Origin of the sequence: Sulfolobus sp. A20, assembly GCF_001719125.1 — an archaeon.
Classification (GTDB): domain Archaea; phylum Thermoproteota; class Thermoprotei_A; order Sulfolobales; family Sulfolobaceae; genus Saccharolobus.
This window is the reverse complement of record NZ_CP017006.1, coordinates 975,920-1,032,940: the sequence shown is the minus strand read 5'-3', so window position 1 is coordinate 1,032,940 and position 57,021 is coordinate 975,920. Positions and strand designations below refer to the sequence as shown.

68 protein-coding genes, 4 tRNA genes, 1 other RNA gene and 1 pseudogene (2 of these 74 only partly in view) are annotated in these 57,021 nt (G+C 33.5%); 25 read left to right on the top strand and 49 right to left on the bottom strand.

Annotated features, from left to right (window positions below; genetic code table 11):
* Positions 1-480, top strand: the 3' end of a protein-coding gene (locus BFU36_RS05760) for a DEAD/DEAH box helicase (RefSeq protein ID WP_069282659.1). Its footprint begins 1,749 nt before the window's first position; the window shows 480 of its 2,229 coding nt (coding positions 1,750-2,229); its start codon lies beyond the left edge, outside the window; its stop codon occupies positions 478-480.
* Positions 473-2,329, top strand: coding sequence for a 4Fe-4S dicluster domain-containing protein (locus BFU36_RS05755; protein WP_069282658.1), 1,857 nt, complete (start codon positions 473-475; stop codon positions 2,327-2,329). The genes BFU36_RS05760 and BFU36_RS05755 overlap by 8 nt, the downstream gene beginning before the upstream one ends.
* Here the strand turns inward: BFU36_RS05755 and BFU36_RS05750 are convergent.
* Complete coding sequence (locus BFU36_RS05750; RefSeq protein WP_069282657.1) at positions 2,316-2,852, bottom strand: molybdenum cofactor biosynthesis protein B; 537 nt, start codon at positions 2,850-2,852, stop codon at positions 2,316-2,318. The genes BFU36_RS05755 and BFU36_RS05750 overlap by 14 nt on opposite strands.
* A gap of 273 nt (positions 2,853-3,125) precedes the next feature.
* Entirely contained in the window at positions 3,126-3,935 is an 810-nt protein-coding gene (locus BFU36_RS05745) for a hypothetical protein (protein ID WP_069282656.1), read from the bottom strand.
* Between the two features lie 42 nt (positions 3,936-3,977).
* Here BFU36_RS05745 and BFU36_RS05740 point away from each other — a divergent pair, with 42 nt between their 5' ends.
* Positions 3,978-4,988: an FAD-binding oxidoreductase gene (locus BFU36_RS05740; RefSeq protein ID WP_069282655.1), complete on the top strand. Its 1,011-nt coding sequence runs from the start codon at positions 3,978-3,980 to the stop codon at positions 4,986-4,988.
* Here BFU36_RS05740 and BFU36_RS05735 read toward each other — a convergent pair.
* Positions 4,976-5,416 carry a hypothetical protein gene (locus BFU36_RS05735; RefSeq protein WP_069282654.1) on the bottom strand — a complete coding sequence of 147 codons (441 nt, stop codon included), beginning with the start codon at positions 5,414-5,416 and terminating at the stop codon, positions 4,976-4,978. The genes BFU36_RS05740 and BFU36_RS05735 overlap by 13 nt on opposite strands.
* Positions 5,417-5,517: 101 nt before the next feature.
* On the opposite strand from BFU36_RS05735, the gene BFU36_RS05730 reads away from it, so the two are divergent.
* Positions 5,518-6,141, top strand: a complete 624-nt coding sequence (locus BFU36_RS05730; protein ID WP_069282653.1) for a hypothetical protein — start codon at positions 5,518-5,520, stop codon at positions 6,139-6,141.
* Here BFU36_RS05730 and BFU36_RS05725 read toward each other — a convergent pair.
* The gene (locus BFU36_RS05725) at positions 6,121-6,765 is read right to left on the bottom strand and encodes a phosphatidate cytidylyltransferase (protein ID WP_069282652.1); all 645 of its coding nucleotides are present in this window, start codon (positions 6,763-6,765) and stop codon (positions 6,121-6,123) included. The genes BFU36_RS05730 and BFU36_RS05725 overlap by 21 nt on opposite strands.
* 53 nt (positions 6,766-6,818) lie before the next feature.
* Here BFU36_RS05725 and BFU36_RS05720 point away from each other — a divergent pair, with 53 nt between their 5' ends.
* Together BFU36_RS05720 and purT are read left to right on the top strand one after the other, a co-directional pair.
* Complete coding sequence (locus BFU36_RS05720; RefSeq protein ID WP_069282651.1) at positions 6,819-7,433, top strand: hypothetical protein; 615 nt, start codon at positions 6,819-6,821, stop codon at positions 7,431-7,433.
* Positions 7,434-7,440: 7 nt separating this feature from the next.
* Entirely contained in the window at positions 7,441-8,634 is a 1,194-nt protein-coding gene (gene purT / locus BFU36_RS05715; RefSeq protein ID WP_069282650.1) for a formate-dependent phosphoribosylglycinamide formyltransferase, read from the top strand.
* Here purT and BFU36_RS05710 read toward each other — a convergent pair.
* Positions 8,623-9,678, bottom strand: coding sequence for an acetoin utilization protein AcuC (locus tag BFU36_RS05710; protein ID WP_069282649.1), 1,056 nt, complete (start codon positions 9,676-9,678; stop codon positions 8,623-8,625). The genes purT and BFU36_RS05710 overlap by 12 nt on opposite strands.
* A gap of 47 nt (positions 9,679-9,725) precedes the next feature.
* Between BFU36_RS05710 and BFU36_RS05705 the strand changes: the two genes are divergently transcribed.
* Together BFU36_RS05705 and BFU36_RS05700 are read left to right on the top strand one after the other, a co-directional pair.
* Positions 9,726-10,862 (top strand): CBS domain-containing protein, encoded by a 1,137-nt coding sequence (locus BFU36_RS05705; RefSeq protein WP_069282648.1) that lies wholly within the window; start codon positions 9,726-9,728, stop codon positions 10,860-10,862.
* Positions 10,859-11,578, top strand: coding sequence for a carbon-nitrogen hydrolase family protein (locus tag BFU36_RS05700; protein ID WP_069282647.1), 720 nt, complete (start codon positions 10,859-10,861; stop codon positions 11,576-11,578). The genes BFU36_RS05705 and BFU36_RS05700 overlap by 4 nt, the downstream gene beginning before the upstream one ends.
* On the opposite strand, the gene BFU36_RS05695 is transcribed toward BFU36_RS05700, so the two are convergent.
* Together BFU36_RS05695 and BFU36_RS05690 are read right to left on the bottom strand one after the other, a co-directional pair.
* The gene (locus tag BFU36_RS05695; RefSeq protein WP_069282646.1) at positions 11,579-12,379 is read right to left on the bottom strand and encodes a hypothetical protein; all 801 of its coding nucleotides are present in this window, start codon (positions 12,377-12,379) and stop codon (positions 11,579-11,581) included. It lies immediately after the preceding gene.
* Positions 12,380-12,498: 119 nt separating this feature from the next.
* Positions 12,499-12,990 (bottom strand): hypothetical protein, encoded by a 492-nt coding sequence (locus tag BFU36_RS05690; protein ID WP_069282645.1) that lies wholly within the window; start codon positions 12,988-12,990, stop codon positions 12,499-12,501.
* Positions 12,991-13,117: 127 nt separating this feature from the next.
* On the opposite strand from BFU36_RS05690, the gene BFU36_RS05685 reads away from it, so the two are divergent.
* The 5 genes from BFU36_RS05685 (at position 13,118) to BFU36_RS05665 (ending at position 17,112) form a co-directional block, all read left to right on the top strand.
* A complete protein-coding gene (locus BFU36_RS05685) occupies positions 13,118-13,780 on the top strand; it encodes a ParA family protein (RefSeq protein WP_069282644.1) in 663 nt (220 codons plus the stop codon).
* Positions 13,777-14,112: a hypothetical protein gene (locus tag BFU36_RS05680; RefSeq protein WP_069282643.1), complete on the top strand. Its 336-nt coding sequence runs from the start codon at positions 13,777-13,779 to the stop codon at positions 14,110-14,112. The genes BFU36_RS05685 and BFU36_RS05680 overlap by 4 nt, the downstream gene beginning before the upstream one ends.
* Positions 14,113-14,348: 236 nt before the next feature.
* Entirely contained in the window at positions 14,349-14,840 is a 492-nt protein-coding gene (locus tag BFU36_RS05675; RefSeq protein ID WP_069282642.1) for a hypothetical protein, read from the top strand.
* A gap of 67 nt (positions 14,841-14,907) precedes the next feature.
* Complete coding sequence (locus BFU36_RS05670) at positions 14,908-16,593, top strand: hypothetical protein (protein ID WP_069282641.1); 1,686 nt, start codon at positions 14,908-14,910, stop codon at positions 16,591-16,593.
* 66 nt (positions 16,594-16,659) lie between these two features.
* The gene (locus tag BFU36_RS05665; RefSeq protein ID WP_069282640.1) at positions 16,660-17,112 is read left to right on the top strand and encodes a PadR family transcriptional regulator; all 453 of its coding nucleotides are present in this window, start codon (positions 16,660-16,662) and stop codon (positions 17,110-17,112) included.
* 120 nt (positions 17,113-17,232) lie between these two features.
* Here the strand turns inward: BFU36_RS05665 and BFU36_RS05660 are convergent, their stop codons facing one another.
* The 4 genes from BFU36_RS05660 to BFU36_RS05645 are packed head-to-tail and all read right to left on the bottom strand — an operon-like array spanning position 17,233 to position 19,975.
* Positions 17,233-17,796: a thiamine-phosphate synthase family protein gene (locus BFU36_RS05660; RefSeq protein WP_069284623.1), complete on the bottom strand. Its 564-nt coding sequence runs from the start codon at positions 17,794-17,796 to the stop codon at positions 17,233-17,235.
* A 34-nt stretch (positions 17,797-17,830) separates the two neighbouring features.
* Positions 17,831-18,559, bottom strand: coding sequence for a DUF1614 domain-containing protein (locus BFU36_RS05655; RefSeq protein ID WP_069282639.1), 729 nt, complete (start codon positions 18,557-18,559; stop codon positions 17,831-17,833).
* Positions 18,556-19,053, bottom strand: a complete 498-nt coding sequence (locus BFU36_RS05650; RefSeq protein WP_069282638.1) for an NTP transferase domain-containing protein — start codon at positions 19,051-19,053, stop codon at positions 18,556-18,558. Before BFU36_RS05650 ends, BFU36_RS05655 begins: the two co-directional genes overlap by 4 nt.
* Complete coding sequence (locus BFU36_RS05645; RefSeq protein ID WP_069282637.1) at positions 19,019-19,975, bottom strand: AIR synthase family protein; 957 nt, start codon at positions 19,973-19,975, stop codon at positions 19,019-19,021. The genes BFU36_RS05650 and BFU36_RS05645 overlap by 35 nt, the downstream gene beginning before the upstream one ends.
* A gap of 29 nt (positions 19,976-20,004) precedes the next feature.
* On the opposite strand from BFU36_RS05645, the gene BFU36_RS05640 reads away from it, so the two are divergent.
* Together BFU36_RS05640 and BFU36_RS05635 are read left to right on the top strand one after the other, a co-directional pair.
* On the top strand, positions 20,005-20,745 hold the full coding sequence (locus tag BFU36_RS05640) for an ABC transporter ATP-binding protein (protein WP_069282636.1): 741 nt from the start codon (positions 20,005-20,007) through the stop codon (positions 20,743-20,745).
* A complete protein-coding gene (locus BFU36_RS05635) occupies positions 20,735-21,745 on the top strand; it encodes an ABC transporter permease (RefSeq protein ID WP_069282635.1) in 1,011 nt (336 codons plus the stop codon). Before BFU36_RS05640 ends, BFU36_RS05635 begins: the two co-directional genes overlap by 11 nt.
* Here BFU36_RS05635 and BFU36_RS05630 read toward each other — a convergent pair.
* The gene (locus tag BFU36_RS05630) at positions 21,722-22,486 is read right to left on the bottom strand and encodes an enoyl-CoA hydratase/isomerase family protein (protein ID WP_069282634.1); all 765 of its coding nucleotides are present in this window, start codon (positions 22,484-22,486) and stop codon (positions 21,722-21,724) included. The two genes, BFU36_RS05635 and BFU36_RS05630, sit on opposite strands and share 24 nt — an antisense overlap.
* Before the next feature lie 214 nt (positions 22,487-22,700).
* Between BFU36_RS05630 and BFU36_RS05625 the strand changes: the two genes are divergently transcribed.
* Positions 22,701-23,093, top strand: a complete 393-nt coding sequence (locus BFU36_RS05625) for a PadR family transcriptional regulator (protein WP_069282633.1) — start codon at positions 22,701-22,703, stop codon at positions 23,091-23,093.
* 47 nt (positions 23,094-23,140) lie between these two features.
* On the opposite strand, the gene lrs14 is transcribed toward BFU36_RS05625, so the two are convergent.
* A complete protein-coding gene (gene lrs14, locus BFU36_RS05620; RefSeq protein ID WP_069282632.1) occupies positions 23,141-23,530 on the bottom strand; it encodes an HTH-type transcriptional regulator Lrs14 in 390 nt (129 codons plus the stop codon).
* A 249-nt stretch (positions 23,531-23,779) separates the two neighbouring features.
* Here lrs14 and BFU36_RS05615 point away from each other — a divergent pair, with 249 nt between their 5' ends.
* Together BFU36_RS05615 and BFU36_RS05610 are read left to right on the top strand one after the other, a co-directional pair.
* Entirely contained in the window at positions 23,780-23,944 is a 165-nt protein-coding gene (locus BFU36_RS05615; RefSeq protein WP_069284622.1) for an AbrB/MazE/SpoVT family DNA-binding domain-containing protein, read from the top strand.
* A gap of 32 nt (positions 23,945-23,976) precedes the next feature.
* Complete coding sequence (locus BFU36_RS05610) at positions 23,977-24,723, top strand: TatD family hydrolase (RefSeq protein ID WP_069284621.1); 747 nt, start codon at positions 23,977-23,979, stop codon at positions 24,721-24,723.
* On the opposite strand, the gene BFU36_RS05605 is transcribed toward BFU36_RS05610, so the two are convergent.
* From BFU36_RS05605 to BFU36_RS05570, 10 genes are all read right to left on the bottom strand, one after another.
* Positions 24,685-24,888: a hypothetical protein gene (locus tag BFU36_RS05605; protein WP_069282631.1), complete on the bottom strand. Its 204-nt coding sequence runs from the start codon at positions 24,886-24,888 to the stop codon at positions 24,685-24,687. The genes BFU36_RS05610 and BFU36_RS05605 overlap by 39 nt on opposite strands.
* A gap of 106 nt (positions 24,889-24,994) precedes the next feature.
* Positions 24,995-25,177 carry a hypothetical protein gene (locus BFU36_RS05600; protein WP_069284620.1) on the bottom strand — a complete coding sequence of 61 codons (183 nt, stop codon included), beginning with the start codon at positions 25,175-25,177 and terminating at the stop codon, positions 24,995-24,997.
* A gap of 5 nt (positions 25,178-25,182) precedes the next feature.
* The gene (locus BFU36_RS05595) at positions 25,183-26,235 is read right to left on the bottom strand and encodes an oxidase (RefSeq protein ID WP_069282630.1); all 1,053 of its coding nucleotides are present in this window, start codon (positions 26,233-26,235) and stop codon (positions 25,183-25,185) included.
* 35 nt (positions 26,236-26,270) lie between these two features.
* Positions 26,271-28,031 (bottom strand): cbb3-type cytochrome c oxidase subunit I, encoded by a 1,761-nt coding sequence (locus BFU36_RS05590; protein WP_069282629.1) that lies wholly within the window; start codon positions 28,029-28,031, stop codon positions 26,271-26,273.
* A 533-nt stretch (positions 28,032-28,564) separates the two neighbouring features.
* Positions 28,565-28,640, bottom strand: a tRNA-Pro gene (locus tag BFU36_RS05585).
* A gap of 39 nt (positions 28,641-28,679) precedes the next feature.
* Complete coding sequence (locus tag BFU36_RS14210; RefSeq protein ID WP_231961256.1) at positions 28,680-28,859, bottom strand: hypothetical protein; 180 nt, start codon at positions 28,857-28,859, stop codon at positions 28,680-28,682.
* Positions 28,860-29,160: 301 nt separating this feature from the next.
* Complete coding sequence (locus BFU36_RS14205; protein WP_231961255.1) at positions 29,161-29,382, bottom strand: hypothetical protein; 222 nt, start codon at positions 29,380-29,382, stop codon at positions 29,161-29,163.
* On the bottom strand, positions 29,369-29,503 hold the full coding sequence (locus BFU36_RS14395; RefSeq protein ID WP_257784678.1) for a hypothetical protein: 135 nt from the start codon (positions 29,501-29,503) through the stop codon (positions 29,369-29,371). The genes BFU36_RS14205 and BFU36_RS14395 overlap by 14 nt, the downstream gene beginning before the upstream one ends.
* 533 nt (positions 29,504-30,036) lie before the next feature.
* Positions 30,037-30,582, bottom strand: coding sequence for a hypothetical protein (locus tag BFU36_RS05575; RefSeq protein ID WP_231961254.1), 546 nt, complete (start codon positions 30,580-30,582; stop codon positions 30,037-30,039).
* Between the two features lie 319 nt (positions 30,583-30,901).
* Positions 30,902-31,315: an SRPBCC family protein gene (locus BFU36_RS05570; protein ID WP_231961253.1), complete on the bottom strand. Its 414-nt coding sequence runs from the start codon at positions 31,313-31,315 to the stop codon at positions 30,902-30,904.
* A 625-nt stretch (positions 31,316-31,940) separates the two neighbouring features.
* Between BFU36_RS05570 and BFU36_RS05565 the strand changes: the two genes are divergently transcribed.
* A tRNA-Asn gene (locus BFU36_RS05565) sits at positions 31,941-32,026 on the top strand.
* A gap of 70 nt (positions 32,027-32,096) precedes the next feature.
* Here BFU36_RS05565 and BFU36_RS05560 read toward each other — a convergent pair.
* The 3 genes from BFU36_RS05560 to ffs form a co-directional block, all read right to left on the bottom strand.
* Positions 32,097-32,318 carry a hypothetical protein gene (locus tag BFU36_RS05560; protein WP_069282628.1) on the bottom strand — a complete coding sequence of 74 codons (222 nt, stop codon included), beginning with the start codon at positions 32,316-32,318 and terminating at the stop codon, positions 32,097-32,099.
* Positions 32,319-32,536: 218 nt separating this feature from the next.
* Positions 32,537-32,634: transfer RNA gene (locus tag BFU36_RS05555), tRNA-Ser, on the bottom strand.
* Between the two features lie 40 nt (positions 32,635-32,674).
* Positions 32,675-32,983: signal recognition particle sRNA (gene ffs / locus BFU36_RS05550), an RNA gene on the bottom strand.
* Positions 32,984-33,246: 263 nt separating this feature from the next.
* Between ffs and BFU36_RS05545 the strand changes: the two genes are divergently transcribed.
* A complete protein-coding gene (locus BFU36_RS05545; RefSeq protein ID WP_069282627.1) occupies positions 33,247-34,380 on the top strand; it encodes an MFS transporter in 1,134 nt (377 codons plus the stop codon).
* Here BFU36_RS05545 and BFU36_RS05540 read toward each other — a convergent pair.
* The 16 genes from BFU36_RS05540 to BFU36_RS05465 are packed head-to-tail and all read right to left on the bottom strand — an operon-like array spanning position 34,364 to position 45,250.
* Complete coding sequence (locus BFU36_RS05540; protein WP_069282626.1) at positions 34,364-35,332, bottom strand: glycosyltransferase 4 family protein; 969 nt, start codon at positions 35,330-35,332, stop codon at positions 34,364-34,366. The genes BFU36_RS05545 and BFU36_RS05540 overlap by 17 nt on opposite strands.
* The gene (gds, locus tag BFU36_RS05535; RefSeq protein WP_069282625.1) at positions 35,333-36,325 is read right to left on the bottom strand and encodes a geranylgeranyl diphosphate synthase; all 993 of its coding nucleotides are present in this window, start codon (positions 36,323-36,325) and stop codon (positions 35,333-35,335) included. It lies immediately after the preceding gene.
* Complete coding sequence (fni, locus tag BFU36_RS05530) at positions 36,318-37,433, bottom strand: type 2 isopentenyl-diphosphate Delta-isomerase (protein ID WP_069282624.1); 1,116 nt, start codon at positions 37,431-37,433, stop codon at positions 36,318-36,320. The genes gds and fni overlap by 8 nt, the downstream gene beginning before the upstream one ends.
* Positions 37,426-38,127 carry an isopentenyl phosphate kinase gene (locus BFU36_RS05525; protein WP_069282623.1) on the bottom strand — a complete coding sequence of 234 codons (702 nt, stop codon included), beginning with the start codon at positions 38,125-38,127 and terminating at the stop codon, positions 37,426-37,428. Before BFU36_RS05525 ends, fni begins: the two co-directional genes overlap by 8 nt.
* Entirely contained in the window at positions 38,085-38,771 is a 687-nt protein-coding gene (locus BFU36_RS14065; RefSeq protein ID WP_069284617.1) for a hypothetical protein, read from the bottom strand. The genes BFU36_RS05525 and BFU36_RS14065 overlap by 43 nt, the downstream gene beginning before the upstream one ends.
* Positions 38,749-39,603 (bottom strand): AmmeMemoRadiSam system protein B, encoded by an 855-nt coding sequence (gene amrB / locus BFU36_RS05515; protein ID WP_069282622.1) that lies wholly within the window; start codon positions 39,601-39,603, stop codon positions 38,749-38,751. The genes BFU36_RS14065 and amrB overlap by 23 nt, the downstream gene beginning before the upstream one ends.
* A complete protein-coding gene (rpsB, locus tag BFU36_RS05510; RefSeq protein ID WP_083216354.1) occupies positions 39,600-40,280 on the bottom strand; it encodes a 30S ribosomal protein S2 in 681 nt (226 codons plus the stop codon). The genes amrB and rpsB overlap by 4 nt, the downstream gene beginning before the upstream one ends.
* 11 nt (positions 40,281-40,291) lie before the next feature.
* On the bottom strand, positions 40,292-40,492 hold the full coding sequence (locus BFU36_RS05505; RefSeq protein WP_069282621.1) for a DNA-directed RNA polymerase subunit N: 201 nt from the start codon (positions 40,490-40,492) through the stop codon (positions 40,292-40,294).
* Positions 40,493-40,498: 6 nt separating this feature from the next.
* Positions 40,499-40,912 carry a 30S ribosomal protein S9 gene (locus tag BFU36_RS05500; RefSeq protein ID WP_069282620.1) on the bottom strand — a complete coding sequence of 138 codons (414 nt, stop codon included), beginning with the start codon at positions 40,910-40,912 and terminating at the stop codon, positions 40,499-40,501.
* On the bottom strand, positions 40,909-41,352 hold the full coding sequence (locus BFU36_RS05495; protein WP_185957811.1) for a 50S ribosomal protein L13: 444 nt from the start codon (positions 41,350-41,352) through the stop codon (positions 40,909-40,911). Before BFU36_RS05495 ends, BFU36_RS05500 begins: the two co-directional genes overlap by 4 nt.
* An 11-nt stretch (positions 41,353-41,363) precedes the next feature.
* Positions 41,364-41,723, bottom strand: a complete 360-nt coding sequence (locus BFU36_RS05490; protein ID WP_069282618.1) for a 50S ribosomal protein L18e — start codon at positions 41,721-41,723, stop codon at positions 41,364-41,366.
* Entirely contained in the window at positions 41,723-42,520 is a 798-nt protein-coding gene (locus tag BFU36_RS05485; RefSeq protein WP_069282617.1) for a DNA-directed RNA polymerase subunit D, read from the bottom strand. Before BFU36_RS05485 ends, BFU36_RS05490 begins: the two co-directional genes overlap by 1 nt.
* A gap of 15 nt (positions 42,521-42,535) precedes the next feature.
* Positions 42,536-42,934 carry a 30S ribosomal protein S11 gene (locus BFU36_RS05480; protein ID WP_069282616.1) on the bottom strand — a complete coding sequence of 133 codons (399 nt, stop codon included), beginning with the start codon at positions 42,932-42,934 and terminating at the stop codon, positions 42,536-42,538.
* Entirely contained in the window at positions 42,918-43,460 is a 543-nt protein-coding gene (locus tag BFU36_RS05475; RefSeq protein ID WP_069282615.1) for a 30S ribosomal protein S4, read from the bottom strand. Before BFU36_RS05475 ends, BFU36_RS05480 begins: the two co-directional genes overlap by 17 nt.
* Before the next feature lie 6 nt (positions 43,461-43,466).
* Positions 43,467-43,952 carry a 30S ribosomal protein S13 gene (locus BFU36_RS05470; protein ID WP_069282614.1) on the bottom strand — a complete coding sequence of 162 codons (486 nt, stop codon included), beginning with the start codon at positions 43,950-43,952 and terminating at the stop codon, positions 43,467-43,469.
* Between the two features lie 20 nt (positions 43,953-43,972).
* Positions 43,973-45,250 carry an AIR synthase related protein gene (locus BFU36_RS05465; protein ID WP_069284615.1) on the bottom strand — a complete coding sequence of 426 codons (1,278 nt, stop codon included), beginning with the start codon at positions 45,248-45,250 and terminating at the stop codon, positions 43,973-43,975.
* Between the two features lie 164 nt (positions 45,251-45,414).
* Here BFU36_RS05465 and BFU36_RS05460 point away from each other — a divergent pair, with 164 nt between their 5' ends.
* From BFU36_RS05460 to dnaG, 3 genes are read left to right on the top strand one after another with little or no spacing between them, the layout of a single operon-like run.
* Complete coding sequence (locus BFU36_RS05460) at positions 45,415-45,759, top strand: hypothetical protein (protein WP_231961252.1); 345 nt, start codon at positions 45,415-45,417, stop codon at positions 45,757-45,759.
* Positions 45,760-45,804: 45 nt separating this feature from the next.
* A complete protein-coding gene (locus tag BFU36_RS05455; protein ID WP_069282613.1) occupies positions 45,805-46,887 on the top strand; it encodes a tyrosine--tRNA ligase in 1,083 nt (360 codons plus the stop codon).
* A gap of 14 nt (positions 46,888-46,901) precedes the next feature.
* A complete protein-coding gene (dnaG, locus tag BFU36_RS05450) occupies positions 46,902-48,119 on the top strand; it encodes a DNA primase DnaG (RefSeq protein WP_069282612.1) in 1,218 nt (405 codons plus the stop codon).
* Here dnaG and BFU36_RS05445 read toward each other — a convergent pair.
* Both BFU36_RS05445 and rimI read right to left on the bottom strand, forming a co-directional pair.
* A complete protein-coding gene (locus BFU36_RS05445; protein WP_069282611.1) occupies positions 48,116-50,377 on the bottom strand; it encodes a 3'-5' exonuclease in 2,262 nt (753 codons plus the stop codon). The two genes, dnaG and BFU36_RS05445, sit on opposite strands and share 4 nt — an antisense overlap.
* 51 nt (positions 50,378-50,428) lie before the next feature.
* A complete protein-coding gene (gene rimI, locus BFU36_RS05440; RefSeq protein ID WP_069282610.1) occupies positions 50,429-50,884 on the bottom strand; it encodes a ribosomal protein S18-alanine N-acetyltransferase in 456 nt (151 codons plus the stop codon).
* A 20-nt stretch (positions 50,885-50,904) separates the two neighbouring features.
* On the opposite strand from rimI, the gene BFU36_RS05435 reads away from it, so the two are divergent.
* Positions 50,905-51,936 carry an mRNA surveillance protein pelota gene (locus BFU36_RS05435; RefSeq protein WP_069282609.1) on the top strand — a complete coding sequence of 344 codons (1,032 nt, stop codon included), beginning with the start codon at positions 50,905-50,907 and terminating at the stop codon, positions 51,934-51,936.
* Here the strand turns inward: BFU36_RS05435 and BFU36_RS05430 are convergent.
* Genes BFU36_RS05430 through BFU36_RS05420 form a run of 3 tightly spaced genes read right to left on the bottom strand, consistent with a single transcriptional unit; the run spans position 51,916 to position 54,140 of the window.
* Complete coding sequence (locus BFU36_RS05430) at positions 51,916-52,962, bottom strand: radical SAM protein (protein WP_069282608.1); 1,047 nt, start codon at positions 52,960-52,962, stop codon at positions 51,916-51,918. The two genes, BFU36_RS05435 and BFU36_RS05430, sit on opposite strands and share 21 nt — an antisense overlap.
* On the bottom strand, positions 52,910-53,491 hold the full coding sequence (locus BFU36_RS05425; protein WP_069282607.1) for a DUF1122 family protein: 582 nt from the start codon (positions 53,489-53,491) through the stop codon (positions 52,910-52,912). Before BFU36_RS05425 ends, BFU36_RS05430 begins: the two co-directional genes overlap by 53 nt.
* A complete protein-coding gene (locus BFU36_RS05420) occupies positions 53,484-54,140 on the bottom strand; it encodes a nucleotidyltransferase domain-containing protein (RefSeq protein WP_069282606.1) in 657 nt (218 codons plus the stop codon). The genes BFU36_RS05425 and BFU36_RS05420 overlap by 8 nt, the downstream gene beginning before the upstream one ends.
* Between BFU36_RS05420 and BFU36_RS05415 the strand changes: the two are divergent.
* Positions 54,114-55,266, top strand: a pseudogene (locus tag BFU36_RS05415) (site-2 protease family protein). The gene BFU36_RS05420 and the pseudogene BFU36_RS05415 sit on opposite strands and share 27 nt — an antisense overlap.
* Here the strand turns inward: BFU36_RS05415 and lysS are convergent.
* The gene (gene lysS / locus BFU36_RS05410) at positions 55,247-56,725 is read right to left on the bottom strand and encodes a lysine--tRNA ligase (RefSeq protein ID WP_069282604.1); all 1,479 of its coding nucleotides are present in this window, start codon (positions 56,723-56,725) and stop codon (positions 55,247-55,249) included. The pseudogene BFU36_RS05415 and the gene lysS overlap by 20 nt on opposite strands.
* 234 nt (positions 56,726-56,959) lie before the next feature.
* A tRNA-Trp gene (locus BFU36_RS05405) sits at positions 56,960-57,021 on the bottom strand (it continues 75 nt past the right edge of the window).

Below are 57,021 nucleotides of genomic sequence, written 5' to 3'. Positions count from 1 at the left end.
GAGAAAACTAAAAACGAATATACCTATAATGAACCTATTAATTTTACTTATGTAACTAAAGGGCTAATGATTCACCATCCCTTAGTTGATGATTTTAATTTAATTGATCACATGGAAGCTTATCATGCTACTGAACATGTTTTAATATCCTCAGCTAGAGTTGTTGCCGGGGCTTCGCTAACTGATTTAGGCGGAATTAGTTTTCCTAGTGGCCATGTAGTTATTTATGACTCAGCAATTGGTGGTACTGGGGTTGCAAAACTACTTTTTGAAAGATTAGAACAAGCTTACGAGATTTCTTTAGATATTGTAAAAAGTTGCAGCTGTGAAGATGGTTGCCCTAATTGCGTTTATAGCCCATATTGTGGTAATAATAATAAATTTTTATCTAGAAGAAAATCATTTAGATTAATAAATGATGTGATAGAAGGGAAATTAAATAAAAGATCAGAAAGCGTGGAGGGAAGTCCAATTGCATGAGAACTTTTATAGAATACTAAAACCAACTAAAGTAGGTAATACGGAGATAAAAAATGTAATAAAGTATAGGGACGGAATTAATATTACAAGTAAGAGTGTTCCGCGATATGAATATTTTAGGGGTGTAGAAGGAGAGTACGTTGTGGACTTTACCGACTATGTAGGTGTAGAGGATTTAGGAGATAAGGTTAAGGTCAAGGGTGGAACAAGATGGAGAGATATAATAAAGTATAACGTTGAATTATGGTCTAACCTTGATTTTAGTGTAGCTGGCTCAGTATATTTTAATGACCCGATATTTGGTTTTAATGAATTTGGAGAAATAAGGGACAAAGTAGAAGTTGATGCGATTGGCAATCAAAATCCTTACCTCGGAAAATACAACGGAGGAATAATCATAAATGTATATATTAGGAAAGAGATTAGGGAAATAGCGCATAAGGTAAAATATGATACTAAATTGGAAAATTTATTCGATATAGTTAGAAAATGGTACGCCGGTGGAATTCCTCCTTTTAGAGATGTTAGCATAATAAAAAAAGATGAGGAAATTTATTTGTCAGTTTCTTATCCGAAAATAAGAGAAGGATTAGTAAAAAATTTTATTAATGATTTTAATGATATCAATAAAATCGAATATGATAGTTTGGCGTATAAATTTTGGTATTTTGGATATCTAGATTTTATTAAATTTGATGAAATTATTAAAAAGATTTATGAATCAAAATTCTCAATAATTCGATTTAGAAAAAATAAAATAGCTTACTCCATCTATTCTGATAAACCAATAGTAGGTTTAGAAAAGAGTCTAGATTACTCGACTCTAGAGAACGAAAATCTATTTAAGGGATGCATACTTTGCGGAAACTGTATTACCGTCTGCCCTTACGGTAAGCAAAATAATGACATTTTTTACACTCCGCTTGGATTTTATTCATTTTCATATTTTAACCAAGTTGGAGACATAGCCAATTGCCACCTATGCGGTTTATGTGAAGAAGTTTGCCCAATGAAACTAGATATAACCTCAGAATTAAGAAAAAATTCTAGCTTAAGAGAAATAAATCCTAACTATATAATTAGTGTCATTAAACCTAAGTCGTCTGTCTTGGTAATTACACCAATTAGTGAAGGCTTTTACGACTTAATAATAAAGTCGATAATATATCTAGTAAGAAAAGGAAAGAAGATAGGAATAATTTATTTGCCCTATAATTTTTCTAAAATAGTTAAAAACGAGATAAACCTTAAGGAATTGGAAGGAGTGAAAGAGATTTACGTGATCTCACCAGAAGAATATTTTTACTTGAAGAGATTATTGGCAAAGAATATAGTAGATATTTATAATATACAAACATTAATCTTGGAAGAACTTAATATAAATATAGATGATGTTCACGTTCCTTGCCTATTAAGATCTGACGTAAAAACAAATAAAATCGTTTGTAGTAATGCATTTTTGAATTTATTAAATGGAAAAGATAACATCAACAAGGAAATTAAAAATAAAATTACATTGTGTCCATTAACTGGCAAGGAGCTTGGAATTCCTACACCATTAGACATATTAAATTACAATTCAGATCACAATATAGCAAACAAAATTCTCGATAGGATTAAACAGTCTATAAATGATGTAGGTGATGTTTTAGAGGATATAAATTGGTATAGTGGGATAGATAATATGATTTACGAGAATTTATACTCATCAATAGTTAATAGTGTGATAAAGGATGAGAGTTTTGAGAATCTGATTACATTTTACTTCTTTGCACAAAAATTAGATAATATAGATGAAAATCTGAAAAAAATTATAGTAAGTGAGATAGAGAAGATTATTTTCTCCTAGCTATGTAAATTAAATGACCGATTTCGGGTAATATTAATTCTTTCATTGCCAACTTTACAGCGTCTGGTGATCCTGGTAGTAGATACAGTATTTTATCGCCGATTATGCCAGCAGTAGCTTTAGTCAGATAAGAGGCAGACTTGACTTCTGGATCATTATAACTTACCAACCTAAATATATCGGAAAAGCCCTCAATTTCTCTATCAAATAATGGTCTAATAGTCTCTACTGTGACATCAGTTAATGAATAACCAGTACCACCGGTTGAAATAATCACATCCACTTGTGGGTTTTCAAGAGCTAAAACAAATGCCTTAAGTATTTTAATCTTATCGTCGGGTATCAAATCGTATCCAACCACAGTATATCCAGAACTTATAATTAGTTGTTTTATTATGTCTCCAGACTCATCAACAACTGGCTCTTTTCTTATCAATTTTTCATACCTAGAAGTACTTATAGTGATCACGTAGAAATTTATGTTCTTCGGAGCATGTAACCTATGTTCCTTATGGGCTGTCATATAATCACATTTTAGGTAAAAGTAATATAAATACTGTGTAAATGATTGGATATTTTATCATATCATGATGATTATCCGTGGTGATTTATATTAGATTTATAAATTATATTTGATATTTATAATAATTTTGCTAACTAAAATTTTATCCGTACATAAGAAACTCTAACAGATTAATTTTAAATTAATCAGCTATAATAAAACCTTTTAAAATCTTACAAAATGAGGAAAGCTTGGATATTTATGGCGGGAGAGGAAGTCAGAAATCTAAGGATATTAAAGTAAATGTACTTCTTTAGCGATGTCCAAATCTAAATCTAGAAAGTTATCCCTTATTAGGACACTACCATTAATGTATAAAACTGTGCTCTCAGGAATTTCAGTGAATCTTATTCTAAAACTAGTTAGTATATACTCATTACCGTTTTCATCTTTGCCTAAATACTTAACTGGAATCGAATAAGGTTTAACACTTTTCATTATCTTCACTCTTCCCTTAAAACTCCTAGAATCAATTACAGAGCCAAAGTCTTCACATTCAACAATCTTAAAAGTGTACTGTTTATCAATAAAAATACCTTCCAATACTCTTTTATTTTTCAAAATTTTGAAGCTATTATAGTCCAGACTCTCTACTTCAGACTCTTCAACGAAGTTTAAAGGTTTTGTAATGTTCCTTTCCCTAAGTATCTTTAACGTTAAGTAATGAGATTTGTTAAAACTTAGAAAGTCTAAATCTTTCCCTTTTCTTTGGTACAAGTAACTACCAGTCACCCCTAACTTTTCGTCAAAATATTTCATAAATTCCAATAAAATGTTGTCATTAACACTAACGGAAAAGGGATCGAGAATTTCACTGTCCTTTAAGGGAACAAGAGGTACTTCAAAACCTAGTTCTTTTACATATCTAATTAAGTGAGGGAAATTTTTCTTAGCTAGTTCTAAAGCGTCGTTCAACCTCTTAATTTTTATTCCGTTATACATTCTAGGTAATGCTACGGCATACCCATCAGGGTGAAAACAACCTTTAACAGCCCAAATGGCGTTTCCATACTTTAAAAAATACCCTTCCACTATTTGCTTCATAGTTAATTTTAATAAAAACTACAAATTTATGACTAACTTGCTTTGAGGATTATAATAGTAGGTGGTGGAATTACTGGCAGTTCGCTTTACCTTATTTTAAAGAAAAACGGTTTTAACGTCATCTTAATTGACTCTAACGTTAAAAGGAGACCTTTTCCAACCTTAATTCATTCATTGTTATTAAAGGATAAGGATGTAGAGTTAGCTAAATTGTCTCTAGATTTCTATAGAAAATTTAAGATATCATATAGAGATTTTATATCTTATACTATAGGTAAGGTAGACTCTAGACTCTTGAATCTATGGAACTCAGTTGGCGTTGAGTTAAATGAGAAATATGTTGACTGGCTAAATACTAATGCCATTGAGGCTATAGGAGGCGATAGACTAGTTTCGATAAGCGGACTAATTAACCTAACTGAAAGGATAATCACTAATCCTCGTATAGAAGTAAAGAATAATAAAGGCTTTTTGAAGATAGGAAACTCAACACATGAAGCTGATATTATAATTTTAGCTGCAGGTGCATGGAGTAAGTATATAATAAATGTTAGTTTACCTGTCAAGACATACTATTGTTGGGCTATGTCAATAATATCTAATAAAAGGCAGGTTGGAAAGTTTATTATATACGATTATGTTAATTATTTCTATTCTAGACCTATAATCGGCTTAGGGCTTCCCTTCGCTATAGCGGGTGATGGGAAAATTATCGAATCACCACCATACAATAAGGTTTGTATAACAGATAAAGAAGAGGTTCTCCAAAAGATTTCAAACAGGTTAGGATTTGTGAAAGAGCTATATACAAGTGGTAATTTCTGCGAAGCCACTATTGACATGAGACCTGCTTATGGCAAAGTTGCTGAAAACGTATACTATATCGGTGGATTTAATGGATATGGTGCTGAAGTAGGACCGGGGTTGGCTACTGTTTTAAGCGAAGAGATATTGACTAACAAGGAGGTAGATAATTATAAAGAGTATCGAATAGATAGATTCAGCAAATTTAATGATGATTTCGAAATAGGTAAAGAACCTCATGAATTATAGATTTTTAAATGAAAATTAATCACCTCGCTGACAGAGTGTTCTTCTTCTTTAAAACTCAAATGAATTCTTTGTTTCTCTTTACATCTTTCACAATCATATAAAATCCACCCACCTAAGAACTCATCATTATAGTAATATCTAATTCCTCTCCAGCCTTTCAAATTAACTAGAAACTTTATTATATTTTCTGACATCGTAGGAAACGCTACATATTTTTCCATTTTTAAATAATATAATTTATATTTTTTAAAATATTTAGGATGTATTAAAACTGAAAATTGAGAATAAAAATCATCTATATCACTAACTTTTACTAGTTGTATAATTTCTTGTTCGTCAACGTATATCGCTACATTACGATAATCTTCAAAAATTTCATCTAAGTCAGTCCAAGGAGGAGATGGTGAACCTATTAGCCATGAGAGCATAATTAGAATTTTTATTATTGAGATAATTAATCTATCTAAGTATGATGAAGTGACGGTTTACTGAGTTGTGAAGACCATTCCCCTCACTGAGGTTGATTGAGATGAAGTCAAATAGTAAAGAATTTTTCATAAAAGATATTGAAATATTAGAAAGTAGATTAATGAAAAATTATAGTAATATCAGTCTTAACGATATAAAAAACAGACTAATTCAATATTATGAGCTAGGTCTGACTAATATAAATAATTCGAGTATTCAGATGATACTTTCAGCTTACTTAAAGAGTCTAGGGTATAGGGTCTTCGTTGAATATGAAAAGCGAAATAGATTATTTGACGTTTATGCGGTGAAGGATGATGAAATCGGTATAGAAGTGGAATATGGTTATGTCCCTAATTCGATCGCGCTTAATCCGGAAGAATATCTAAGAAATAAATTAGCTTTAAAAATACTAAGATATAGCAATTTTACCTCTAAATTTTATATAGCAGTTCCATCTTTTTACCTACCTCCTATACCTAAGGAGTTATTTGAATTAGACCAAGAAAAGAGAATAAAAGCGTTGATTACTATGGCGAGAAAAAATAATAAAGTAATTGATATAAACGATATTCAAGTTAAAGACGTTAAATTAGACGGAATTATGATAATAAATGTAAGTGACTTAAAAGTAAGAATATTGGATATAAGAGAATACATGAAATTAAATGATCTTTATAAATAAGTAGAGAAAAATAAAAGAGGCAAAAGGAACCGAAATATTATCGTCAACTATAGGAACTATTTCCATGATCGTTGCTATTACTCCGGCTATTATACCTATTATCCCGAAAACTAAATAGCCTAGGACCGAGCAGAAAACTAGCATACCTAATGAACCCCATAAACCTTTAACTCTCCTTTTATATACAGCATTCCTTATTATACCAGTTATTCCATCACCAAAGGACATGAAAAGTAAAGGAAGTATTGCTATGTAAACGGAGTTATTTTGCCAGTAATTGTGATCTAATATAAACATTATTAATAAAATTGTTCCAAAAGAGAAAGTAAAGTATATTTCTCCTAGATTCTCCTTTTCCATGAACCACCTCATCTCCCTCCTCCTAATCCTTATTAGGATTAGGTATAGCATTAGCAGGTATGAGGTGATTATAGGTACTATAGGTGAATTAAACACTATAGGTGAAAGAGCAGCTACTACTCCGCCCCCTAACATATGAATTACCTTTCTTGTAACATAAACCCCAAATTTTTTAGAAATCAGTTTAGATATATAAAGTGTTACGAAAGCTACCCATAAAGTCAGTACGATTCCCCAAATGATATCTTTAATACTAATTATCATCTTAGATAGATGTTGGGTAAGTATTTAAAAATTAACCCAGCATTTTTTGAATAATGAGAATTTACAAGTACAAGCTAAGCGATGGTTATCTAGTTCCAGATGAAAATGGCAATATTACAATATTTTTAGAGAACAATTTAATAATGATATATGACGATAAGGGAAATGAACTGAAAGATGTAAAATTTAAATATTTGAAAGATGAGGGTAAGCTTCTCGATAAACTAAGATACTTAGCTAATTTAGTGGGAATGAATATCGATGAGAGAACTATCTTAGCTTACCCCAACTTTAACCAAAGGATACTGATGTTAAATAAACTAATGGGAAAAATTTTCGAAGATTATGTCTATACTCTACTTTCTAGTAAGTATAAAGTTACTAGACAAAAAGAACTCTACCCTACATTATATAGCTTTACATTTACTAGATGGTCAAATAGGCCAGACTTTATAGTAGAAAATAAGGTAGTAGTAGAGGCTAAGGTGAGTAAAAACAACTATCAACAGACTCTAGATTATTCGAAGTATTTCAAGAAAGGAATAGTCGTATTCCCATTTACTGGAGAGTGTAGAGTTCCGAGGAATTGGCTGTGTTTCTTTAATCTTCTTAAGGAGAAACAGAGGTTCTATTTGGTTCTGGAAAGTTTATTATCTAGCTCAAAATAAATGCCATATGGAAATAGGGACTCCATTATTTGAAGGGGCTAAGAAGGTTCTACTTTTAGGAAGCGGAGAGTTAGGAAAGGAAATGGTAATAGAGGCGCAAAGAATGGGAATAGAGACTATTGCAGTCGATAGATATGGTTTAGCTCCAGCAATGCATGTAGCACATAGAAAATACGTCATCGACATGTTGAATCCTAATGCAATAAAAGCAATAGTCAAGAGAGAAGAGCCTGATGCGATAATAGCTGAAATAGAGGCAATTAACACTGATGCTCTAATTGAACTAGAGAACTCTGGTTATAAAGTGGCTCCTAACGCAAATGCAGTTAAAGTATGTATGAATAGAATAGAACTTAGAAGGTTAGCTTCAGAAAAACTAAAATTACCTACCACTAAGTATGCTTTCGCAGAGAATGAAGAAGAGGTTAAAAAGGCGTGTAAGGATATTGGATTTCCTTGTCTTATTAAACCTGAAATGAGCTCCAGTGGTCACGGTCATGTTTTAGTAGAGCGAGAAGAAGATGTAGAAAAAGCTTACAAGGAATCCATTTCACATGCAAGAGGTAAAAGTAGAAAAGTAATAGTAGAGGAATACGTTAAGATAAACACAGAGCTTACTGTATTAACGTATAGATATTATTCCTCATCTGGTAATATAGTAACTAAAACCATAGAACCAATAGAGCATAAGAGACCTAGTTATTATTACGTCGAATCATGGCATCCTTCTACCGTTCCTCAGAATGTTAAGGAAAAATCGAGAGAAATTGCGTATAAAATAGTTGAAGAATTAGGAGGTTTCGGAATATACGGGGTAGAAATAATCGTGACAGAGGATAGAGTACTATTCAGTGAAGTAGCTCCTAGACCTCATGATACTGGTTTAGTCACGCTTGCCAGTAGCGATATTAATGAATTTCAGATACATATTAGAAGTGCTCTTGGATTACCTACACCAGATGTAAAATTAGTATCTCCAGCTGCAGCCCATGTCATCTTAGCTCCACGTGACGATATATGGGGTCCAAAATACATAAATGTAGAGAAAGCGTTAGAGATTTCTGGTGTTCAAATAAGACTATTTGGAAAACCTGTGACTTATGATAAGAGAAGAATGGGTCTGGTTTTAGCTACTGGGAATAGTGTAGAAGACGCATTAGAGAAAGTTAGAAAAGCCTCTTCAATAATATTAATCAAGTGAATGGATTTTCTTTAATTGGCTTATTATATCTTTGATTCTATCCATTACAAAAGATGATGATTTAGTATGGTATTGATCATGCAAAAGTTCATACTCAGCGTCATAAATATCAGCTATTTGAGCTATAGATAAAACCCAGGTTCTGGCAGTTGCGTCATAGTTATAGCCACCTCCTCCTAACATTAATAATTTTCCTCCAGCATATCTATGAGCTATATTGTGAACCTTAGTAACCACATCGAGATATCCGTATGTAGATAATTTTAACTCTACTAGGGGATCATCAAAATGTGAATCCCCCCCTTCCATGAGAATTATCACTTCTGGCTTATATCTTTCTAATATAGGCACGACTACCTCATTAAAAGCTAGAAGATATCCGTCATCACCAGTACCTGGAGGTAAAGGGACATTTACAGTATATCCACTAGCCTTTCCCGTCCCTATCTCATTGACACTTCCGCTTCCAGGGAAAAAATTAGGATGATACATATGTAAAGAAATTTTTAATACCTTATCGTCATCATAAAGTAGCTCTTGAGTGCCATCGCCATGATGTCCATCAATATCTACTATAGCTATCTTAGAGAGTTTGTTCTCCGCTAATTTAGCTACTAACGCAACATCGTTAAATACACAAAACCCTCCTGCTTTATTTCTCTTTGCATGATGAAATCCCCCTCCAATATTTATAGTGTGCTCATATTCTCCATTAAGCAAGAGATTAAGTGCTGTAACGCTTCCACTTATCCTAACTAATGATGCTTCATATATACCTTTAAACGCGGGAGTATCTCCCTCGTCTAAATACCCTATTCCCTCTAGACTCTTCTTTCTAACGAATTCTATATATTCTCTAGAGTGTACTATCTGTAATATATCATCTGAGACCAATTGCGGACTCACTATGTCTATATAATGAAATGCTCCTCTGTCCTCTAAATACCTTTTAGCCATACTTTCCCTCAGCGATTTAAACGGATGATCGTCCGGAAATGAATATTTATAATAATCATCACTCCAAACAAAGGCTGTCCTATGCAATCGCTATCAATACTTTTTTATTTTTCAATTTAAAATACTTATCTAGTATGATAGAAGATTCTTTGATTATAAGACCTGAATATATTGCTCATGCTATGGATAAATTAAACGATATCATCTCTAAAATGAAGGAAACTAAGATGTGGACTATCCCGGTGGTAAAGGATAAGAAATTGTTAGGATTAATTTCTTATAAAGATCTTCTGTCTAGAAGAGTGAGTCTAGAGACTAAAGTAATAAACATAATGAACCCGATTATTTCAGTAAATATAAATGATAGTATAGATAAAATAATTACAAAATTTTACACAAGCAAGGCTAGGGTAATACCAGTGGTAAATGATAAAAGGGAATTTCTTGGGTTAATTACGAGAGAGTCCCTTTTATCTTACTTAATGAAGTCAAATCAAATACCTAATAAAAAAGCTAGAGAGTATATGTCGTCTCCTCCTACTGTGATTAATGAAGACGATTCTGTAGCTAGAGCTAGATGGATTATGATAAGGGACAATATTAGTAGGTTGCCAGTAATGAAGGAGAAAAAATTGACTGGAATAGTTACTGCCAGAGATATTGTTGACGCTCTTTACAGTTTTAGTGGAAGAAAAAGAGAATCTATCATGAAAGATGAGGAAAGAGTTATGGCAATGCCCATTAAAGAAATTATGAAGTATCCGGTAATTACGATAAACGGTAATGATAGTTTACAAGATGTAGTAACAAAAATACTGAAATTTAATATATCAGGTTTACCAGTGATGGAAGGGGAAATGGTAAGCGGAGTTATAAGTGGTTTAGATGTAATCAAAGCTGTTACTGAAAAGATGCAATTGAGTATACCAATAGAGGCAAAAATTCCACAAACCTTAAAATCTAACCTTGATTTTAAGGCAAACATAGATGGTATTCTAGAGAGGTATTTAAGTAAGATAGAAAGACTTACGGATGTAATAGGATTTAAAGTCTCTTTCAAGGAAGAAATGAGCAGTAGCAAAAGCGATAAAAAATTGTATACAGCAACCGTTAAGGTAACGACGAAAATTGGAGATTATATAGCTAAAGATACTGATTGGGAACCAACAGTTGCAATTAAGAACGCTGTAGAAAAGATAGAGAAAAGAATATTAAGAAAATTGAGGAAGATAGAAGAGAGTAAAAAGGGAGTAAAGGCAGAAGAGGCTTGAAAATTGGAGTAATCCAACCTTCTAATGCGAGATCAGCGTTAAATCTAACGGAAAAAGCATTAGAAGAAGGAGCAGAATTAGTTCTTTTGCCAGAGAAATGGACTAAAAGTCTGGATGAAGTACCACTTTCAGAATTTCAAAATTTAGCTAGAAAATATACGGCATACATTATACCTGGAGCATTTGAGGATGGTGTCTCAGTAGTTTCACCTATAATAGATGATACAGGTAATTTGAAAGGAATTTCTAAGAAAGTTCACCTATTTGAAGAAGAGAAGACTAGATTATTCCCGGGAAATGAAGGAGTAATGTTTACATATAGGGGAATTAAGTTTGGAATTTCTATATGTTATGACGTAGATTTTCCAGAATTTATAAGGGAGATGTTCCTTAATGGAGTAGAAATAGTATTAGTCCCATCAAAGGTTAGGAGCACGGGAATTCAAATTTGGAAAGATTATCTTAGGATAAGGGTACTTGAAAATAGAATAGGAATAGTAAACGCTAATGCATATAACCCACCTGAGTTCACAGGAAATAGTATAGTAATAGTACCAGAAAAGGATAATAACACTGGCATCGTATTACCAAAAATACTTGGTGAACTTGGAAATGAGGAAAATTATTTAGTTGTGAACGTTGACCCACTTAGATTCATTCAACTTAGGAAAAATAGGTTAAATGAGGTTGTAAAATTCACCATAAAACAGCTATAGTCATATTATTTTAGATATTAAACCCTTTATTATATCTTCCTTACTCAACAATCTTTTTGATTTATAATCATAATATATCTCCAATTTAAACTTGGGATTAAGAGTTTCTCCGCTCATGACTTTTTCACCAGACACTTTACCATCAACTATCTCAAAATTTAAGTCCTCATTTTTTCTTCTTATTATTACCTTGTTACCATGAGGGATAACATTCATCGCAAGTAAGGAAGGTACTAGGTAATATTTTTTTGGTAACGTTAAATTCACAGCTACTTGGCTCTTAGAGTACACGATCTTATTTACAACATTAGCATCAGTAAAAATGTTCCTCCTTCTATCATATTTTATCACTTTACCATCTTCAAACTTAACTATTATGTCTTCATCTTGCCTGTTTCTTACATGTTCTTCGAGCTCTGAAAATGAACTATATAACATGAATGTAAATCTTACTTCGCCTTGTATAATTATGGCCTTAGGTGGTATACTTGAGTTATCAATAAATTTTACTATTGTTTCCTCACTTATAGGTATGGTGTAGTATGGATAAAATGGCAAGTTCTCATCAGGGAAGTTTAACGACTTAAGTGCATTCTTAATAAACGTAGTTCTTTCAAATTTATACTGCTCATATAAATTTCTTACCACAGTTTCTAGACTCTTTACTACATTTGATATTATTTTATCCTCCAAGTAAGCATGAATTACGGGTACTAGATTCATTTCGGTAGAATACTTTTTTGCTATATCGACTAGAGTATCTAGCTGGTTATAGGCGGACAATATGTTAAGAGAACTCATTTTAGCATAATATTTTAGTTAAGTTTAAAATAGTTAACGAGAGTGAAGAATCAGAGCCGGCTAAGTTTTCACATCATCTTTCAGACTGGGGCTTAGTCATCATGATGAGCGCGCTCTTTTCAGAGGTGATGAAGAGTACCACCGGCGCTGATCATTAAGGTTAGTATTTCCTTTTTAGCTTTATTCCTAATAGACTCAATATCTAGTCTCTCCTTTATATTCTCCATACTCTTCAGCTTAAATCCTCTCTTAATGAATACTCTAGAGTAAAGGGACATAGACTCTAGAAGATCATCGGGTTCGTATCCTTCTTCAGATACCTTAATTACTATACGTGAGTTATTACATCCTACACAAATACCATCTCCCCGAGGTATCTTGAATAGTTTATACTTAGGAAATATAACCTCACCATTATTAGTCACATTGAAAATAGCATTTAGACCTGCTCTAACGAAACCAGCACATAAATTCTTACCTATTATCGGAATATTAGGATAAAGATACGCAATATAACCCGCAGCCGTTTCCAGATCATCTAAATCTTGATTTAGTAACAATTTTTTGAATTCCTCCGCATAAATTATGGCATTAAAGAGTTCAATGTACATGCTTATACTTTTTAAAAAACATACCTATAAATATTATCATTATAGTTTTAGAGGAGGCTAAGCTAAGATATGATGTCGTATTACATCTACTTTCATTTTTAAATCATACTAACTGAATAGTCTAGACATGATTATCACGATAATAAACCAAAAAGGAGGAGTAGGAAAAACCACTACTTCCGTCAATTTAGCTTATTATCTTAGTAAAGTTAAAAAAACCGCATTACTGGATCTAGATCCTGAGGGAGGAGCTACAGTCTCTTATGGCATGAAAAGGGAAATGAAGGAACTAGATTTAGGATCTAAAAGCGTAAACATATTTAACGTTGAAGTATTCCCGGCAAACATTGGATTATTAAAGATGGAATTAAGTGGAGATGTAGACGAGATAAGTAACAAAATAAAGAAAATAGGAGATCAGTTCGATTATCTAGTAATAGATACACCTCCTAATTTAGGAACTCTAGCCATATCTGCAATGATCACTGCTAATAAGATAGTATCACCAGTCACACCGCAACCCTTATCTTTAGAGGCGATGAAAAATTTAGACTCTAGACTGAAAAATCTAGAAAAAACTGCTTACTCAATTACTAATTTCTCTAAGAAACCTATAAAGGTAGATAATTTAATTTCAATTAAATGTACTGATATAGCCGTCCCTCCGTCCAGATTATTCATAGAAGCCTCTAGACTCGGAGTTCCAGCCTTGAGATATGAAGAGGTTAGAGTGAAGAGACCAAAATTAGTAACGTATTTTCAACAACTATCTAAGGTGTTAGAGGAATGAGCGAGTTAGACTTTATTCTGAAAAAGAGAAAGAGCAATAACGTTGAGACTCAACCTATCTTAGGTGAGAACAAAGAATCTACAGAAAATAAAGTTGAAAACTTTAATGAAAAAGATAAGATTAAAGTAGAAATGATGAAATACATTAACAAAGATCCAAAAATAGGAGTGTGGAGTTATCCCGCGTTTCTCGTGCTACAATATCTTTACCATACGGTTCCAGGTTTTAAAATGAGTAGAGTAGCTAAAGAGGCTTTAGAAAAGGGGTTAAAAGAAATGTATCCAGATTTATTTGAAGTTGCGGAAAAATTATCATCGGAAAATAAACAGTAAAACCTAGTAATAATACTAGGATGTATTACAAATAAATTTTAAAAATAAGATGTAACTCCTTATCACATAAACATTTATTGAAAATAGAGAGAATCTATTTTGTTGATTTCTGTATAAAAATTGGACGGATTAATAATTGAAGGTAAAAATTTTTATTATAACTAGATTTACAAGTAACTTAATAAGAACATTTGGAGGGATAAACTTTTTATTGTAATGGAATTGAAATTAGAAAAATGAAATTATGTGGGAATTGTGAGATCGTCAGTCTAGATGGTTTAACTCTAAACTGGAAGCTTAAGACTATAGAGACTGGAAATCAAGTCCTAGACAATTGTTTTGAATTAAATTTCAAAGTATTAAAAAATACTATTTTATATAAAAGCATTATTATCCCTTATAATGGTGATTATAGAATATCCTCTATTTTAGTCTCCCTAGGGAGAATAAAAGAATCTAGACTTTTTTTCAAGAATCAGAAAACATCCATATACATAGAAGATATCCTAATTAAAGATATAAGTATAAAAGACATTAAGGAACATTACTCAAAAATATGCGGGAATTACCTCTCTACTCAACTCATGTATTGTTTAGGAAATAAACATTTTATGATAATCGGAAAAGATAAGAGAAATGTGGTTAAGGCTTACTTTCAACTTAAAGATTTATTAGATTATATAACATCAATAAGAAACGCTCTTTGCACGGACAATCCCTTATATTGATCTTACATAAGTTAGAGACACAATTTTCGGAGTAGTCTGTCCCAATATTTTTACCAACTATACTAGCATGAATAGGAAAAAAGGCATTTCGTCAATTTTAGGAGCTATAGTTGTTATTCAGATAGTTGCGTTATCATTAGCTCTAATTCTTTATTTTACTTCATTGAATACTAAAATATATGACGCAGAATATACACAAATGATGAGTGAACTACAAAATGCTCCAATTACTGTATTACCTACAATCAATGGTCCTAAAATACTCTCTTCTACCGCATATCCCATTTCGATTAAATATATCATTTATCCAAACGGTGCTATCACGAGTACTAACCTTCCTATCCCGTCTGATGGAACTTATATTAACTTTAATGGATATCCTTGGGTGATTATTGTATTAAACAATGGACAATGGTATAATATTTCCGATCAAAGAATAGTTATCCCTAATATCGCAGACTATAGAGTATTCAATGTATATTCTTCAATTGTGAATCAAGATGGTAAACTTAGCCCTGGAGTGAAACCTGCAATTTATGGTAATGATATCAATCCTTCCCAATGGACATTGATATCAAATAGTTTATCATCATATACTCCTTATGGTATAACGAATGCCATAGTGGAGACTAGCGAAAATCAAGGAGTAGTGCGTGTTCCATTGAAAATAAACCAGACGACAACCTTTAACTATTTTGACATCGCGATACCTTATAATGGAGAAGTTTATGCAGGAACCTCAGTGCCATATTCATATTATTTACCATTAGAATTTAATATTAATGAGAAAAATTACTACACAGTGCCGTTATATAACGTTACTTTGAAAGTAGGAATATATTCCTCAGGTTATAAAGTGTATGAAACTTATTGTATTGAATTAAGTTATGTAACATATAATATGATATACTTCTTAACAAGACATAATGGAGTGTTATATTACGGAAACCAAGGCGATTTTATACAGCTTATAAATTATACCTACTTAGGAAATATAGTAGCTACAAATATGGAATATGGCTCAGCTGAATTAGGAGAATTAGGAACTGGTGTAGGACCAAATCTGATTAATATTGCTTTGCCCGGGTATAATAATTATTCTTTGGCTAATGGTGAATTATTTTCGACCTATAAGGCTAGTATAATTTCCTCTGGCTATCCATATTTTGCTCCATATCTACAAGTTACGGAAATAAATTCTACAGAATATATAAATATTACAAGTATAAGCGAAACACGATCAACTGAGCTAGTTATGATGATAAGTGGAGGAAATTTAGACTATAACACTAGTGGAAATATTGTATCAAATCTGCTTAATTATTCATATGTATGGTATTTTAACGTTAGCTTAAACGTAGTAAGTTCTATAATCGTATACATTAGTCCTAATTCTCAAATAAGCTTGTCATTAGACTTAATTAATTCAACCATAATTAATCCTAGTGACTCGTATATATACTATACTTTATCCCGATTTGCTATGAGAGTAGGTAACAACTATACTAATCCGCAAATTGTAACTGGATTTTTGCCTTCTAGTAGTGGTTATTTACAATTAGAATATCCACTTGTAGACTATTTTACTACAAACCCTATATGGGATCTCTATTACAATACATGGGTTGTGTACTACTATGTAAACTTTATAGGCTTCAGGCCAATAACGTTAAACATAAATTACAACGCACCTTTCCTCATTATGATTAATAGTAATTTATACTATCCGTTTAATACGACAATCACAGCATAAGCAAGAATAGTTCACTCGTCTAATTCCTAGATAATTATTAATTTTTTGATACGTTATATTTATATCGTGATATCAAAGTTAAACTTTCAGAGGTTAAGAAAAGGAGCTCTAAAGTACTTAGTTTTGGAGTGTTTAAATGAAAAACCTATGCATGCGTACGAAATAATAAAGGTTATAGAAAATAAGTTCCAAGGCTATTATAGACCTAGCACTGGATCAATTTATCCAATATTAAAAAATTTATTAGACTCAGGTTACATACAAGTAGAAATTAGAGATGGAAAAAAAATGTACAAAATTACAGACAGTGGCAAGAAACATTTTGAAGAGTTGGTTAAGAATAAATCAGAGCTACTATTTGGCGGTAAGCCTAATTTAATTAGACCAATATTAGAGGAGTTACTAAAAACAGCGTTCTTCTTGTATGAAAATAAAACTAAAATAAATGAATCAAATTCGCAAAAAATTCTAGATAAACTTAGTGAATGCAGGGAGGAACTTAAGAAAATACTTACTTAACATGTTATACTTTGAGGCTTGGGAAGTAGACAATAACTATTCGACAAGCATAATATTCGTTGCATAATGAACAAGAAAATATTGGAATTGTTGAAAATTAAATATTTTACGCCATCAAATTTATGCATTAATATAATCTAGCAATTTCAGCGATTTATCAACAACCTCTATAGGATCTTTATCTATTACAAAAACTGAGGGTTCTTTACCATAATCCCCTAAATCTATTATATAATTTGGAACTTTACCTAGTGCCTCAAAAGCTTTACTAATCATAAATTGCATACTTCCTCCTTCCTTATTCTTAACCTCATGTGGCTCAGTTGACCTATCAAAAATAAATAAATTAGATTTATCGAGATTATTTCTTATAGTATCATAATATTTCAAATTTATAGCACTTCTCATATTTTTATCATATTTCATAGTCGACAAGATAACTCTTGCAATGTGATCTGATGCCCCGAATGCGGGAAGCATGCAATAGATAACTCTATTAAAAGCTACGGTTAACCTACCAGGTATAGCGGCAACATCATTAATTGTCTTAGCGTTAGATAAGGCATAGCCTATATTGGTTCTAACTTCTGGGATTAGCAGATATGTTTTTTCATTAAACACAAATTTATCTACAGCTTCTTTTAATCTCTTCAAGATAAATTCCCTCTCAGAAATCTCGCTCATATCAAATTTCAAATAAAACATTAAGTAAAAAGTCTTACAATAATAACAGCTCGCTTATGAATATGGCTATAATCCCAGACACAAAAATTCCATCAAAAGTTCCCATGCCTCCTATACTAATTATCTGGGGTCTAGCATCATCAATTATCCTTTTAAGGTTCAATAGATCAGCCCCTATAAGTGTCCCTAAAACACTTCCCACGTAGGCGGAAAGCGGAATAAGTATGTGTAACTTATAAAATAGAATATAACTAAATATGACAGAAAATAAGCTAGGAATTAGCGGATGCATTACTACACCTACTCCTCTTATTACTCTTGAAAATAACTTTGATAAAAGAGCGACTAGAATCACATTTATTAATAAAAGATATAAATAAGCCCTCAGTTCATAGACTAAAAAAATAGAAACTGTAGCGGGAATTAATGCACCACCAAAATTTACCGCTATTAACGTATTAGCACTTATCTTAGTTATCCTAGGTATAAATATAGGATAACCAAAGAAGAATATAACATCTTGTTCTATAACTTCAGCTTCTCTCTTCACCTCCTTCAATATTAAGTTTAAGGGGCTCGTGAATAAACTAACAAAGGATATTAGTAATGCAACTAGTATTGCAACGTCTCTATTTATACCTATAGTACTTAGCAATTGAGAAAAATATCCTGCTGAGACTAACGCCATAATTAAACCTAGTAAGAAGTATACTATAGTTCTAAAAAAACCCCTAAATGGAGAAAGAACTATTATCCTCTTCACTGCTTATTACACTCATGATTAGCCTTAATATACTTATCCCATGTATTGACATTATATATCTTTTTTCCTTTAAAGTGAACATTCATATAGTTGTTGAAATCGTTTCCCCTCCAATAAGATATGCCTAAAAAATCGTCCTCATATATCAGCGAGCATATATCAGCGTGGCAAGAGTTTATTAAGTAACGCAAAACATCAGTAGTGAGGAATGCCACATCAATAGGTAATACTAAAAGTGGAAATCCTAACTTGTTGATAATTAACATCAAATCCTCAACGTAATCATTATCATAGGTATTTAATATTTTAAAGACAGAATGCTCAAAAATAGGAAACAGCGGATGGCGATTACTAATTGCTAAATAAACTTCACTGGTAATACTACTTGCTGCATCATAAACCCACGATACTAAAGGCTTGCCACAAACATTAAGAAAAGGCTTATAGATAGAAATCCTCTTACCCTTTCCTCCAGCCATTATAACGGCTTTCAAATTTAACTAACTCCTCTTCAAAATCTTCATTAAATTCTCCTACTCCTTTTACATGAAGTATCGGATCACCATTTAACACTTCACCAATTATATAAGCATCGCTCACCGAATTTATGATCAGATCAGGCTTATCAGAAATAGCTATAAATGCGCCAGAAGATATTAACTTTAATGGATCAATATTTAAAGCTGAAGAGATTACTCTCGTCTCCTCTCTTAGCTTAATTTTTCCTAAATCGACTACTACTTTATGGTTTGAAGCTTTAGCTATTTCCAATAAGGCTTGCAAGATTCCACCTTCGGTAGCATCGTGCATCACAGCTACATAATCCTTTACTTTCAAGGCTTTATCTTGTATAATGATATCATTTCTAAACTTTTTAGCATTCTCAATAATTTTCTTATCAACTCCTTTTAAGATTAATAAATCCTCGTAGTCTTTAGCTAAAATCCACGTACCTTCTATTCCCGGATTACCAACTAATATCACTTTCATTCCCTCCTTTACACTGTTGTAGCTTAGAAAACTGTTACTAGTTGACAATGCTGTAGTTACTACAATATCTTTGCTTATCCCATCAGTAACTTCAGTATGCCCACCTAATATCTTACAACCAATAATATTACACGCTTCTGAAATACCAGTTATTATTTTCTCCAGATGAGTAACATGAGAGAGAAGTATAGTGTTAATAACCCATTTACACTTAACTCCTTTCATATTTATATCATTGCAGGCAACAGCTACTGACAGAAATCCAGCGTCTTCTCTAGTTTCTGTTATAGGGTCTGAGTGAATAATCAGATACTTCTCATTTAGCTCTATAACTCCAGCATCTTCGCCTATCGAAGGGCATATTTCACAATCTCCTATGGGTAATTTATTAATAAACTTGTTTACTGGAATTTTACCGAAACTCACATTAACTATTATTAATTATTTTAGGATATATGAATAATGGTATAGTTATTCAAGTTAGAGACTTACATAAGAGCTTTAAGGGTAAGGAAGTACTGAAGGGAATTACGTTTAACGTTTACAAGGGGGAGATATTCTCTTTACTAGGTCCAAACGGAGCTGGAAAAACTACTACTGTAAAAGTATTATCTTGCGTCTTAAAACCTTCTGAGGGCTATATATCGGTCTTTGATTATAAAGTTCCTGAGGACTGCAAGAAAGTAAGGGAAAATATAGGAGTTATGCCGCAAGATTATCAAGGCTTTATGGATCTGACTGTAAGGGAAAATATAGAATATTTTGTGAAACTCTATAACGGCAAAGAGAATAAGGTAAATGAACTAATATCCATGTTCAAACTAGATGAGGTGAGCAACGAAAAAATGCGAAACTTATCCGGAGGTTATAGAAGAAGGGTTGGATTAGCTTCTGCATTTGCCGGTAATCAAGGAATTTTATTTTTAGATGAGCCAACTGTAGGACTAGATCCTAAGGCAAGAAGAGAATTCTGGGAATTACTTAAGAGAATAAAGAGTTCAGGAGTAACAATACTATTAACTACACATTATTTAGATGAGGCACAAAAATTAGCTGATAGAGTAGGTATATTATATAAGGGTAATTTAGTGAAAATTTCTACTCCAGAACAATTATTGGAAGAATTCAAGACTCAAAACTTGGAGGATGCTTATTTGGAATTAATAAATTCACTGGAGGAAGAAAATGGCAAATAGAATATTGTTAACGGTATCCGCGTTAATTAAAGACAACCTAAGAAATAGGTTTGTAATATTTTGGATCATTATATTCCCATTATTACTTACACTACTATTTTCCTTAGTATTTGGAGGGTTTAGTAGTTATTTCCATGTTGTAGTAGTTGTTAATGGTAATGATGAATTAGCAAAATTTCTAAACACTACCAGAATATTCGAAGGTGTCACAAGTATACCTTTTGAATATGCATTACAACATAACTATATATATGTTAATGTTAACAATAATAATTTCACTTTATATACTAGCCAACAGAATGAAATATTCATACCATCTCTTGAGGCAATAATTAATGAGTATCTACATCAAAGCCTATCAAGTAATGTAGAATTTAATGTAGTGAAAGTATCAAATTTCACATACTATGACTACTTAATATCTGGAATGCTCGGAATTATTACACTGTCTAATGGAATATTGGGTGTTATAGGTGTTTCAGCTGGTTATTATAGGGACAGATTAATAGAGAGATTGGCTACATCTCCTCTTAAAAGTTATGAGTGGGTATTATCTTTAGTAATTTACGTCATTATAATAACTATAATTTCCATGCTAGTTATAATAATTCTCGGTATAATCTATGGATTTATTCCATTAATAAGCCTAACGTTTATCCTAGTTCTAGTAATATCTACATTATTCTTTAGTAGCCTTGGTACCGTCATATACGGTCTAACTCCCAAAGATAAAATTTTCCTATCAGAAGTTGTAGCGAACGTTCTAGTGTTCCCACTAATGTTCTTAAGTAACGCCTTCTTTCCATCGTACGTATATCCGCCTATAGCTAGAGTTTTTATTGAATATCAACCATTATCGATAATAATAACAGATATTAGAGATCTGACCATATACAATACTTTACCAAACCTATTAGAAATTATCGTTATATTAATTCTGGCTCTCGTTCTACTATACATTAGTTCATATAAATTATTAAGACTTAGAGAAATCGATTAGCCAAGGAGGATCTGTCTTATTTATATAACTCAAGATTCCTTCCCTAGCTTCGTCAGTTGCTACTTGGAGTATAAGGTCCTCGAAGGCCTTGTCAATATACTGCCTAAACGGTCTTATCATATTTCTCTTAGCTAATAGGATAGCTGAGATAGACATTTTACTATATTCTTTTAATATTTCCTCCGTTTCTTTTTCTATATCATTAGTGACAACGTTAACTAGTCCTATAGATTTTGCCTCTTCGGCATCTAGAATATCTCCCCTGTAAACTAATCTTTTTACATTATTATATCCTATAATAAATGAACCAATTGAAGAGAGTACGGGCGGGAAAAGTCCTAATCTCACTGCAGGAGCTGCAAACCTAGTATTAGTCTCTGCTATTACGTAATCCGAGAGAAGTAAGATCTCTAATGATGCTCCATATGCAATCTTTTTGACTTGAGAAATAACAATCTTATTTATATCCATTAGAAGATGATAGATCTCCCTCATGTAATTGAAGAAGGTTGAAGCGAACTCATTATTAGTTGTAGCCCTTAATAATTCCTTTAAATCGGCTCCTGCACCAAAATTATCCTCTCCTCTTAAAATTAGAAACTTTCTTGTTTTATCATAACTCAAATTATGAAGAACGTCAATAAACTGAGTCATAAAATTAATATTGAATAGATTGTATTTTTGATCTTTAGAGTAAAACTTAAGTAAATAGTAACTATTATATTCCTCAACTTCAATCATAGAGAATATTTATAACTAAGACAATATAAAGCTTAATAGCGAGTATAAAAGGGGAAGGACGTAAAATCACTTTTACAAATATTTTGTTTATGCACGGAGCTTTAAGACAAAAAATATGTATTAGGACAAAATTCTTATTAACTTACTTAAATAGTAGCAGAATATATAAGACATGCTAAGAATTGATTATTCATAAACAGTTAGGGTGAAATTTGTGTATTGGCATCATAAAAGGGGACTTAGATGGTTGATTCTATACATTTTGTCAAAGGGACCAATGACCGGAGCACAGATAATGGATGAGATAGAAAAGATGAGTTACGGAATGTGGAGACCATCTCCCGGCTCAGTATATCCAGCATTAGATGCGTTAGAGTCGGAAGGTTTAATAAGAATTAGTAAAGTTGAAAAATGGAAAAAATATTATGAGCTAACACCAGAGGGTAGGAAAGTTATTGGGGTAGTGGAAGAAGAGGATAAGGTAAAGGAAGCTATTTCTCAATTAGAGTTCTCAGCAAGATATCTAATAGAAAATTACGAGAAGCTTTCTATGGATGATAAAAATAAGTTAAAGAGAGTTATAGAAGAATTGTCAAAAATACTATAGTCCTTCAGACTTTAATTAAAAAACAGTGGATAAAAAATAGGAATATTTTAAATGGGTCTAAATTCTTTCTCCACTAACTGAGCCATTTTATCAGCACAATCCTTTATATCGCCTAGCATCTTAGATTTTAGTTCCGCGTAATCTCTTGCTTTATATAAATACCTTGGTCTTCCTGCTTTATTACCTGGCTCTTTAATTCTCATAACTAAACCCATCTCCAATAATTTGTTTAGACTTCTATTAATTGAAGCCTTAGACAACTTAAGATCACTTTCTAACTCTTCTGTACCTCTGGCATCACCCTTCATTAACGCCAATAACACCGTAACATCTGTTTCTGACAATCCATAGCAGAATGACAGAATATCTACTAAACCGGCATCCTTTCCAGATGGTAACTTTATTCTTGTACCTTCACTTAATTGTGTTTCAGACATTTATCTCACTAATAAAGAATCTAAATCCTCTCATATAAAAATTTTTTCCACCCACAGTAAGGAAAGTATTGAATCTTTAAACTTCATCTGCATGTTTTATACAAAATAATTTAGCCTAAAGTATTACTAACACTCTTTAGATATAAAAGCTTACTACATCATTCTCACTTATATCCTACTAACTATTAATTACAGATAGTGAGAAAGATTTAAATATTAGAATAGTAAAAGTGTCATTTGGTGAATATATTGGCAGTAGAAGAAATAGTAAAAGTGTCCAGAAACTATCAAGTCACAATACCCGCAAAGGTTAGACAAAAATTCCAAATAAAGGAAGGAGACTTAGTTAAAGTATTGTATGATGAAAACGAAGGAGTAGTTAAAATACAGCTATTAAAGGAACCTTGGAAGTAGTTTTTTATTTATCTTACAAGTTTTTTTATTTAATGCTAATTGATTCTCACGCCCATATAGATGTTAGTGAATTTGACCAAGATAGAAACGAAATAGTTAATGAATGTGAAATAATCATTGTTAATGCTGGAGTAGATTTTCAAAGTAACGTAAAGACATTGGAGTTATCTAAAATGTATAAAAATGTAGTCCCAGCAATAGGTTTTCATCCCGAATTCATAAAAGAAAAATACCATGAAGTAGATAAGTGCTTAGAATTAACTGATCATGGTGAAATAATTAGTGAAGTAGGTTTGGATTATTTCTGGATAAAGGAGAACGAATACAAGAGAAAGCAAGTAGAAGTATTACAAAAATTTTTGGAAAAAGCAGAAAAACAATCGAAACCTGTAATCATTCATATACGAGGAGGAATGAACGATTTCTTGAACATAATTAGTTCATATAAAGTTAAATTTGTAGTACATGCTTACGAGGGTAATACTAAAACAGCTAATCAAATAATAGAACTAGGAGGCATGATATCTTTCCCACCAATAATCAAAAGAGACAAATATAGGCAAAGAGTTGCTCAAGAGATACCACTAGATTATATACTAACAGAGACAGATTCACCATTTATGTCTGCTGAGAAAATGGTTAGAAACAAGCCTTGCAACGTTAAAATAGTAATAGAAGAGTTAAGCAAACTGAAAAATCTAAGTGAAGATGAAGTTAAAGAAAAAGTTGTTAATAATTTCTCATCTCTCCTCAGAGGGAGAAGAATAACAACAAGCTAATAAGAACATTGAAAGTATTAAACCAATAGTAGGAATATAATATCTTGGCTCAGGAGCTAGCCAAGCTAACATTGAAGACTGAAATATAGCGAACGACATCATTATAACTGAGAGTATAAGAATTACCAATCCGCTCATGAACATTGGTATACTTTGAATCTTCATTCCCTAATCCCTATATTTAATTAAGTAATTTAGGTTAAAAAGCTTAACTGAATTAGAGAAAAATCAAAAATAATTAAAAAAAGGAAAATAGCTTAATACTTATTTCTCACTCCTTTGGAGCAAAGTATACAAATAAGAAAAACGCTATAAATCCAATGAAGGCTGTTATCATAAAAACTAAAGTATAGCTGGTAGCGGCTTTATGAAAAGTCTCCATAGCTATTTCCCATACCAGTAACATTATAGCTAGTATGTAACCTATACCCAACAACTTGAAGAAACTAACCATTTTTATCACCCCTCAACTAATATAGCTCCCCATAATCCCATAACATAACCATATTGCTCACCCGTCAGATCATTTGACATATTCATGAAGTTATAATTATAAAATACCGGAGTTATTAGACCATATAAATAGGCTGGTGCTTCTGCTTTTACAGTAAAAGTTACAGTAGTATTGTACTGTATAGGAACTTGTTTAACAAGAGTAATACTACCATTCCACCATACGGCATAAACTCCTATATCTACATTAGTTACTGGATAAGGCTGTCCACTCGCAGAATAGTTATAAAGGAAATTATCATCATTATTAGGTATTGGAATATACATCTTTATGGTCATTGTAGAATTTACAGGAACCACTAAGGTGGGGCCAGGAACAGAATTATTAAATACGGCATACTTATCTGCTACCAAATATATTGTAGGTGTTGAAGAATTATAAATTACTATTGGAGGATTATATGGATCTCCAACCAGCGTAGAAGTTTGAGCTGAATGTGTCTGTTGAATATATTCATTAATATCTGACTGAGAAATATAACCTTGCTGAGGTAACACAAGCAATAATCCAACTTGATTACTAAACCATGGACCATTATACTCACCATTTAGGAAGGCGAATACTCCAGAAATATTAGGAACTACTACTGGAGCGTATTGGACTAAACCCGGCACTATCTGAACGTCATCAACATGTGTCGCATAATCTGGAAAGTAGAAATTAGTAGTTGCACTATGTGGACCAGCATACATCGTCAAGTTTATATACTCACCGGGATGAGCAACCATAACGTTATCATAATACGAATTTCCTAACTCATTGGACTTAATACCCCCTCCATTTTCACTAACTGCAAAGTAATACTGATAAGCATATAAGGTAGCTTGTATCACTTTGTTCTGATCTACAGCAGCTATAGGTATTAAACTACCAGGCTGGACAGAAGTAGGATTGCCTCCCACAGTAAAAACTAATGGAACTGTACTTCCAATAACTATTACAAACAAGAAAATCACAAATATTACCCAATATAACTCATATTTTTCTTTCTTATCCAATTAGATCACCCTATACCACGGGTTTTGTGTAAAAATCATATTGACTTCATCCCCTTGAGAGAACCTATTGCAGCTAATATTATACCTATTGTAAGCATACCAATCCAAAGCCATGCTTGAGGAGTATAAATGTTTCCAGCAAGTGCCAAAATAAAAGCACTGATCACTATTAGTATAGCACCAAATATGGACATGCCTATCATTGGAGACATAGCTTTTCTAGCTATTTTAACTAATTCAGATGTAATAGGTAAAGAGATATTTGATGGCCATTCTAAACTCATCGCAACTACTCCTGCTATCTGAGGTAAGGATAACCCTTCTAGCCTAGCATTCCTACCTCTAACTAAAGTCAATACAAGATTTAGAGCCCATGCTAAAGTAGCTATATCTGCTATTAAGGCTCCTGCAGTAGCCATAACTTCAGCATCGACTAACCCCGGCACTCTGGGATAAATCATCGCTCTCCTAACTATACCATAAAACCCAATTAGTTCAAAACCTACTATTAGAAGAGCAGTTCCTATCATGTAACCAATGTAATGCAACCAGGCTAATCCTCTAGAGAACCATAATTTACCGCTCATCATCGAAATCATAACATATAATACTGCAAAAGCTGCTGGAACTATAGACCATAATATCATAGCGTGGAAGTGACCTACAACCCAGTCTGTATTGTGAATTATAGCGTCAAAGCTTACAGTAGCATTAGATATTCCCGTCACACCTGCACCAATAGCTCCAGCAAAGGATGTAACTATCCAGGCTGTTAACACATTAAAGTTTACATTAGCCCCTCTGGCAGTTGCCCACAAGTTGAAGAAAGTCATCATACTAGGAACAACGACTGAGTACGTTAGAATTTCTTGTAATATCTTTAATTCAACTGGTAAGTTAACCATATATAAGTGATGTATAGGAACGTTATTAGAGAATATCAAGTATAATAAAGCAGAGACCCTAGCCATTCTATCACTATATAATGGCCTATTTGCAAGTAACGGTATGAAAAGGTATAACGCGCCTACTGCAGGAACCCACGCCATGTAAACTATTGAATGCCCAAATATCCAGAATGCTATTTGATTCGCTATAGGATCTAATCCAATCACATGATAGAAAGCTAAGATATCCCAAACATCAGCTGCCGTAACCCCAGAATAGCCTATCATAAACATTAATGTAACCATCAAGAAGTATACTAAGGGGACTGGTAACTTCTCCTTCATATTCTTACTAGCTAAGTAATAATGGTAGACTATCCAGAAACCATCAATATATGTAAAAGCATCTAAGAATATCCATCCCCAGAAGAATAGCGGACTTGCAACATACATTGAATAGCCTGGTATCCCAAGAGGAGATAAATAATACCATATGGTTGCTGAAAAATAATTGTCAAAACCAGAAGCTGGTATTATTAGTATAGGTCCTTCCATAAACATCATTGAAATGTTAATCAAGATGAAGCCTAGTCCTAACAACCATTTAGCCCTTGGTTGAATGTTCAATAGTTTTATAGTAAAATAAATAAATATCGCATAAATTACCTGCTGCGCGAAACCAAACAGATCTCTTTCCGCATGTAAAGTTATCCCAGCATAATATTCTTGAGGAGTTAAAACCAAATTAGCCCCCAAACCCCATGATGCTTCTACAGTCCTAACCATAAGAGAATCTATAACTCCTAATAATCCCCATACCACACCTAAAACTAACATAGCCATGACCATTCTTGTAGTCCAATCTTTGTCTAGCTGGAAAAGATCAATAATTACTTCTTTAAGTCCCATATCACTTGCACCAAAATAAATAAAGATAATCGTACTTTAAATATTTTTCTTATAAACTCTTTATTAGTTTAAATTAACGCTGTTAATAAAATAGTCAATATTTTTTGCTAATTTAGTTTATTCTATATAATATGGAAAATGGAATTATTCGAAATATAACGTTAACAAAATTAGATTAAGAAAACCAACTGAAAGATATCGAAATATGTTACACATAGTCAAAATGATCTATGTCAAAATGATCTATAATAACCTATACTTAAACGCATAATAAACGAGAACGCTATAGTTAAGATGGTAGCGTAAGCTATTCGCCTAGAATATATCCGAGACATCTTTTAAAAGTGACTTCGAATGACCAAATCTGCTCAGAAGTTATAACGCTAAACTCAAAGTATATAACAAAAACGCTAAGATTAGATTAGTAGAAGATAATTTAAAACCTCCTTGTCTCAGAATTTATTGGTATTTACAGCAGAATATAGATTAAAATTTTGTATTTAACAAAAACAAAGATCTAATAATATAGTAAATGGGGCCGAGGGGATTTGAACCCCTGATCACCAGGGCCCAAGCCTGGCGTCCTAGTCCAGGCTAGACTACGGCCCCACATAACTACTATTCTTTAATGCTTTATATGGTTAACTGTTAGGAAGATGAACTGACTTCCTTCCCACCATGCAGGGCTCCCATCATCAATTCGTGTTTACACCTCTCATATATTGGGAGGCCCAGAGGACTATATAAATTCATAGTTGCAATTACGTCCCTATCGTTCTCATAGCAACATTTTGAGCAACGCAAATACCTATAAGCGACCTCTTTCATATCCTTGCCACATTTAGGACAATGGTAGAGGAAAAATTAGGGATAACATAAACAACTTTAAGACCATACTTTTTAGCCTCCCATTCAATTCAATATTGTTACCCTACGATACTACATCAAATATAGCTTATCCCTAAATTCTATTGACAAACTCTTAACACTCTTAATCATATTATTTAAATCCTCTAAAAAATTGCTGAAACGTTAAATGACGTAGCCATATCAACAATCCATTTCCCAACTTTCCTAACAGAATCCTCCAATATGTTCTTAGCCTTCTTGTGGAAAGCCTTAATTCTGTTTAAAATCCTGTCATTCTCCTTCCATCCCTTATCATTTGCAAATTTTCAGCTAAACTCTTATAATGATGAGCACCATCCAAACGAGTTAGCATCCTAACGTACTGTTTATCATCTTTACCAACCACAACATCAGCCATATTAATCTCAACACCATCTTTAGCTAAGGACTCACTATAACTCTTTAAAAGAGACACCTTCAAAAATGCCTTACCATCCCTCAAGACTAACCTCTCTCACTTCCCAATCCTTGTAAAATGATAAATAACCTAGTATTGGTAACTCACTAACTTGCTTAATCCAAAACTCCATATTTTCAAGATCTAACTTATGGGAGTCAACCAAACTGATACTTTATGAACCCTAGGACACTCACCTTTCTTAGGATTCTTTAACCAACCCTTGTATATAGCTATTGTATACCTATAACAATCTTGGGCTAACTTTTGGATGAAGGCTAAACTTTTCCTTCAAAAAATTCATAATTTGCCTTATGAACTTCCTTAATTAAGTTCTTCTCAAGTTAACTTTCCCTCAACCAATTAATGACATATTTTAAACCCTTTTTCACATCTTCCAACAAGGCTGAGTAGGAGAGGAATAAGGGAATCATAAGGCTAATAGTAGCCTTAATTCCTAACCCACCCTTCTTATTAGCCCTCCTACTTGCAGCTGAAGAGAAATGGGTTTATATACTTTTCATCCCCGCCCTGCAAAGCTTTCATAACTTTGTAAATATAGCTGTGTCATGAGGGAAATTTAGACAAATCTAGTACATGAATAACCCGGATACAAGCGATCTATTTTTTTACAGCCATATGATAATAATATAATTAAACAGACGATAAGACATCTATTTCAAATCTACTTTAAAGATTTTATGACTTGTTAGACTGTTTTTCTAATTTTGTAAATTCATTAAAAGCCTCATTAAGTTCCTTTTCAAAATCGTCTGACCATATATTTGAAAACCACTCCTTAATGTAATTTAACTCCTCCCTTATTAGTACTTCAGTTAATATCTTCTTCTCAGAACGCGGGATATCCTGAATCAACACAAAATATATTGCAGACAATTTCACTAAATCCTTATAACCCCTATCTTCTAGAGATTTTGAAAACGTAAATATTTTAGACCTAGGAACCGTGTAATAGTTAACTGCACTTCCCTCTTCATACAAATTAATTAGAAGGAGAGTAGATAGTAGATATCTCCACGATTTCTGAGCCTCCTTACTAGCCTCGTCTATGTGGTGAGCGCTTAAAAAAAGTATAGCTATTCTTATCCTCTTAATAACTTGTGATAGATGTCTCAAAGCAATTTCTTTTCTACTACTCACATTAATTAATGATGTATTAAATGGCTTTATCTTTTCACTTAAAGCCAATTTCACGTATTTTAGAAGGAGAGTTATCTCTCTCACTAATTTAGTATTTTAAAAGATATTAGTTCTATTAAATTAGTAAATTCGTAGTGTAAATAGAAGCGAACCCGCTGTGGATAAAACATGAATCCAGAGAGTTATATTTACGCCAACAAAACAGTCTATTCAAGATTTACCAAAGGGTATTATTAGTTTGATAGATATTTATTTTAAGCATGTATGGAAATTAATAACTTAATCTGGTTTTATTTACTTGAAACTACTCTACTTTAATTTAGCAATAGAATAAACATCATGAAACACTTAAACGGAAAGAGCTATCGAAGGATTCTATGTTAAAGACAGTAACGAAGCTTAATTAATATTCCCTTATTTGTAAAGTTTGTTCAATTCTTTCGAGAGCATGAATGGTACCTTCTTTAAAATGTTTCTCATTCCACTTTTCAAATAGTTTATAAATACCCTTCATCTCCACTCTCCATGTGGAAACTATCTTATCATCATAAACTGTGATCGACATAGTACCTATAAAGGGACCTTTCAAATAATTTATAATTACTTTTCTATCATTTTCTAATATACTAATTTTAACCCTACCTTTAGCGGGAAACGCAAACCTCAATTCTCCCTCATAAACGTTTTTCTCAACCTCTCTTAAATTAAGCTCTCTAGTTCCATGCCAATACTTAGTAAATGAACTTAAGTCTTTAACAATATCCCAAACCTTCCTAGGATCACAATCTATCTTCTTCTCAATGGAAAACTCTATCATAATTATAAGAAACTTGTAGCTAATTGTTATAAATATTTTTAAGTAAAACTTACGTGCTGATAACAATTTTGTTATTTTAATATAAATTGAATTTTCTTTATCTGGAAAAGTTTTTAGTTAGTTATTAGGACGAGAATAGAACTTTTCTTCTCTTTTCTGACTTCCTCCCCGCCCTAAAGGACTAGGATTCCTTTGGCGGTTCATAGGTTCCAATCATCGATTCTCGTTCTAGAGGCAGTCGAGAGGGTTAGGAGATCCCTCCCGTCCATCTCCAGAATCGGCTTTTAAACTCAAAAACTTTTGCCATCTTGAAGACAAGACTTTCCTCATTTCGTAAACGAGAATAATAACTTGTCAGTTAGACTTAAGAGAGCATCAAAGGCATTAAATGGAAACATTTGATTATGCACTATACACGCTTGAAATTTGACTATGACCATAATTTGTACTTTAATAACGGCAACTTACTCACACACTTGAATGTCATTATGATGATTCAAATTTAGGAAAGTCCACGACAAATATAACTGATATACTCGTGGATTTTTACCCATATAACGGCATCACGCTCACACACTAAGAATTAAAGGAAAACTTTTTAGGATCGTAAGAAAATAGTTATAACGCCGGAGTAGCTCAGTCGGCAGAGCGCCCGGCTGTTAAGGGCGCATAGAAACCGGGTGGTCGGAGGTTCGAGTCCTCCCTCCGGCGCTAGTTCTTTACTTTTTTCCTTAATTTTCTATAAAGTCATGACACAATTAGTGACAATCTTGATTAAACACTAGCTTGATTGGGCACAACTTTTTACTACTTCCTTTAGTAGATCATAGTCATAATCTGGGTGATATGCAATAGTTTCTTGTGCACAAGATTCAACTTTAGCTTTATATTGATACCACAAATCGTAGGCATATCTATTAGTAACTAGTGGTGGATTTCCAACAAGTTCTTGTAATAACCTATTATACATCTCTTCTAGTTCCTCTGCCTTCTTCTTAACCATATTATAACCTTCTTCATAACTTACTTCCGCCCAGCTTATTGATATTGAAGCTCCAAACGCAATGAAGTATGGAAATATTTTTGATAAAGCCTTTCTAGCTTTACTAGACTTCTAAGCAACCTCCTCTAATTCTAGAAAGGCACATAAAGGCTGATTATAGATCTTTTTGCCATATATGTAAATTTCGTAAGAGCATTTAATAAGTTCTCGATGATATGCGCCGAGGGTGGGATTTGAACCCACGCGGGGATTAACCCCAGCGGCTGCCCGCGTTAAATTAGCAGGCCGCCGCCCTACCTGGCTAGGCGACCTCGGCACTGTTATATTTTATAAAGTAAGGATTTATATTCTTTACGGGGTCAGCTCCCCTACTCCATGGCCTGCCTGCCTAAAGGGTAAACCCTGACCTCACTCAGCCCGTAGACCAGTGAACGCTGATGTCCGGGCACGACTGCTCCCTTCCGGGCCTCGTCGGTTCCCCCGGCTAATGTGGTACTTTCCCTCCCTCCGGAAGGAAAGCCCACATCCATCAAGCCCCACTGGGCGGGCTTCATCGATCCGTCAGGACCTTTAGGCAGGAGTAACCATGGAATAGGGGTTACTGGTGCCTGCATTACGCCAAGCAGGTCACAGGAGGTGGCGAGCCTCCCCACCCTACCTGACCCCACTATTGTATAGTCTTCTGTCAAAATAAAAGTATCGCGTAATTAGTCTGCCTCTCCCCATTCAAGGTTTACCTTATCAATTTTCATTTAAGAGCGAACAAAGAGAATCAGATAATCCCTCTCATTCATGTTGATGTTAGGAAAAAGGCAGTTTAGATACCTTGCTATCTTCGCCTTGAAGACTTTCCTTATTTTGTTAGCTATAGATTAAATAGTAAGCTATCTAACAAACCTATTTATTATTATTGATTATAATTGATTTTATGGGAGAAGATAATAAATATCTAGCCCTAACTTCTTTGCTTATCATATTCTTATTTTCGGCTTTAGCTATCTACTCTATAAGCTTTGTATTACCGAGTCTTATAGCGAAATATGGTGAAGCTGTAGCATTTTCAATAGCTTTGAGTTGGATAGGAGGGGGAATAGGAGGTTTAGTTATGGGTATTTTTGGGGATATTAGGAGTAAGAGGTACGCCTTATTAATTTCAATTATACTTTTCGCATTACCTATATTGGCAAATCTGATTGAACCTAATATTGTATTCTTTTATATAATTTGGTTTCTGATCGGATTTGGGGTTAATGCTGTAAACGGTATAAGTTATGTCTACGTCGCGGAATTGGCACCTACTAAAACTAGGGGATTCATAGGAAGTATTATGCAAGGCTTCTATTTTTTGGGAGCAATCTTAGGTCTTCTTATCTCATTCGTGGTTAGGGGTAATATCTTCATCTACTTTTTAATAATATCTATTTTATCGTTAATTAGCATACCTTTATGGATATTTATTCCAGAGTCAAAGTGGAGGGGAAATTTTTCTTTTAAATTACCAAAGGACTTGATCAAGGTAACGATATTTGGATCACTGTTCTCTATAGGCTCGTTTTTGTTTTTAGTTCCATTAGTTTCCTTAAGTTTTACTTTATTTTCCTTTCTGGGTTCTAGGCTTTATGTTGTGATCTTTTCGGCATTCATACTAGGAATGATAGGCTTCATGATATCTGGAAGGGTTTCAGATAAGATTGGTAGGAGACTAGCGAGTTATATATTTGGTATAATTAGTATAATCTCTTCTATTATTCTCTTCGTAGGCGCTATGCTTTTTGATTCAATTTTGTTGATTATCTCTTTTATAGTACTAATGATTGGGTCTTCATTTTTTGCTTATTTTGGAGTTTGGATGAGTGAGGTTTATCCAGTTAATTTCAAAGCCACTGGAACTAATATTACGCTCTTTCTAGGAAGATTAATAGGTGGAGGATTTGGAGTAACATTAGTACTTCTGATGCCTTTTGGCTTAGGGAGAGATCTAGCTATTTCTACTATCATATCTTCATTTTTAGTTTTAGTCTCGGCTACTCAAATACCTGAAACTGTTAAAAGACAATTATAGTTGTTTGTAAATATACTGCGATCACGGCAAAAATAGCTTCAATTAACCACAGAATAAGGACTATTTGGTATTCTTTAAATCTCCCAATTTTCATTACTACATGAGTTAAAGAGTTCGGAAACTCATCCCAATACAATCTACCATTATTATCAACTTTCCCAAATGATATTCCCTTAAACTTAGTTCTAGCTTTAAGTACAAACTCTATTACATATGGTATATAAAGTATAACTAATGCTGTATACATAAACCCTGCTATGCCTATAGCTCCAACTAGAGCTCCAATGAAATACGTCCCTACATTACCCGGGAATATCTTGGCTGGATACTTATTGAGGAGAAGGAATGCAAAGAGCGAGAATATACTTACCAATGCAAGTAGACCTGCCTCATAACTTGGTCCTTTCCTAGTTAAACCAATGTAAGCTAATGCTGATAGCATTATTATTCCCATTCCAGCTCCTAAGCCGTTTAGGCCTTCCAACATGTTAAATGCATTAGCTGTAATAGTTAACGCTACCGGTATAATGATGATATAATAAAATATTCCGAAATTTACTGGTCCTACAAACGGTATGGATATTACTGAGTGACCTACACTATAAACTATCAACGGTATTGACGCAAATATCGGTAAAAGTGCTCTGACTGATTGTCTTATATCTAGAATGTCATCTAGAAGACCTAAAAACGCTATGAGAAGAGAGGATAAAATGACGGCTGGTATTACTCTCTCGCTTCTAATATCAGTCAGTAAGAGAGTAAATGCACCTGCTACAAATCCCGATATAACCCCTACTCCTCCCATTAGTGGAACTTCTGGCTTATTAATCTTGTTAATATCCTTACCAATAAATCCTCTCTTCTTAGCTTGCTTAGAGATCCACACAGTTGAAAAATAACCAACTATAAAAGAGATTAAAGACGAAACAACTATCGTTATGACATTCATTTACTTTCTCCTTTTAATGGTAAACTCTGCTAAATATTTTAAAGCCTTTTCAGCAGTCTGATTTCTCGATTTAATTCGTGAAATGCTTTCAATAGCTTTTTTTGAATACATTTCAGCCAAATTATATGCGTAATCTAGAGAATAGTACTTTATTATATTCGCAACTCTTTCTAGTTCATCTCTTGATGCGTTCTTATTTCCCAAATTAGAAATAATTAATTTCCTTTCTTCCTCTTTAGCTTCATTAAGAGCTTTGATTACTAATATGGTTTTTTTACCTTCTCTGATATCACTGTAAACTGGTTTACCTAATTCTTTTTCATCGGCGGTTATACCTAGTATATCATCTATGATCTGAAACGATAACCCCAAGCTCATTCCATATTCGGCTAGATTGCTTACTGTATTATCGTCTGCCTCATTTATTATACCACCTAAGGCTGAAGAACATGAAAATAGCATTGCAGTTTTTCTCTTGATCATTTCTAAGTACTGCTCTTCCGAAACGTCACTAAGATTTTCAAATATCATATCCATTGCTTGACCTTCGGAGACTATTTCTATAGATTTAACGAAAAGTGAAAAAGCCTTATAATAGGTTTCAGAACTTAAACCCCTTAGAGCCTCATTTAAAGCCTCGAACGATTTAGCATGCAAGAAGTCTCCAGCGAGTATTGCCATTGGTTCTCCCCATTTGACGTGAACTGTAGGTATTCCTCTTCTTAAATAGTCCCTATCCATTATATCATCATGAATTAATGTAAAATTGTGCATTATTTCTACCGCAGAGGCTGCTTTATATGCTCTATCCCTATTTCCCCCCACCAAATCTGAGGATGAAACCAGTATGATTGGTCTGAGCCTTTTTCCTCCGGCCTTAAATAAATAAATAGATGCTTCCTCAAGGGTTTTTACATCACTTTTTACGAACTTATTTATTTCCAAATCCACGTTGTATATTATATCTTCGAAATATCTATCCAGTTCATTCATGGTTAAATTCTCTCCTTCTAATTTTCTCGTAGGTAGAAAAATCTATTCCTCTGTATTCGAGCCATTGCCTTAACTGCCCTAGTATGACTATACTTGCCTTCTTCATATTAGCAATATCCTTTGAACCAGTAAGCATCATTGAAACTTTTAATTCAAAAATTACTCTGTTAAAGAAAGCTTCTAAACTATCCTTACCTTCAATTGCTCTTTTTAGAACTGGCAAAGCCATCCCAGCTATATCTGCACCTAAACTTATTACTTTAGCCACTTCTAAGCCATTTCTTATTCCTCCACTTCCAATTATGAAAGCATCCGGTAACGCATATCTAACTTCTACTATAGATGCTCCAGTTGGTATTCCCCAATCTCTGAAAAGTTTTGCGCTTTCAGCCTTCCAGTTTCCTATTCTTTGATCCCTCACCATCTCTACAGCTATCCAACTGGTACCACCTTGCCCAGAAACATCTATATTTTTGAAACCATACTTATACAATATTCTCGCTGTTTCCATGGAGATACCGGTGCCAGTTTCCTTGATGATTACAGGGACTGATAGAGATTTAGAAATATCCTTAAGTTTTTCTAAGGCAGAAAAGTTATAATCTGGTTCTCCTTCAGGCTGAAATACTTCTTGGGCTGGGTTTAGATGAACTGCTATAGCATCAGCTTCCAACATTTGGACAGCTTCTTCAAACTCCTTTAAGCCATATCCTTTTGATATCTGTGGTATTCCTAGATTTGCTACTATTGGTATAGTGGGGGCTACTTTCCTTACCACAGAAAAGCTCTCTCTAGCATCAGTTCTCTCAATCGCTATTCTTTGACTACCTACCCCCATAGGAATTCTGAACTTTTCAGCTACTTCAGCTATGATTTTGTTAATTTTACCTAACTCAGGCTTTCCACCTGTCATTCCAGTGATCATAATAGGAGCGTTTATTTCTTTTTTTAAGAAGTAGGTTTTCGTATTTACTTCGTCAAATGATATTCCAGGAAAAGCTTGATGAACAAGTCTAACGTCTTCCAAAAGAGTCGTCGTAAATCCTTCTATATCTTCAAAGGATGCTATTTCAACATGTTCAAGTTTCCTACTTATTATGTCAGGCATGATTGTCACCTCTTATTAAAGTACCTATTCTATATCCCTTTAACGCTAAATATATATTTCCCGCTACTGACCCATTAAATACTCTTGCGTTTAACTTATTTTCAAGGACTTTTGAAACTTTTGATAATATGCCTCCAGTGACATCATAATTATTAAGCTCAATAAGCTTAATATCGTTTAAACTTTTAATTTCGCTTAAAACTCTATTTTCTTTACCTATTATCCCATCCTTATCAATAGCATAGAGGACTTCTGTTTTAAGCTTCTTTGCTATGTCTATACTCATATCATCAGCGGAAATTATAGTACCATCAAATCTAATATCGCCGTAGACTAGTGGAATTAGCCCTTTATCAATTACATCTATAACTATTTTAAATAAATAAAATTTACCCGGTATAGAAACAACATTTCTCAAATTCTTAGCAAAAAACCTCTTAATAATTATGTAGTTCAATTCTTGCATAGCTTCAGAAGTTCTTGAAATTTTATAATTATCGTTTATTGAAGCTTCGTAATGACCAAAGCTACCACCACCATGCAATAAGATGAGTTTAACGTTAGGATTTTCATTGAGGAATCTAATTATATCGTCACTTATTATGTCTAATACATTAAGCCTAACGCATCTCGGAATATCCTTACAAGTTATTAGACTTCCTCCAAGTTTGAGAACTCTATAAGTGTTACCCAATTAGCATCCCATATCCACTTCCAATTTTTAACTTGTGGAAAAGATAGAGAGTAAATTGCGCTCCAGAGCCCGTTCTCAAACTGTATAAGGTTTAGCATGTTCGTTTCTACAAACTCTATAGGAATAACTCCTAATAGATGAATTAGTGAATTGTCAATATAGTTTGGGCTAAGCTCTAATGGAAATGAATATAAAACCTTTACTTTGAGGCTTTTAGTATTAACCTCAATTGGTTCTTCTCCGCTTCTAAATAATATTTGTTTTCCTAATCTTCTTGATATTCTAAGTGCTTTAATTACTGAATTTTCCGGAAATAGTGCTTCATCTATTAATTGAATAATTTCATACTTTTCATCATGATTTATTGGGATATCACATTTGCCTATAGCTTCTGTGGTGATTTTTTCGGTTATATACACATAATATGAGGAGAATGGGAAGGAATAATTCCAATATTCATAGCCTTTAGCGCAATCAAAGCCAGTAGCATCATTGAACTCTTTTGCGAATTTATTAAAAATATCAGTCTCAATTACCTTTTCCTCATCCACAGCAATAAGCGCTTTTATAACTAGTATTGGATTGTTTATACCCTTTATAGGTATCCCAAGGAATGGTATGTTAACTTCCAAAACGGACTGCAAGATATCCCACGACAGAGTCCTTAGGACCTGAAGTATCTCCAGATGTTGCGTGCTTTAAGATGTATGGTTTCTTACCGAACTTCTTAGCTAAGATCATCACAGTCATTATGGGTCCATATCCACATAATGTAACATCCTTCTCCTCTACAACCTCATAAAGTCCCTTGTAATCAAGATCTTTTATCTTCTCAATTGCATGCTCATCTTTCTTTAAAGTCACCTCATGAGGATCATAGTGATTCATGTCACTACTTGCCAAAACTACTATATCTTTATCGTTGTTTTTGGTCATTACATTATAAATTGCTTGAGCTAGCATTTCTGATATCTCTGGAGTTTGCATTAGTATCGCAATAGGAACAATTTTAAATTGATCTCCAAAAAAGTATTGCAAGAACGGTATTTGAACTTCTATGGAATGTTCGTATATATGAGCTTCCTCCTCCAAATCTATTACTTCAGACTCCTTAACTAACTGAAGCAATATGTCTTCATCGATCGTTACATTACCTAAAGGAGTTATCCATTCTCCCTTAGGCCAAGCAGAAACGTAAGAACCTAGACCAGAATGATTAGGGCCTAAAATTATCACAGTATCTGGCTTTCCTTCTGATGCTAAATGATAATATGAATAAGCAGCTACTGGCCCACTATAAATATAACCCGCGTGAGGAACAACAAAAAATAAATTATCTCTAGGTCCCTTTTTTTGTGGTATTTTAGGTAAGTATCCTGGTCCAACTTGATGCTTAAAAGACCACTCTATTTGTGCTTTTAACTTAACTGGGTCAGCCTCATAGAACGAGCCAGCAACTGCCGGTAATCTTTTCATTCAGATAACCTCATCTCGAACTCATTCACTTGTACGGCCAGATCTCCATCTGGCGGGATAACTCTTCTTTCTCTAAGTACTTGTCTAGCTAAAAGCCAATACAGTAAGGCTAATGACTTTCTTCCTTTGTTATTAGCCGGGATTATTAAATCTACAAAGTCAACTTTAGCATCAGTATCGGCAAAGGCTACTATAGGTATTCCTACTTTTGACGCCTCCTTTATTGCTTGAACATCTGTTCTTGGATCAGAGACTAATAATACCTTAGGTTCTAAGTACGTCGATAAATAGGGGTTTGTAAACGTACCAGGTATTACTCTGCCTACTAATGCCTTACCTCCAATTACTTCCGCAAATTTCTGAACTGGTCTATAAGCATAAGGTCTAGCTGCTACAGCAACTACGTCTTGAGGCTCATACCTAGCCAAGAACCTACCCGCTACCCTAATACGTTCATCTATCTTCCTTACATCTAGTACATATAGTCCTTCCGGTCTTACCCTATAAATGAATTTTTCCATATTTTTAGTACAACTATGAGTACCTATATGAACTCCAGCTGATAGGTAAGTATCTACTGGAACTAATAATTCAATTATGGCTCCTTTCTCTGACTTTCTAAGTTCTTCTTTTTCAGCTTCTGTCAATTCTCCTTCTTTTTCTTCCTTTTCAGCCAACTCATCTCCCCCTAAATAGGTCTAGTATAGTGTATGATTTCGTGTATTATATCTACATGTGAGAGGAACATCCTCCTACAACAATATCTTTTAACGCCTAGATCGTCTAAAACTTTCCCGGGATCTTCTCCCGTATTCACTCTATTGATAAAGATTTCCCACTTATCTGCTATTAACGAACCACATGTAAAACATCTTATAGGTATGATCATACCATATCACCTATATGACTTTTGCCTCCACCTTCTTGCACTGTATCTCATCCACTTCTCTGATTCTGTTTGTCTTGGATCTCCGGCTAACATAGTCCTATCATATGATCTATAAATTTTAGCTAATTCATCACTATTTGTATACTTAAGAATTGCCCTAGCTAGTGCCATTCTAGCAGCATCCGCTTGACCCATGATTCCTCCTCCGCTAGTAAATATCCAGCAATCAATTTTAGATCTAACGTTTTCACCAGCGAGTAGTAACGGCTCCATTATTTTTAATCTAACCATCTCTATTGGAACTAATTCTATAGGAGTCTTATTTACGTACACCCTACCTTTGCCGGGATATAAATAACATGTAGCTCTGGCCATCTTCCTTCTAGCGCTCGTTATAATCACTTGCTCTTGTTGACTCATCCAGACCACCCTAATTCTTTTGCCACAACCTCTACTGTGACATACTTACCTTTAAGTCTACTTATATCTGCTTCAGGGAATTTAATAAACTGCTTCCCCTCAAATTCTCTTGGCACTCCAATATAAGCCTTAACATTCTTCAACATTCTACGACCTTTGCCACTTTTAGGCAACATTCCCCTAATAGTTCTCTTAACAATGTTTATAGGTGATCTAGGTCTTCTTATCCCGTTTTTATATGGATTAAATAACGTTCTTACGTTAAAGAGTAACCTATAGGATTCAACTACTCGGGTTTTTTCTCCACTTATAATCGCTTTTTCTGTATTAACAATAACCACTTTCTTTCCATCCTTTAATAACCTCACAATCATACTAGCCATCCTACCTAATATCTGCCCTTCCGCATTTATAATCACAATATCATTTTGGTGTTGCACTTGCGTTTGGCTCATTGTTTCATCAACCTCACACTCTTACCCTTAAAGTCTTTAAAAGTTTCTAATGCTTTATTAAAACTCATAACTTGTCCTCCAGCTTCCTTAATTTTCCTTAAAGCAGAAGAGGAGAAATCTAATGCTATAACAGTTACTGGATGGTCCAGCTTTCCTATACCTAAAACCTTACCTGGAACAACAACTATCTCATTGGGCTTAGTATACTTATTTATTTTATATATATTTATATAAGGTCTCTTTCTCGAAGGCAGGGATAACTCCTCAGCTACCTTTCTCCAAATTGCTTTCTTCTCCTTTTTTAGCTTACTAACAAGCTTTCTGATCGTAATATTAGTACTTCCAGTTTTATTCATCACTTAACCACCTCTTTGAACTTCCTCTCAAATTCTTCAATCTTTTTAATAATGCTTTTGCCAGCCTCTATTAAAATTCTCTCTGGTTTAAGCGATCCCACACTCTCAATTTCCAAAATATACTTATCTTCTACTGCTGAAATTCTAATTTGACCGTTACAACGTTTTATACATTCTTCACATAGGGTACAAGCCATTTCGTTCTTTACTTCTAATTTGCCTTCTTTCATTTCAAAGACTCCTTCTGGGCAAACCTTTACTGCTTCCTCACAATTACCTATTATTTCTACTTTTGGATAATACCTAGAAACAGCTTGGCTTACTGGTATAAACTTTGCATGTTCTCTTCCGTAACCTAATCTTAATCTCGCCTCTAGTGAGATCTTTTGGTTAGGCCCTAGAAGGACTATTGGAATTTCATTAGAAATTGGCGTAACACTAGGGTCTTCCGTCTTTATATCCTTAGTATATAACATTAATGGACCATTCGTAGCCTCTACTTCAATGTATATCTTTGCATAACAGTTTTCACAATTTTCAGTACATTCTATGCATTCCTCTGGTGGTCTATAATGATCTATTGCCTCATTAGAGTTGAAAGGAATTAGCCCAAGTCTATGGGCTAAAATTTCATCATATAAAGGACTCGTGTTCTCTATGAAATACACCTCATCAACAGCCATTACAGGCACATATAACATAGAAGCTCTTCTTAATGCATTAACGAATTCTAAAGGATATTTTTCAAATATTAAATGAACTCTTCTATCATCCTTATAAACTAATTTTATTGGCATAAAAACAATTCCCCTTTAGACTCTTCTTCCTCTTCTTCCTCCAGGTCTTCTAATGCTGTCATGAGGTATAGGTGTAACATCTTCTATCCTACCAATTATGAATCCTGCCCTAGCTAATGCCCTTATAGCTGGTTGAGCACCAGGCCCAGGGGTCTTACTCCCATATCCTCCCGGAGCTCTTACCTTTATGTGAAGTGCCATTATACCTCTTTCTAGTGCTTCACTAGCAGCCTTATTTGCAGCTAGCATTGCTGCGTAGGGAGATGGTTTTTCTCTATCAGCCTTTACTACCATTCCACCACTTGCCTTAGCTATCATTTCAGCTCCACTAATGTCAGTTATAGATATTATCGTGTTATTTTGAGAAGCGTAGATGTGAGCTACGCCCCATCTAATTTCACGCCTGCTCGACATTTGCCTCACCAATCTGTTTCTGAGTTACGGGTGGATTTGACTTGAATGGAGAAGTTGCGTAATAATCTATTAAATCTTCCTCATCTACACTAACAATATAACCCGGAGATGTTACTCTCTTTCCCCCTATCGCTATATGACCATGAACTATCAATTGCCTTGCTTGATATACAGTATTAGCTAAACCCTTTTTGTAAACTAATGTTTGTAATCTTCTCTCTAAGAGATTCTCTTCGGTTAAACTTAGAATATCATCAACAGTAGAGTTTTCACCTTTAAGCAGTCCAATTTTAGCTAACTTACCTACTAATTGCTTCTCCCTAACTAGTCTCTCTGCCGGAGGTAATGCAAGTAAAGATCTAGCTTGATGCCTAAAATTCCTTATTATAGTTTGGGCAATCCAAATTTCACGCTTGTTTCTTAATCCATATCTTCCAAGTAATTCTTGCTCATGCCTTAATCTATCTTTAATCCAAGGATGACCGGGAGTTTCCCATTTCTTCCTGCTCTTTTTAGGATCTCCCATTTATTTTCACCCTTGTTGTGATTTGGACTGTTGTTGTGGTTGCGCGGTTTTCTTTTTGCTTACTCCTATTGTCATTCCGGTTCTACCTGTAGTTCTAGTTCTCTGTCCTCTAACTTTTAATCCTAGTGAATGTCTCACTCCTCTCCAACTCTTATTTCTTTTCTCTCTTTCAATATCATTCCTAACGTAGAATATCAAGTCTGAGGTAACTAAATGTAGATCAATGCCAGTATCATAATCCCTTCTTCTATTATATATCCAGCTTGGTAAACCCTTTATTAAGTGTTCAGCATAAGCACTCTCAATCTTCTTCAAATCAGCATCAGAGAGTTCACCTAGTCTCGCGTTTTGATCTAATCCCAGCTTATATATTATAGCTTTTGCCGTATTATATCCTATACCCTTTACCATTGCTAAGGCATAAGGCAGTTTCATAGTACCATCTACGTCTTGACCGAAAATTCTAACAACGTATTTAAACTGCTGACTCATTAACTATCAACTTGTATGGTCTATGTAAAACTGGCTTTTAAGTTTTTCAATATATCATCTATTTTCCTTTTAGCTTCTTCTATCGCGTAGTCTAGCCTTTTAGAGATTTCTTCAACTGAAAACTTCGTATTATTTCCAATATATTTCTTTATAGGAGTATAAGGACTTTCTCTGAATTGGGGATTTAGTTCTCTTCCATCAATAGTTATTATAGGGTATTTTTTAAGATCATCTACATATCCTATTACATCACTTCTTATTCCATGTTCTCTTAGCTTATCGATTACAATATCTTCTTTATAAGTAAAAATTAAAATAGAATCTATTGAAATTCCAAATGGATCAATATCAAGCATTTTTAACATATCATATACTCTTGAATTTATTAGTGAAATGAATTTTTTATCGTCTATTACTAGACTTAGATTATTCATTCTAGAGATTTCCAAAGCATCTCCCCTTATCCCTCCGTTTGTCACATCAGTCATAGAGTAAACGTAATCGGCTAGACTATCTCTAACTAAACTACATGTCAAGAGGTCAGAGAAACTAAATGTTTCTGTAACAACTTCAGGAATACCGTTAAATATTGCTGTTGTTGCGATAGTTCCTCCCCCATTTCCTTCAGTCATAATTATCTTCATGCCTTTCCTTATATTCTTCCTAGAGAAATCGCGGGATTTTAATATTCCTACAGCACCAACTCCGCCACTTATTCTTTCCCCTATTACTAAATCCCCTCCTATTCTTAATGTACTTCCTGCAAGAATTGGTACGTTTAATGCTAAACTTACAGTATTTACTCCTGCTTCGAAGTCAATCAGCATTCCAACATCGCTATCATCTGAAAGATGTATGTCAACTAGTAAACCTATCGGATAAGCTCCCTTTACTAATATATCTCTAAGCGTTGCTTTAGTTGCATAAAAACCCGCTAAAAAAGGGAAATATGATAATCTAGAATGTATACCGTCGACTGCTATTACAATATTGTCTTTAACTCCAGCATCGTCGAATTCCTCTTTTTTCTTACCAGTTAGTTCAAATAATTTCAAATGAATTAAATTATCCCCCACTCCTCTCGAACCTAAACCAGCTTCTCCAGCTGTTATACCAGTTTTAGGAAACGAGTACAACTTGTCGGCTTTAAGCGAGTTAATAACCTCACGTATAATTATCTTACTCACTTCCTCAGCATTGTAATTAACTCCTTTGTAAAATCTTAGTTCTTCAATGAGTTTTTCTCTAGCTCTTTCTAAGTCAGGATATAGTTTACGTACAATACCCTCTAGGTCCATCTTTACCATAGAAATAATATTTATAAATAATAAGCTTGTTTGTATGCATTGTAAAAAGATTACAGTAATTATTTCAGAAACTCAAAAAAGATTTATAAACGTAAATGAGAGCGATTTACCGTAAAATTGTAAAAATACTATAACTTTTTTACCACTTGAAAATAGTGAATATAGGGTCTGAATTGCCACCTAATATTAAGGCTTCTTTTGATAAACTATATGATTGTGAAAATGAGTACTGCGTTCAGAGGCTAGTTGATGATTATCTAAACGAGTTAATGAAAGGAAACACTACCAGCCCATTTAAATTAGTTAGAGAAGAAATAGATGAAGATAAGTCTATCCTAGATGAAAAATTCATACTTAACACTTATTTGTTTATTAAAGTCTTGCTAAGAAGAATCATAGATATCGATATAGATTTCGAATACGTAATTAATGATTTGGAAAAAAGACTAGGTCCTCTGCATCCAGTAGTTCTCTTTCTAAAACAATTTAGAGATGATTAGCACTTTTTTACTCAAACTTCTTTTTTATCTTTGGGGAAACTGATAATGAGCAATCATCGATTACAGCTTATAACACGTAATGTAGCAGAAGTAATAACTATAGATGAGTTAAAGGATAAATTAGATAGTAATCAACAGTTAAAGGGTTATATAGGATTCGAACCTAGTGGTCTATTTCATATTGGATGGCTAATATGGGCTCAAAAGCTTAAAGACTTGATCGATGCTGGAGTGGAAATGAGTATATTGAGAGCAACATGGCACGCATGGATAAACGATAAGTTAGGAGGAGATATGAATTTAATAAAGCTGGCAGCTGATTATACAATAGAAGTCTTAAGGAATTTTGGAATAGACACCACTAAATTAAAAGTAATAGATGCCGAAGAATTAGTTGAGGATAAGAATTATTGGAGCCTAGTTTTAAAGGTAGCTAAAAGCGCAAGCTTAGCCAGAATAAAGAGAGCTTTGACGATTATGGGTAGAAAGGCTGAAGAGGCTGAGATTGATGCCTCTAAATTGATATATCCCGCAATGCAGGTAAGTGATATATTCTATTTAGATTTAGATCTAGCACTTGGCGGAACTGACCAAAGAAAAGCGCATATGTTAGCTAGAGACGTAGCTGAAAAATTAGGCAAAAAGAAGGTCATATCTATTCACACTCCGTTGCTTGTAGGATTACAAGGAGGGCAGAGAATGAATACGATAGAAGGTTTAGAAGAAGACGACATACAAGCAGAGATAAAAATGAGTAAGTCGAAACCCGAGTCTGCCGTGTTCGTGAATGATCCTCCAGAAGACGTTGAAAGAAAAATAATGGGTGCTTATTGTCCCAAGGGAGTTGTAGAAAATAATCCAATTATTCAGATAATTAAATATATAATCTTTACTAAATATAATAGTTTTAAAATAGAGAGAGATATAAAATATGGAGGAGACATAGAATTTAAGAGCTATGAGGAGCTAGAGAAGATGTACATAGATGGCAAAATACATCCGATGGATTTAAAGAAGGCGACAGCAAAAAAATTAAATGAAATATTAGATCCTATAAGAAGAGGTCTAGATAAAAAATCGGAATATAAAGATTTAATTCAAATCATAAGTAAAAGTGTATCTAGATAAAACAGGTGAAATAAATGAAATACAATGTTAGGATAAGGTTTGAGGTAGACGGAATAGTAGAGAAGACTGACGTTATAGGTGCAATATTCGGTCAGACTGAAAACTTATTTGGGGATGAATTTGACCTAAGAGAATTACAAGATAAGGGAAGATTAGGAAGAATTATAGTTGAAATTAAGACTAAGTCGAATAGGAGTGAAGGAGAGGTAATAATTCCGTCAAACCTAGACAGGATTGAAACAGCGTTAATTGCAGCAATGATTGAAAGCGTTGATAAAGTAGGTCCTTATAATTCCAAATTTGAACTAGTTGAAATAGAAGATATAAGGGCAGAGAAATTAAAGAAAATAATTGAGAGGGCTAAAGGAATACTAACTAACTGGAATAAAGAAAGAGCCTTGGATATAAAGGAAGTAATATATGAGATTAGTAGCGCAGTAAAAACTGCAGAGATAATCGAATACGGAGAGGAGAGATTGCCGGCGGGTCCAGATGTAGAAAAAGATCCTAATCTGATAATAGTTGAGGGAAGAGCCGATGTATTGAATTTATTAAGATATGGTTATAAGAACGTAATAGCTATTGAGGGAGCTACGTCAAAGATACCAGATTCAATAGTTAACTTATCTAAGAAGAAGAAAACAGTTATTGCCTTTGTAGATGGAGACCACGGAGGAGATCTAATACTTAAAGAATTGCTGAACAATAATGTTAAAATAGACTTTGTGGCAAGAGCTCCCGTTGGAAGAGAAGTAGAGGAATTAACAAACAAGGAAATAGCCAAGGCTTTGTCCAATATGATACCCTTATCACAGTATCTCAAGAAGTTACAAGAGACCCAGCAAATCATAGCTGAAAACGCTATGGCAATTGTAGAAAAACCAGCTCAAGCTGAAGTAAAACAAGTTCAAGAAAGAGCCGTTCAAATAGCATTACCCCAAAACATTGTGGAAGAGGTCAAAAAGCTTCCCGGCACTCTAGAAGGAATACTTTATGATGAAAATTGGAACATAATTGAAAGAGTGCAAGTGAGAGACATTATACCTAAATTAGAAAATTATCAAGAAAACAAAGTAACATATATAGTATTTGATGGAGTAATAACACAGAGATTACTTGACCTTGCTTCACAAAAAAATATTAAAATGATAATAGGAGCGAGAATAGGAGGAATTGGAAAGAGGCCACAAAACGTAGACATACTGACTTTTTCAGACTTAATCACTTCCTAAAATAGGTCAAGAATATCGGCTCCAAGCATCTTTAAGTCTTTTTCTTTTATTCCAAAATATTTTAGTACTATCATCAACGAGGGAATAATTTGGTTGTTAAGATAGTATTCAACATCTATCTTATTCTTTTCCTTAACCATGAAAAATGGCTCAGCTCTATTGGAAACATTACTTGAACCTTTAATAATTACATAACCTATCTTATCTCCTTTTGCGACCAAGTAACCTGACTTGTTAGCTTTTTCTGCAGCTACTACTTGAGGTGGCTTAGGATTAGAAAATGAATCGACGACTCCCCAAATGGCTAGATCTTCAACTTTATACTCACCTCTTTTAAGCTTAGCTATGGATGTTCTGATAAGTTTTATAACCTCCTTAATATTGTTGGAATAGAATATAGAATTGATAACTTGATCTTGTAAATCTCTAGCCAAATTGCATAAATTTTCACGAAATCTTTTCAGCCCAAATATTTCTATCTTTCCATTTTCCAATAAACCTATAAATGCGTTATTGTTTTCCAAAAATATTATTTTCCTATAGTTTTTCTCAATATTTATATTAGATCTGTATAATTGATTAATATTTCTTACTAATTCGCTTACATTTTCTGCTTTACCCTTTAAGAAGACGGACGTAAGATCTGCATAAATCACCTTTACATCAGTTCCTTCAAGCATCTTCATAATATTACTTACTATGTCCTTGCCCAGAGTATCTATTAGTTCATTAATTTCCTTATTATACCACCTAGAACCCATCCGTCTTAGATAAAGAAGAAATGTGCGTAAAATAATACTGATAGCTCTATCCCTATCACTTAGCCCTAGTAACCTACTTAATACACTTGGGTAAATACCTTTTGGCTCGGTTCTAAATCGATAATTGAAGACCTGTTTACAAACTTCACATTCCTCATTCACTAAAGTATCTGGTGATATATTATATTCTAAGATTTTTGAAATAAATATAGGTGTTATGTCTAAAACATATACATTTTCATGTATACCGGGCATAGGAGGTACTACAACATCACTCCTATTCTTTTCCTTATCTTGATCACGCTTATTCGGTACCAAATGCTGCATTTTATATGCCTCTCTAATTAGCAACCATTCAACACTACTAGTAATATTAGCTGCTGGCAAATGGTCTAAGGGAAAGCCAGTTATCTCTGATATTTGTTCACTTATTGGAAGAATTTTTTGGCTTAATAAATAAATCAGTTTTACTTTCTCCATATTATATTCTTTGACAAGATCTTTTTCCTTAACATTATCCCAATATTTTCGAATTTCATACCATTTTAACATTTTATTTTTACATTCAGATAAATTAAAATATTCTGCAGATTTACAAATATCTTCTATATAATTTCTAGAAAGAAGTTTTAGAGTACCCTCTAGATCAACGTTAAGTCTTCCAGATATAGAATAATGGCCATAAGTTCCTTGTGAAACCTCTACCTCTGGCTTTCTGCCTATTTCAATCCTTACCCCAAGCGTCTTAGCCCTTTCTAACATATAGGGCCAAGCGAACTCATTGCTGTTATATCCCACTATTATATCAGGGTCATACTTTAGTATGAAGTCCACAAAACTTCTGAAAACTTTTAATTCATCATCTGAACTAATTTGGAAACCTCCTTGATTTGTCCACAACCCTATAAGTATAAGAGGATCTCGTCTTGGGTTTGGATATCCGTATCTTGTGTAGACCTCTATGTCAAATGCTAAAGTTCTTAAATCTGGTCTTTTATCCTCATATCTCGAAATAATCTTTTTTAACTCATATATTTTATTAACTCTAATACCTTCGTTAGAGCCTATTTCCTCTACCTCAGCCTCTATCCAAGAAAAAGGTTTTAGATCATTATCGATTAGATATCGCATAGAAAACCTTATGTCAGCTTCATAAACCTCCTTAATACCTTTTATCTTGGTGACTAGATTTCTATAAATCCTTACGTAGGTAGGGATTCTGGTTTTAATTAATAAGACGTCAATATTCATGTTATTTGGAGCTTTTCTCATGACAGTCTCAATGCTCTCTATTGGCGATTCTTGTCTACTTATAGCTCTTATTTCTTCTATAATTTTCTCTTTGTTACCCTCGAAGGATGCATAGAAATAAGGCTTGAAACTCTTCTCTATTAATAGTACTCTTTCATTATTTTGGTCTATGCCCCAGATATAAATTAATGGTGAGTTGTTCTTTACCTCATATGATACGTCAAGTATAAAGAAATTCCTAATCATGATATTTAGTAAGATATTCGGGCTTTTGAACCTATTTAGAATTTTTGAAAATTAATCAATATTGATATTATATAAATTTTTCACCATGATTAATGCATGCTTACCTCTACCATAGTAATTTTTTCGCAAATATGTAGAAATATATCCATTTTTCCAATATAGAGAAATAGCTTCACGATTCCTTAGATCTACTTCTAGATAAGAATATTTAGCATTTTTCATCTTAAATTTTTCTTCAATTGATTTTAGAAGAATAGAGCCTATTCCCCTCTTTCTGTATGCCTTATCTACGGCTATCGATACTATATGACCTCTGTATCCGTTCTGAATTATCCCAATAACGTATCCAATTATTTTTCCATCGTACTTAGCAGTGAGATATAAGCCATCTGCTAAAACTAAATATGCCCGTAAAAGAGAATAAGGATAAGGCTTTTCAAAACTATTAACTTCTATTCGATATATCTCATCTAGATCATTCTCTGATGCATCAGATATAAGTATCATCCTTGAGTAATATATGAGATGTGAGAATATTAGAGTTTGACGAGAAAAGACAGTTAATGAGGTTACACGTGGAGACAGAAGACGATCTTTGGACTTTACATATAATTTTACAAAATGGAGATAAAATAATCGCGCGTACTTCAAGAGACGTAGGATTAGGGAAAGAGAGTAGACGTATACCGATGACGATAATACTTAAGGTAGAGCATACAGAATTTCAAGAATTTACAAATAGATTACGAATTCATGGAATAATAGAAGATGCACCAGAGAGATTTGGTATAAAAGGAGCTCATCACACTGTTAATCTGGATATAGGGGACGAAATAGTTATAATAAAAGATCATTGGTCTAAATATGCAGTTGATAGAATATACAAACAAGCTAAGAGTAAAAACAATATTTTAATAGTTATCGTAGATTTTGATGAGTATATAATTGCTATACCGTACGAACAAGGGATAAAAATACTTTCTGAAAAAAACTTAAAATCAATAAGTGACGATGAAATTACAGTTGAAAGAAACGCAGAGGAAGTAGTTAATGAGATCCAATCTTTCACAGATCAATATCACCCTAACGCAATTTTGATAGCTGGACCTGGATTTTTTAAAGAAATTATAGCTAAAAAGCTTAATTTAAAAAACGTTAACATCTATATTGATAGCGTATCCTCAGCTACCAGAGCTGGATTAAATGAAATACTCAGAAGAGATATAATAGACAAGATAATGAGTGACTATGAGATATCAAAGGGAATAAAATACATGGAAAAGGCTTTAGAGTTATTAACAAAACAACCCAATTTAGTAGTTTACGGTGTGGAACATGTAAAGAATGCCTCTGAGATGGGGGCAATAGATATAATCTTAGTTATAGAAGATATGATATCAAATACTGACGAGGAGAAAAGGATAGAGATAGAAAAAATTCTCGAGGATGTCGAGAATAAGCGCGGAGAAGTTATATTAGTACCTAAGGAATCTCCTATTTATTACCAACTTAAGAGCCTTACTGGAATACTAGGAATTTTAAGATTTAGTATAAATTAAATTTTGGTTTACCCTTAATCTTCTGAAATCGGGATGCTCTTCAACGATGTATATTTCCTTTATTACTCCCATATATTTTTTCTTAAGATTCTCAACTACAGTTGGAGAAATTGAATACTCATTTTCACTTATTCTCTCACCGAAATCTTCCATCTCGTAAATAGGTTTCTCGGTCCTTATTATTGCTCTTACAACAGTTCCCTCATTGGTATAATCTTCATAGGCTTTAGCACTATATTTTATTGTTCTAAAGAACCTAGTTCTAGTCTCAACAACGTCCTTATAAACTGAACTGCAATAATGTAAGGTCAACCTCTTCTCATTCTCAAATTTCTTGATAATATCGTATGCAGTTTCAAAACTACCCGATACGCCAGTTATACCATGACCTACGCGAAACCCTTTACTATTAAGATTTGTATAATTTCTTGAATTTAATTCTAATTCATTTAAATTTATAAACTTAACGTTGTTTTCTATTGCCCACTTTATTAGCTTCTCTACTTTCTCATTATCATTAGGAACTGCTGGTATTTCCATACCTACATCTATATCATATTTCAATGCCGTCTTTATCGCATTTAAATATATCTCCTTAACTGGATGAAATCTAATTTCATCCAATCCAGCATTGACCAACTCTATCATCACATCATCATTTACATAACGACCAGTTGTATACAAGTGAACGTGAAAACTTTGACCAAACTCGTCCTTAAGTAACCTTATTGCTTCAACTACTCTATCAATTTTAAGAATGGGGTCTCCTCCGGTAATCCCGGCACCTAATGCCTTCATTCTATAAGCCTCATAGATTATGTTAAAGAGATCTGCAACAACTTCCATCTCATTGGCAAAAATTCTATCCTTATTAAAACGTTCCTCACTAACGGGGCAATAATAACAGTTATCATCACAATATCCAGTTATGTATAATACTAACTTGCTTCCTAATCTGCAGAGTTCACATCCTTTAGGTAATTTCCCATTGTATAAGCTTATCTCCGGATTTCCTATAATGGTCAATTAATTCCTCCACTTTATCTCTCACTTTTTCACTTTTAACTTCTCTCTTTAATTCTGTCAGTTGCCTTATAGCATCAGATAAATTAAGAGGTTTATTAGCTTGGAGTTTAGGGAAACCTTCATTACCACCTTCAGGAAAATACCAATTCTTAAACCACGTAAAACCAGCTGAAAGAATCGAGAAACCTAAGGGGGTTTCAGCTGGATGCTGACCTTTATATAGCATTTCCATAGTCTCCTTATCTCTGATATAAGTAACAAACAACTTAGATGCAGGACACAATAAGTTGTAGATGCGTTTAAATAAATTTACTTCAAGCTTTTCTGACATATATCTTAAAACTGGATAATAATCAATTTCTAACCAAGGAGTATAATACTCTCTGCCCTCAAAATAATTGCACCTACCAATAATCTGAGTCCCTAGCATTAAATCAAAAGTTATTAACTCCTTTATATGAGAGCGTTTTACATTTATTACATTTAATTTCAAGTTTTTATCTAAATATAAATTGTCTATGTTAAACATTTATCATTCTCCTAAAATATTTATTGGTCTTATATAACTTATTTATTACATCATAAATAGTATCATCTCCACTAATATCATATCTAAGGTATATACCAGAGTGACCACTTTCTTTCCTTTTCATTAATAACGCTTCTCTTTCCCTTATAGTATTAACTGAAATCTTTAATAGTTTAGACGCGTAGTCCTCATTTCCCTGCAGAGAGATTTCCATATGTCCGTAATCTGTAGGTTCAATTATGTACAATTTCTTGTTTACTCCGGGCACTCTCTTATTATTCTCTAGATCCTCTATACCCACTAACCCTCCAAAGTTATAGAATTCAACTTCATCTCGCTTTAGCTTTCCAAGAGGAAATGAGATTACTACTTTCTCGTCCTCATCTAGCGATAAATAAGCTTTTGGTGTTGACCAAGGTGTAGGCTGAATAATATATTTATGATGAACGTTCAACGTATCTAACAAAATATAGTTAGGTTCAAAAATTACGATATCTATATCACTTTTCTCATTTACATCCCCCCTAGCTACTGATCCATAAACAAAGCCTATAAGCCCTAATTTTTTTAAGTTATATAAAAGGTCTAAAGCCATTTTCCTTTTCTTTGTTAATAGTCTCCAATGAGCATCTGTATACTCTACTTGCATAGTTTTTATATTCACTATCACTGTATTTAGACTTATGGATATTATTTACTTAACATTAGTGACATTTCTAGCATCTTGGATAATAATTTATTTATTAAAAGATAAACTTAAAAAATACAATATAACTGTTTATCCTTTCTTTATAATGTGGAGAAAAAAATCTAGGGAATATTGGTTTCCTAGAGTTTCTAAATCCAAAATATACAAAATCTATGAGAGAATATCAATGTTTCTAGGCTTTATATTAATGATTGGGGGAATATCACTAATATTTTATATAATAGTTGAAATGTTTACAATAAAACCTAATCAAACACCTTCTATTGCACTTAAACCGATCATCCCTGGCGTTACTATAGGATTGTCACAAGTTCCATACCTCTTACTAGCTATCGGAATCTCGGTTGCAGTACACGAAATTTTTCATGCGCTATCAGCTACTTCAAATAATGTTAGAGTAAAAAATGGTGGAATTTTGCTATTGGCAATATTCCCAGGTGCATTTGTAGAGCCAGACGATAACGAGTTTAACTCTTCATCAACAACTAGTAAGATAAAGATAATAAGTGCTGGTATAGTGATAAATTTAATATTAGCACTTATTGCATTACCACTATCCTTTGAACTACCATATTTACCAAGCGCATTATCTCATGGTATACAGATAGTGGGTGTGCTAAAAAATAGCGTAGCTTATAATTCTTCAATAACTGCAGGAGATATAATATATGCCATAAACGGTCATCCTATTACTACTTTTCAACAGTTGCATGAATTCCTCACTAACTACACTAACGTTTCAATAACATTGTTGTTGCCTAATCATACTTTTCATAATATATCAGTTTACATTCCCAACCATTTGTTAGGTGTTTACGTTACATATTATATACCGGGACCTTTAATATCAATATTAACATTTTTCACTTGGATGTTCATAGTAAATTTCAGCCTATCACTTTTCAACGCAGCGCCTTTAATAATTACCGATGGAGGGAAACTATTAACTGAAGCTTTAAAGAGATTTCTAGGGGAAAACGGTGAAAAAGTGTCCTTTTACTTGCAGTCAATATTCTTGTTAACTTTTATATTTGCAATATTTGTTTCTAATCGTCCTCCAGGATAACTTTACTACTTATCATAGGAAATGGAATTACTTCTTTTATACTATAATTATTAGTTAACAACATTATTAATCTATCAATTCCTATTCCTAAACCCCCAGTAGGAGGCATCCCATAACTTAACGCCCTTATAAAGTCTTTATCATATGGATGTGCCTCCTCATCCCCACGCTTGAACATCTCTTGCTCCTCTTTAAATAATTTATCTTGAAGTATCGGATCATTAAGCTCCGTATACGCATTAGCAAACTCCATTCCTGCAATAAATAGCTCAAATCTCTCTACTAATCCTTGTTTACTTCTATGAGGTTTGCATAATGGAGTAGTCTCTATAGGATAGTCAGTTATAAATGTAGGATCTACAATATTAGGCACTACTAACTTATCAAAGAGTTTCTCTATCATTAGTCCTCTTATGTACTTATTCCCTCTAGGAATAAGACCATACTTCTTCATTAATTCTGTTAACTCTTCATCGGTCATACCTTCTACGTTCTTTCCTAAAGCTTCTGATAAAGCCTCAAACATGGAAACTCTTCTGAATGGTTTCTCTAAGTCTATTTCATATTTACTATAAGTGATTTTTGTGGTGTTGAGAACTCTTTTAGCGACTGTTCTTATTAAATCTTCAGTTAGATTCATGATATCATTATAGTCAGCGTAAGCCCAATATAGCTCGAGTAAAGTAAACTCCGGATTATGAGTCACATCTATATCTTCATTTCTAAAAACTTTTCCAATTTCAAATACTTTATTAAATCCTCCAATAATATACCTTTTAAGATATAATTCAAGCGCTATTCTTAGGTACCAATCCTCATTTAGATAATTAACATGAGTTCTAAAAGGTCTAGCTAAAGCTCCACCATATACTGGTTGAACCACTGGAGTCTCTACCTCAATGAAGCCCTTAGAATATAAGTATTCCCTAATGCTTCTAATTGCACTATACCTTATCTCCATTGCTCTTCTGGCGTTATCATTATATAGGAAATCGACATAACGATGAGCATATCTGAATTCTGGGGATAGTTTAGACCAGTCCGGCGGTTCTACTAATGCCTTCGACAATAATTTATAATCTTTTACAAGTAGGCTTAACTCTCCTTTCATGGTATAAAACACATCGCCTTTAACTCCTATTATATCCCCTCTATCTATATACTTAAAGAAATCTTCATACTTTTCATTAAGCTCATTTACTCTTAGATATAATTGTAGTTTCTCTCCTTCATCAAAAATATCTACAAAGGAAGCTTTACCGTGTCTCCTTATATTAGCCACTCTTCCAGCGGTAGAGATGTTAAACACGAATGGTTCATGTGACTTTGAATCGTAAGAAAGGGCAAGATTTTTTATATCCTTAATAGTATGTGTAATCTCATATTTAGCTGGATAAGGCTCTATACCCAATTTTCTAAGTTCTTCAATGATTTTTACTCTCCTTTCGTCCCAATTCATCGGCAATAAATTACTTTACGAAAATTAAAGTCTGTCTTCTCTTACAAGATGAATAACCTTATTTGAAGCCATTAACTTTTATTATCACTTTTACATTGAAGATCATCACCAATAACCCTTTTTAAGGAATAAACGGTTAAAAATGATTTTGAGCTAATCGCTTAGTCTAGGATTATGTTAAAAATTATATACCGAAAAGTCAAATAGTTAAAAATTAACGACCATCAAAATGTATGGGCCCGCGGGGACTTGAACCCCGGACCACTGGGTCTCTCCTCTCCAGATATACCTCATCC

Excerpts from the sequence above, each read along its gene's own strand:
- BFU36_RS05695 (WP_069282646.1), bottom strand. The coding sequence starts at position 12,379 with ATGAGTTCTCTTAACATATTGTCCGCCTATAACCAGCTAGATACTCTA.
- BFU36_RS05600 (WP_069284620.1), bottom strand. The coding sequence starts at position 25,177 with ATGGTTAGTTTCTTCAAGTTGTTGGGTATAGGTTACATACTAGCTATA.
- BFU36_RS05470 (WP_069282614.1), bottom strand. The coding sequence starts at position 43,952 with ATGAGTCAGCAGTTTAAATACGTTGTTAGAATTTTCGGTCAAGACGTA.
- BFU36_RS05490 (WP_069282618.1), bottom strand. The coding sequence starts at position 41,723 with ATGAATAAAACTGGAAGTACTAATATTACGATCAGAAAGCTTGTTAGT.
- BFU36_RS05745 (WP_069282656.1), bottom strand. The coding sequence starts at position 3,935 with ATGAAGCAAATAGTGGAAGGGTATTTTTTAAAGTATGGAAACGCCATT.
- BFU36_RS05480 (WP_069282616.1), bottom strand. The coding sequence starts at position 42,934 with ATGTCGAGCAGGCGTGAAATTAGATGGGGCGTAGCTCACATCTACGCT.
- BFU36_RS05670 (WP_069282641.1), top strand. The coding sequence starts at position 14,908 with ATGAATAGGAAAAAAGGCATTTCGTCAATTTTAGGAGCTATAGTTGTT.
- BFU36_RS05735 (WP_069282654.1), bottom strand. The coding sequence starts at position 5,416 with ATGCTCTCATGGCTAATAGGTTCACCATCTCCTCCTTGGACTGACTTA.
- BFU36_RS05505 (WP_069282621.1), bottom strand. The coding sequence starts at position 40,492 with ATGATCATACCTATAAGATGTTTTACATGTGGTTCGTTAATAGCAGAT.
- BFU36_RS05720 (WP_069282651.1), top strand. The coding sequence starts at position 6,819 with ATGAGAATTTACAAGTACAAGCTAAGCGATGGTTATCTAGTTCCAGAT.
- BFU36_RS14210 (WP_231961256.1), bottom strand. The coding sequence starts at position 28,859 with ATGAAAGAGGTCGCTTATAGGTATTTGCGTTGCTCAAAATGTTGCTAT.
- BFU36_RS05685 (WP_069282644.1), top strand. The coding sequence starts at position 13,118 with ATGATTATCACGATAATAAACCAAAAAGGAGGAGTAGGAAAAACCACT.
- rimI (WP_069282610.1), bottom strand. The coding sequence starts at position 50,884 with ATGATACTTATATCTGATGCATCAGAGAATGATCTAGATGAGATATAT.
- BFU36_RS05475 (WP_069282615.1), bottom strand. The coding sequence starts at position 43,460 with ATGGGAGATCCTAAAAAGAGCAGGAAGAAATGGGAAACTCCCGGTCAT.
- BFU36_RS05485 (WP_069282617.1), bottom strand. The coding sequence starts at position 42,520 with ATGCCAATAAAATTAGTTTATAAGGATGATAGAAGAGTTCATTTAATA.
- amrB (WP_069282622.1), bottom strand. The coding sequence starts at position 39,603 with ATGAAAAGATTACCGGCAGTTGCTGGCTCGTTCTATGAGGCTGACCCA.
- gds (WP_069282625.1), bottom strand. The coding sequence starts at position 36,325 with ATGAATGAACTGGATAGATATTTCGAAGATATAATATACAACGTGGAT.
- BFU36_RS05730 (WP_069282653.1), top strand. The coding sequence starts at position 5,518 with ATGAAGTCAAATAGTAAAGAATTTTTCATAAAAGATATTGAAATATTA.
- BFU36_RS05660 (WP_069284623.1), bottom strand. The coding sequence starts at position 17,796 with ATGAGCGAGATTTCTGAGAGGGAATTTATCTTGAAGAGATTAAAAGAA.
- BFU36_RS05545 (WP_069282627.1), top strand. The coding sequence starts at position 33,247 with ATGGGAGAAGATAATAAATATCTAGCCCTAACTTCTTTGCTTATCATA.
- lysS (WP_069282604.1), bottom strand. The coding sequence starts at position 56,725 with ATGAATTGGGACGAAAGGAGAGTAAAAATCATTGAAGAACTTAGAAAA.
- fni (WP_069282624.1), bottom strand. The coding sequence starts at position 37,433 with ATGCCTGACATAATAAGTAGGAAACTTGAACATGTTGAAATAGCATCC.
- BFU36_RS05590 (WP_069282629.1), bottom strand. The coding sequence starts at position 28,031 with ATGGGACTTAAAGAAGTAATTATTGATCTTTTCCAGCTAGACAAAGAT.
- lrs14 (WP_069282632.1), bottom strand. The coding sequence starts at position 23,530 with ATGTCTGAAACACAATTAAGTGAAGGTACAAGAATAAAGTTACCATCT.
- BFU36_RS05675 (WP_069282642.1), top strand. The coding sequence starts at position 14,349 with ATGAAATTATGTGGGAATTGTGAGATCGTCAGTCTAGATGGTTTAACT.
- dnaG (WP_069282612.1), top strand. The coding sequence starts at position 46,902 with ATGAAATACAATGTTAGGATAAGGTTTGAGGTAGACGGAATAGTAGAG.
- BFU36_RS05680 (WP_069282643.1), top strand. The coding sequence starts at position 13,777 with ATGAGCGAGTTAGACTTTATTCTGAAAAAGAGAAAGAGCAATAACGTT.
- BFU36_RS05445 (WP_069282611.1), bottom strand. The coding sequence starts at position 50,377 with ATGATTAGGAATTTCTTTATACTTGACGTATCATATGAGGTAAAGAAC.
- BFU36_RS05610 (WP_069284621.1), top strand. The coding sequence starts at position 23,977 with ATGCTAATTGATTCTCACGCCCATATAGATGTTAGTGAATTTGACCAA.
- BFU36_RS05630 (WP_069282634.1), bottom strand. The coding sequence starts at position 22,486 with ATGATTGAAGTTGAGGAATATAATAGTTACTATTTACTTAAGTTTTAC.
- BFU36_RS05420 (WP_069282606.1), bottom strand. The coding sequence starts at position 54,140 with ATGCAAGTAGAGTATACAGATGCTCATTGGAGACTATTAACAAAGAAA.
- BFU36_RS05560 (WP_069282628.1), bottom strand. The coding sequence starts at position 32,318 with ATGGTTAAGAAGAAGGCAGAGGAACTAGAAGAGATGTATAATAGGTTA.
- BFU36_RS05725 (WP_069282652.1), bottom strand. The coding sequence starts at position 6,765 with ATGATAATTAGTATTAAAGATATCATTTGGGGAATCGTACTGACTTTA.
- BFU36_RS05640 (WP_069282636.1), top strand. The coding sequence starts at position 20,005 with ATGAATAATGGTATAGTTATTCAAGTTAGAGACTTACATAAGAGCTTT.
- BFU36_RS05455 (WP_069282613.1), top strand. The coding sequence starts at position 45,805 with ATGAGCAATCATCGATTACAGCTTATAACACGTAATGTAGCAGAAGTA.
- BFU36_RS05635 (WP_069282635.1), top strand. The coding sequence starts at position 20,735 with ATGGCAAATAGAATATTGTTAACGGTATCCGCGTTAATTAAAGACAAC.
- BFU36_RS05570 (WP_231961253.1), bottom strand. The coding sequence starts at position 31,315 with ATGATAGAGTTTTCCATTGAGAAGAAGATAGATTGTGATCCTAGGAAG.
- BFU36_RS05540 (WP_069282626.1), bottom strand. The coding sequence starts at position 35,332 with ATGAATGTCATAACGATAGTTGTTTCGTCTTTAATCTCTTTTATAGTT.
- BFU36_RS05705 (WP_069282648.1), top strand. The coding sequence starts at position 9,726 with ATGATAGAAGATTCTTTGATTATAAGACCTGAATATATTGCTCATGCT.
- BFU36_RS05500 (WP_069282620.1), bottom strand. The coding sequence starts at position 40,912 with ATGAGTCAACAAGAGCAAGTGATTATAACGAGCGCTAGAAGGAAGATG.
- BFU36_RS05750 (WP_069282657.1), bottom strand. The coding sequence starts at position 2,852 with ATGACAGCCCATAAGGAACATAGGTTACATGCTCCGAAGAACATAAAT.
- BFU36_RS05425 (WP_069282607.1), bottom strand. The coding sequence starts at position 53,491 with ATGTTTAACATAGACAATTTATATTTAGATAAAAACTTGAAATTAAAT.
- purT (WP_069282650.1), top strand. The coding sequence starts at position 7,441 with ATGGAAATAGGGACTCCATTATTTGAAGGGGCTAAGAAGGTTCTACTT.
- BFU36_RS05465 (WP_069284615.1), bottom strand. The coding sequence starts at position 45,250 with ATGGACCTAGAGGGTATTGTACGTAAACTATATCCTGACTTAGAAAGA.
- BFU36_RS05605 (WP_069282631.1), bottom strand. The coding sequence starts at position 24,888 with ATGAAGATTCAAAGTATACCAATGTTCATGAGCGGATTGGTAATTCTT.
- BFU36_RS05690 (WP_069282645.1), bottom strand. The coding sequence starts at position 12,990 with ATGTACATTGAACTCTTTAATGCCATAATTTATGCGGAGGAATTCAAA.